General features: G+C 58.6%; 66 protein-coding genes (1 of these 66 only partly in view). 34 read left to right on the top strand and 32 right to left on the bottom strand.

Translation table 11 applies throughout. From position 1 onward, the window contains the following. Positions 1-11 precede the first annotated feature (11 nt). From Z947_RS0106475 to Z947_RS0106455, 5 genes are read left to right on the top strand one after another with little or no spacing between them, the layout of a single operon-like run. A complete protein-coding gene (locus tag Z947_RS0106475) occupies positions 12-626 on the top strand; it encodes a LysE family translocator (RefSeq protein WP_025043497.1) in 615 nt (204 codons plus the stop codon). Between the two features lie 2 nt (positions 627-628). Further along, on the top strand, positions 629-1090 hold the full coding sequence (locus Z947_RS0106470) for a DUF3429 domain-containing protein (protein ID WP_338057788.1): 462 nt from the start codon (positions 629-631) through the stop codon (positions 1088-1090). After that, positions 1087-1680 (top strand): class I SAM-dependent DNA methyltransferase, encoded by a 594-nt coding sequence (locus Z947_RS0106465; RefSeq protein ID WP_025043495.1) that lies wholly within the window; start codon positions 1087-1089, stop codon positions 1678-1680. Before Z947_RS0106470 ends, Z947_RS0106465 begins: the two co-directional genes overlap by 4 nt. Continuing rightward, positions 1673-2125, top strand: coding sequence for a ribonuclease HI (rnhA, locus tag Z947_RS0106460; protein ID WP_025043494.1), 453 nt, complete (start codon positions 1673-1675; stop codon positions 2123-2125). Before Z947_RS0106465 ends, rnhA begins: the two co-directional genes overlap by 8 nt. Further along, positions 2122-2745 carry a trimeric intracellular cation channel family protein gene (locus Z947_RS0106455; RefSeq protein WP_025043493.1) on the top strand — a complete coding sequence of 208 codons (624 nt, stop codon included), beginning with the start codon at positions 2122-2124 and terminating at the stop codon, positions 2743-2745. Before rnhA ends, Z947_RS0106455 begins: the two co-directional genes overlap by 4 nt. Before the next feature lie 41 nt (positions 2746-2786). Here Z947_RS0106455 and Z947_RS0106450 read toward each other — a convergent pair whose 3' ends face one another. From Z947_RS0106450 to def (Z947_RS0106430), 5 genes are read right to left on the bottom strand one after another with little or no spacing between them, the layout of a single operon-like run. After that, entirely contained in the window at positions 2787-3023 is a 237-nt protein-coding gene (locus Z947_RS0106450) for a hypothetical protein (RefSeq protein ID WP_025043492.1), read from the bottom strand. 4 nt (positions 3024-3027) lie between these two features. Next, positions 3028-3942 (bottom strand): methionyl-tRNA formyltransferase, encoded by a 915-nt coding sequence (gene fmt, locus Z947_RS0106445; RefSeq protein WP_025043491.1) that lies wholly within the window; start codon positions 3940-3942, stop codon positions 3028-3030. Positions 3943-3974: 32 nt separating this feature from the next. After that, positions 3975-4472, bottom strand: coding sequence for a peptide deformylase (gene def / locus Z947_RS0106440; protein ID WP_025043490.1), 498 nt, complete (start codon positions 4470-4472; stop codon positions 3975-3977). Further along, positions 4469-4966: a peptide deformylase gene (gene def, locus Z947_RS0106435; RefSeq protein ID WP_025043489.1), complete on the bottom strand. Its 498-nt coding sequence runs from the start codon at positions 4964-4966 to the stop codon at positions 4469-4471. The genes def (Z947_RS0106440) and def (Z947_RS0106435) overlap by 4 nt, the downstream gene beginning before the upstream one ends. Next, positions 4963-5481: a peptide deformylase gene (gene def, locus Z947_RS0106430; RefSeq protein WP_025043488.1), complete on the bottom strand. Its 519-nt coding sequence runs from the start codon at positions 5479-5481 to the stop codon at positions 4963-4965. Before def (Z947_RS0106430) ends, def (Z947_RS0106435) begins: the two co-directional genes overlap by 4 nt. 99 nt (positions 5482-5580) lie before the next feature. Here def (Z947_RS0106430) and Z947_RS0106425 point away from each other — a divergent pair, with 99 nt between their 5' ends. Next, positions 5581-6750, top strand: coding sequence for a MalY/PatB family protein (locus Z947_RS0106425; protein ID WP_025043487.1), 1170 nt, complete (start codon positions 5581-5583; stop codon positions 6748-6750). Positions 6751-6762: 12 nt separating this feature from the next. On the opposite strand, the gene Z947_RS0106420 is transcribed toward Z947_RS0106425, so the two are convergent. Further along, positions 6763-7140 carry a VOC family protein gene (locus Z947_RS0106420; protein WP_025043486.1) on the bottom strand — a complete coding sequence of 126 codons (378 nt, stop codon included), beginning with the start codon at positions 7138-7140 and terminating at the stop codon, positions 6763-6765. Between the two features lie 42 nt (positions 7141-7182). Here Z947_RS0106420 and Z947_RS0106415 point away from each other — a divergent pair, with 42 nt between their 5' ends. Then, on the top strand, positions 7183-7737 hold the full coding sequence (locus tag Z947_RS0106415; RefSeq protein WP_025043485.1) for a winged helix-turn-helix transcriptional regulator: 555 nt from the start codon (positions 7183-7185) through the stop codon (positions 7735-7737). 112 nt (positions 7738-7849) lie between these two features. Then, positions 7850-8902, top strand: coding sequence for a fatty acid desaturase (locus tag Z947_RS0106410; protein WP_025043484.1), 1053 nt, complete (start codon positions 7850-7852; stop codon positions 8900-8902). Positions 8903-8914: 12 nt separating this feature from the next. On the opposite strand, the gene Z947_RS0106405 is transcribed toward Z947_RS0106410, so the two are convergent. Then, positions 8915-9265: a hypothetical protein gene (locus tag Z947_RS0106405; RefSeq protein ID WP_025043483.1), complete on the bottom strand. Its 351-nt coding sequence runs from the start codon at positions 9263-9265 to the stop codon at positions 8915-8917. A gap of 160 nt (positions 9266-9425) precedes the next feature. Here Z947_RS0106405 and Z947_RS0106400 point away from each other — a divergent pair, with 160 nt between their 5' ends. Next, positions 9426-10400, top strand: a complete 975-nt coding sequence (locus Z947_RS0106400) for a glutathione S-transferase family protein (protein ID WP_025043482.1) — start codon at positions 9426-9428, stop codon at positions 10398-10400. Between the two features lie 2 nt (positions 10401-10402). On the opposite strand, the gene Z947_RS0106395 is transcribed toward Z947_RS0106400, so the two are convergent. Continuing rightward, positions 10403-10768, bottom strand: a complete 366-nt coding sequence (locus Z947_RS0106395; protein ID WP_025043481.1) for a response regulator — start codon at positions 10766-10768, stop codon at positions 10403-10405. A 205-nt stretch (positions 10769-10973) separates the two neighbouring features. Here Z947_RS0106395 and Z947_RS0106390 point away from each other — a divergent pair, with 205 nt between their 5' ends. From Z947_RS0106390 to Z947_RS0106375, 4 genes are read left to right on the top strand one after another with little or no spacing between them, the layout of a single operon-like run. Continuing rightward, the gene (locus Z947_RS0106390) at positions 10974-11915 is read left to right on the top strand and encodes a threonine-phosphate decarboxylase (protein WP_025043480.1); all 942 of its coding nucleotides are present in this window, start codon (positions 10974-10976) and stop codon (positions 11913-11915) included. Then, on the top strand, positions 11912-12826 hold the full coding sequence (gene cbiB, locus Z947_RS0106385; protein ID WP_025043479.1) for an adenosylcobinamide-phosphate synthase CbiB: 915 nt from the start codon (positions 11912-11914) through the stop codon (positions 12824-12826). The genes Z947_RS0106390 and cbiB overlap by 4 nt, the downstream gene beginning before the upstream one ends. Positions 12827-12832: 6 nt before the next feature. After that, a complete protein-coding gene (locus Z947_RS0106380; RefSeq protein ID WP_420804496.1) occupies positions 12833-14002 on the top strand; it encodes a lytic murein transglycosylase in 1170 nt (389 codons plus the stop codon). 15 nt (positions 14003-14017) lie between these two features. Then, a complete protein-coding gene (locus tag Z947_RS0106375; protein ID WP_037938748.1) occupies positions 14018-14413 on the top strand; it encodes a rhodanese-like domain-containing protein in 396 nt (131 codons plus the stop codon). Between the two features lie 6 nt (positions 14414-14419). On the opposite strand, the gene smc is transcribed toward Z947_RS0106375, so the two are convergent. Then, positions 14420-17875, bottom strand: coding sequence for a chromosome segregation protein SMC (smc, locus tag Z947_RS0106370; protein WP_025043476.1), 3456 nt, complete (start codon positions 17873-17875; stop codon positions 14420-14422). Positions 17876-17995: 120 nt separating this feature from the next. Continuing rightward, positions 17996-18400, bottom strand: a complete 405-nt coding sequence (locus Z947_RS20825; protein ID WP_025043475.1) for a hypothetical protein — start codon at positions 18398-18400, stop codon at positions 17996-17998. Positions 18401-18548: 148 nt separating this feature from the next. Between Z947_RS20825 and Z947_RS22565 the strand changes: the two genes are divergently transcribed. Continuing rightward, positions 18549-19316, top strand: coding sequence for a FadR/GntR family transcriptional regulator (locus tag Z947_RS22565; RefSeq protein WP_025043474.1), 768 nt, complete (start codon positions 18549-18551; stop codon positions 19314-19316). An 87-nt stretch (positions 19317-19403) separates the two neighbouring features. Here the strand turns inward: Z947_RS22565 and Z947_RS0106355 are convergent, their stop codons facing one another. The 6 genes from Z947_RS0106355 to Z947_RS0106330 all read right to left on the bottom strand — a co-directional run bounded on the left by Z947_RS0106355 (position 19404) and on the right by Z947_RS0106330 (position 23060). Further along, positions 19404-19964 carry a F0F1 ATP synthase subunit B gene (locus Z947_RS0106355; protein ID WP_025043473.1) on the bottom strand — a complete coding sequence of 187 codons (561 nt, stop codon included), beginning with the start codon at positions 19962-19964 and terminating at the stop codon, positions 19404-19406. A 5-nt stretch (positions 19965-19969) separates the two neighbouring features. Then, the gene (locus tag Z947_RS0106350) at positions 19970-20497 is read right to left on the bottom strand and encodes a F0F1 ATP synthase subunit B' (RefSeq protein ID WP_025043472.1); all 528 of its coding nucleotides are present in this window, start codon (positions 20495-20497) and stop codon (positions 19970-19972) included. 97 nt (positions 20498-20594) lie between these two features. Beyond that, a complete protein-coding gene (locus Z947_RS0106345) occupies positions 20595-20819 on the bottom strand; it encodes a F0F1 ATP synthase subunit C (RefSeq protein ID WP_011567586.1) in 225 nt (74 codons plus the stop codon). A gap of 57 nt (positions 20820-20876) precedes the next feature. Continuing rightward, positions 20877-21638 (bottom strand): F0F1 ATP synthase subunit A, encoded by a 762-nt coding sequence (locus Z947_RS0106340; RefSeq protein WP_025043471.1) that lies wholly within the window; start codon positions 21636-21638, stop codon positions 20877-20879. Position 21639: 1 nt separating this feature from the next. Further along, positions 21640-21999: an AtpZ/AtpI family protein gene (locus tag Z947_RS0106335; protein ID WP_025043470.1), complete on the bottom strand. Its 360-nt coding sequence runs from the start codon at positions 21997-21999 to the stop codon at positions 21640-21642. 167 nt (positions 22000-22166) lie between these two features. Next, the gene (locus Z947_RS0106330; RefSeq protein ID WP_025043469.1) at positions 22167-23060 is read right to left on the bottom strand and encodes a LysR substrate-binding domain-containing protein; all 894 of its coding nucleotides are present in this window, start codon (positions 23058-23060) and stop codon (positions 22167-22169) included. Between the two features lie 182 nt (positions 23061-23242). Between Z947_RS0106330 and Z947_RS0106325 the strand changes: the two genes are divergently transcribed. Both Z947_RS0106325 and Z947_RS0106320 read left to right on the top strand, forming a co-directional pair. Then, complete coding sequence (locus tag Z947_RS0106325) at positions 23243-23425, top strand: hypothetical protein (protein ID WP_156026627.1); 183 nt, start codon at positions 23243-23245, stop codon at positions 23423-23425. A 9-nt stretch (positions 23426-23434) separates the two neighbouring features. Next, positions 23435-23776, top strand: a complete 342-nt coding sequence (locus Z947_RS0106320) for an ArsR/SmtB family transcription factor (RefSeq protein ID WP_025043467.1) — start codon at positions 23435-23437, stop codon at positions 23774-23776. Between the two features lie 162 nt (positions 23777-23938). On the opposite strand, the gene Z947_RS0106315 is transcribed toward Z947_RS0106320, so the two are convergent. Both Z947_RS0106315 and Z947_RS0106310 read right to left on the bottom strand, forming a co-directional pair. After that, complete coding sequence (locus Z947_RS0106315) at positions 23939-24832, bottom strand: DMT family transporter (protein WP_025043466.1); 894 nt, start codon at positions 24830-24832, stop codon at positions 23939-23941. Further along, on the bottom strand, positions 24829-25707 hold the full coding sequence (locus tag Z947_RS0106310) for a LysR family transcriptional regulator (protein ID WP_025043465.1): 879 nt from the start codon (positions 25705-25707) through the stop codon (positions 24829-24831). Before Z947_RS0106310 ends, Z947_RS0106315 begins: the two co-directional genes overlap by 4 nt. A gap of 237 nt (positions 25708-25944) precedes the next feature. Between Z947_RS0106310 and Z947_RS0106305 the strand changes: the two genes are divergently transcribed. From Z947_RS0106305 to trmD, 11 genes are all read left to right on the top strand, one after another. Then, entirely contained in the window at positions 25945-26427 is a 483-nt protein-coding gene (locus Z947_RS0106305) for a hypothetical protein (RefSeq protein WP_025043464.1), read from the top strand. A 161-nt stretch (positions 26428-26588) separates the two neighbouring features. Continuing rightward, the gene (ffh, locus tag Z947_RS0106300; RefSeq protein WP_025043463.1) at positions 26589-28085 is read left to right on the top strand and encodes a signal recognition particle protein; all 1497 of its coding nucleotides are present in this window, start codon (positions 26589-26591) and stop codon (positions 28083-28085) included. Further along, on the top strand, positions 28082-28612 hold the full coding sequence (locus Z947_RS0106295) for a GNAT family N-acetyltransferase (RefSeq protein WP_025043462.1): 531 nt from the start codon (positions 28082-28084) through the stop codon (positions 28610-28612). Before ffh ends, Z947_RS0106295 begins: the two co-directional genes overlap by 4 nt. Next, entirely contained in the window at positions 28609-29130 is a 522-nt protein-coding gene (locus tag Z947_RS0106290; protein WP_025043461.1) for a GNAT family N-acetyltransferase, read from the top strand. The genes Z947_RS0106295 and Z947_RS0106290 overlap by 4 nt, the downstream gene beginning before the upstream one ends. Next, positions 29127-29423 (top strand): chorismate mutase, encoded by a 297-nt coding sequence (locus tag Z947_RS0106285; RefSeq protein WP_025043460.1) that lies wholly within the window; start codon positions 29127-29129, stop codon positions 29421-29423. Before Z947_RS0106290 ends, Z947_RS0106285 begins: the two co-directional genes overlap by 4 nt. A gap of 42 nt (positions 29424-29465) precedes the next feature. After that, complete coding sequence (gene rpsP / locus Z947_RS0106280) at positions 29466-29867, top strand: 30S ribosomal protein S16 (protein ID WP_025043459.1); 402 nt, start codon at positions 29466-29468, stop codon at positions 29865-29867. A gap of 19 nt (positions 29868-29886) precedes the next feature. Then, the gene (gene bluB / locus Z947_RS0106275) at positions 29887-30516 is read left to right on the top strand and encodes a 5,6-dimethylbenzimidazole synthase (protein WP_025043458.1); all 630 of its coding nucleotides are present in this window, start codon (positions 29887-29889) and stop codon (positions 30514-30516) included. Next, a complete protein-coding gene (locus Z947_RS22215; RefSeq protein ID WP_169737472.1) occupies positions 30516-30665 on the top strand; it encodes a hypothetical protein in 150 nt (49 codons plus the stop codon). Before bluB ends, Z947_RS22215 begins: the two co-directional genes overlap by 1 nt. Continuing rightward, positions 30662-31198: a ribosome maturation factor RimM gene (rimM, locus tag Z947_RS0106265; protein ID WP_025043457.1), complete on the top strand. Its 537-nt coding sequence runs from the start codon at positions 30662-30664 to the stop codon at positions 31196-31198. The genes Z947_RS22215 and rimM overlap by 4 nt, the downstream gene beginning before the upstream one ends. After that, positions 31198-31989, top strand: coding sequence for a sulfotransferase (locus Z947_RS0106260; protein ID WP_025043456.1), 792 nt, complete (start codon positions 31198-31200; stop codon positions 31987-31989). Before rimM ends, Z947_RS0106260 begins: the two co-directional genes overlap by 1 nt. Further along, the gene (gene trmD / locus Z947_RS0106255; protein ID WP_025043455.1) at positions 31986-32774 is read left to right on the top strand and encodes a tRNA (guanosine(37)-N1)-methyltransferase TrmD; all 789 of its coding nucleotides are present in this window, start codon (positions 31986-31988) and stop codon (positions 32772-32774) included. The genes Z947_RS0106260 and trmD overlap by 4 nt, the downstream gene beginning before the upstream one ends. A 22-nt stretch (positions 32775-32796) precedes the next feature. On the opposite strand, the gene Z947_RS0106250 is transcribed toward trmD, so the two are convergent. Beyond that, the gene (locus Z947_RS0106250; protein WP_025043454.1) at positions 32797-33048 is read right to left on the bottom strand and encodes an HP1242/YdcH family protein; all 252 of its coding nucleotides are present in this window, start codon (positions 33046-33048) and stop codon (positions 32797-32799) included. Positions 33049-33080: 32 nt separating this feature from the next. Further along, positions 33081-33950 (bottom strand): polyphosphate kinase 2, encoded by an 870-nt coding sequence (ppk2, locus tag Z947_RS0106245; protein ID WP_052880644.1) that lies wholly within the window; start codon positions 33948-33950, stop codon positions 33081-33083. Between the two features lie 338 nt (positions 33951-34288). On the opposite strand from ppk2, the gene rplS reads away from it, so the two are divergent. Then, a complete protein-coding gene (rplS, locus tag Z947_RS0106240) occupies positions 34289-34663 on the top strand; it encodes a 50S ribosomal protein L19 (RefSeq protein WP_025043452.1) in 375 nt (124 codons plus the stop codon). An 11-nt stretch (positions 34664-34674) separates the two neighbouring features. Next, positions 34675-34896: a 50S ribosomal protein L31 gene (gene rpmE / locus Z947_RS0106235; RefSeq protein WP_025043451.1), complete on the top strand. Its 222-nt coding sequence runs from the start codon at positions 34675-34677 to the stop codon at positions 34894-34896. 135 nt (positions 34897-35031) lie between these two features. Here the strand turns inward: rpmE and Z947_RS0106230 are convergent, their stop codons facing one another. Beyond that, positions 35032-35682 (bottom strand): outer membrane protein, encoded by a 651-nt coding sequence (locus tag Z947_RS0106230; RefSeq protein ID WP_025043450.1) that lies wholly within the window; start codon positions 35680-35682, stop codon positions 35032-35034. 384 nt (positions 35683-36066) lie between these two features. Here Z947_RS0106230 and Z947_RS0106220 point away from each other — a divergent pair, with 384 nt between their 5' ends. Beyond that, complete coding sequence (locus Z947_RS0106220) at positions 36067-36876, top strand: division plane positioning ATPase MipZ (protein WP_025043449.1); 810 nt, start codon at positions 36067-36069, stop codon at positions 36874-36876. A gap of 24 nt (positions 36877-36900) precedes the next feature. On the opposite strand, the gene Z947_RS0106215 is transcribed toward Z947_RS0106220, so the two are convergent. Continuing rightward, the gene (locus tag Z947_RS0106215; RefSeq protein WP_025043448.1) at positions 36901-37785 is read right to left on the bottom strand and encodes a DMT family transporter; all 885 of its coding nucleotides are present in this window, start codon (positions 37783-37785) and stop codon (positions 36901-36903) included. Between the two features lie 26 nt (positions 37786-37811). Further along, positions 37812-38261, bottom strand: coding sequence for a MarR family winged helix-turn-helix transcriptional regulator (locus Z947_RS0106210; RefSeq protein ID WP_025043447.1), 450 nt, complete (start codon positions 38259-38261; stop codon positions 37812-37814). Between the two features lie 77 nt (positions 38262-38338). Between Z947_RS0106210 and hmgA the strand changes: the two genes are divergently transcribed. From hmgA to Z947_RS0106190, 4 genes are all read left to right on the top strand, one after another. After that, positions 38339-39709, top strand: a complete 1371-nt coding sequence (hmgA, locus tag Z947_RS0106205; protein WP_025043446.1) for a homogentisate 1,2-dioxygenase — start codon at positions 38339-38341, stop codon at positions 39707-39709. Between the two features lie 80 nt (positions 39710-39789). After that, positions 39790-41043 (top strand): fumarylacetoacetase, encoded by a 1254-nt coding sequence (gene fahA, locus Z947_RS0106200; protein ID WP_025043445.1) that lies wholly within the window; start codon positions 39790-39792, stop codon positions 41041-41043. 74 nt (positions 41044-41117) lie between these two features. Further along, positions 41118-42068, top strand: coding sequence for an MBL fold metallo-hydrolase (locus Z947_RS0106195; protein ID WP_025043444.1), 951 nt, complete (start codon positions 41118-41120; stop codon positions 42066-42068). A 433-nt stretch (positions 42069-42501) separates the two neighbouring features. Next, positions 42502-44166: an ABC transporter substrate-binding protein gene (locus Z947_RS0106190; protein ID WP_025043443.1), complete on the top strand. Its 1665-nt coding sequence runs from the start codon at positions 42502-42504 to the stop codon at positions 44164-44166. A gap of 73 nt (positions 44167-44239) precedes the next feature. Here the strand turns inward: Z947_RS0106190 and Z947_RS0106185 are convergent, their stop codons facing one another. The 9 genes from Z947_RS0106185 to Z947_RS0106140 all read right to left on the bottom strand — a co-directional run. After that, on the bottom strand, positions 44240-44743 hold the full coding sequence (locus Z947_RS0106185; RefSeq protein ID WP_025043442.1) for a 3-hydroxyacyl-CoA dehydrogenase family protein: 504 nt from the start codon (positions 44741-44743) through the stop codon (positions 44240-44242). Further along, positions 44740-45654 carry a helix-turn-helix transcriptional regulator gene (locus Z947_RS0106180; RefSeq protein WP_025043441.1) on the bottom strand — a complete coding sequence of 305 codons (915 nt, stop codon included), beginning with the start codon at positions 45652-45654 and terminating at the stop codon, positions 44740-44742. Before Z947_RS0106180 ends, Z947_RS0106185 begins: the two co-directional genes overlap by 4 nt. A gap of 33 nt (positions 45655-45687) precedes the next feature. Next, complete coding sequence (locus Z947_RS0106175) at positions 45688-46110, bottom strand: acyl-CoA thioesterase (protein ID WP_025043440.1); 423 nt, start codon at positions 46108-46110, stop codon at positions 45688-45690. Beyond that, complete coding sequence (gene boxA / locus Z947_RS0106170; RefSeq protein WP_025043439.1) at positions 46111-47280, bottom strand: benzoyl-CoA 2,3-epoxidase subunit BoxA; 1170 nt, start codon at positions 47278-47280, stop codon at positions 46111-46113. A 235-nt stretch (positions 47281-47515) separates the two neighbouring features. Continuing rightward, positions 47516-48967, bottom strand: coding sequence for a benzoyl-CoA 2,3-epoxidase subunit BoxB (gene boxB, locus Z947_RS0106160; protein WP_025043438.1), 1452 nt, complete (start codon positions 48965-48967; stop codon positions 47516-47518). Between the two features lie 78 nt (positions 48968-49045). Continuing rightward, the gene (gene boxC, locus Z947_RS0106155) at positions 49046-50704 is read right to left on the bottom strand and encodes a 2,3-epoxybenzoyl-CoA dihydrolase (RefSeq protein WP_025043437.1); all 1659 of its coding nucleotides are present in this window, start codon (positions 50702-50704) and stop codon (positions 49046-49048) included. 110 nt (positions 50705-50814) lie between these two features. Further along, positions 50815-51264, bottom strand: coding sequence for a DUF309 domain-containing protein (locus Z947_RS0106150; protein WP_037938740.1), 450 nt, complete (start codon positions 51262-51264; stop codon positions 50815-50817). Further along, positions 51257-52081, bottom strand: coding sequence for an alpha/beta fold hydrolase (locus Z947_RS0106145; protein WP_037938737.1), 825 nt, complete (start codon positions 52079-52081; stop codon positions 51257-51259). Before Z947_RS0106145 ends, Z947_RS0106150 begins: the two co-directional genes overlap by 8 nt. Then, positions 52081-53521 carry the 3' portion of a benzoate-CoA ligase family protein gene (locus tag Z947_RS0106140; protein WP_025043434.1) on the bottom strand. 98 nt of this gene lie beyond the right edge of the window, so only the last 1441 of its 1539 coding nucleotides appear in the window; its start codon lies off the right edge, out of view — the gene reads right to left on this strand; it ends in the stop codon at positions 52081-52083. Before Z947_RS0106140 ends, Z947_RS0106145 begins: the two co-directional genes overlap by 1 nt.

Here is a 53521-nt window from a genome sequence, read left to right as displayed (position 1 = left end):
AAGGGCACCCTATGATTTCAGTACAGTTTCTGCTGACCGCGCTGGTCGTTGTCATCATCCCCGGCACCGGCGTGATCTATACGCTGGCACTTGGCTTGGGTCAGGGACGACGCGCCGCATTCTGGGCCGCTTTGGGCTGCACCATCGGGATCATCCCGCATCTGGCCGCTGCAACGCTGGGGCTTGCGGCCGTCCTGCACACATCCGCGGTTCTGTTCACCTTGGTGAAATTCGCCGGCGTGGCCTATCTGCTTTATCTCGCATGGCAAAGCCTGCGCTCGGGCGGTGCCCTTGCCGTATCCGCCCGTCAAAGCGGCGACAGCGGGCTGGTGATTGCGCGACGCGGGGCCCTGATCAATATCCTTAACCCGAAACTATCCGTGTTCTTTCTTGCCCTGCTGCCCCCCTTCCTGAGTGGCGTGGCAGAAAGCGCAACCTTGGAAATGGCGCTGCTGGGGGCCGTGTTCATGGCAATGACCTTTGCGGTCTTCATCCTTTATGGCTGGTTTGCAGCGACCGCGCGGGCCTGGCTGTTGGGGTCTGAAACCGTCATGCGCTGGTTGAACCGTTCGTTCGCGGCGATCTTTGCCGCGCTTGCCGGTCGCCTTGCGCTGGAGCGGGCGTAACCATGCAGATGATTGGCCGTATCCCTGCCGCCGCGCTCTTGCTGGGGCTTGCCGGACTGATCCCGTTTATCTGGGCTGCTTTGCTGGTTCTTGATCTGTTTGCCGTCCCCGACTGGCCAATCCCGCAAGTCCTGCTGGGCGAGGGCCGTCTGATCATGATCCGCTACGGCGGGATCATTCTGCCCTTCATGTCCGGTGTTTTGTTCGGCTTTGCCACCAACGCGCGCGGCGTGCAAAGTGTTGCCGCTTATGCCCTTTCCGTGCTGCCGGCCTTGTGGTGGTTTTTCATGCCCGGCAGTGGCATGACATCGGCGTTGACCAATCTTGCTACCGGTTTTATCGGCCTGTTGCTGCTGGATTATGCGTTTTTCCGCTGGGGCCTGACCCCGAGCTGGTGGATCGCCCTGCGGGTCCAGTTGACCGTGGTTGTCGTGCTCTGCCTGTGTGTCGGAATATTCTTGTGAGTGATGACGAAACCCTCAAGACCTACGCAGCCAAGGCCGACACCTATGCCGAACTGGTCAGTGCCTCTGTTGAAAAGGACGCGATGCTGCCGGCCTTTCTGGCCGCCTTGCCGGCCAAGTCGCATGTGTTGGATCTGGGCTGCGGTCCGGGGCATTTTGCAGCCGCTATTGCCGCTAACGGGCACCGCGTGACCGCCACCGATGCGGTTCAGGAAATGGTTGATCTGGCCTCCCAGCATGACGGTGTCACGGCCCGGCTTGCCCGCTTTGACCAGATCAGCGGCTCGAATATCTATGACGGCATCTGGGCTAACTTCAGCCTGCTACATGCCGCGCGCGACGACATGCCGACCCATCTGGCGGCCTTGCACCGTGCGTTGAAACCACAGAGCCTCTTTCACATCGCGCTGAAATCCGGCACAGGCAGCAAACGCGATGGCCTTGGCCGTCTATATACCTACTACACCGAAGAGGAATTAACCGAGTTGTTGATGCAAGCAGGATTCACCGTGACCGGCACAGACCGTGGCAGTGACACAGGGTTGGACGGCGTGCGCGCCGACTGGATCGCGGTGGCCGCCCATGGCTAAACTATATGCCTATACAGACGGGGCCTGCTCGGGCAATCCCGGGCCCGGCGGCTGGGGTGCCTTGATGCAGGCCAAAGAGGGCGACACCGTTGTCAAAGAACGGGAACTCAAGGGCGGCGAGGCGCAGACCACGAACAACCGGATGGAACTTCTGGCAGCGATCCATGCGCTTGAGACACTGGAGCGCGACACCGAAATCACCATCGTGACCGATAGCAATTATGTCAAAAATGGCATTACGTCGTGGATTTTCGGCTGGAAGAAAAACGGCTGGAAAAATGCCGCGAAAAAGCCGGTGAAAAACGTCGAACTCTGGCAGCGGCTGGATGCGGCGAACGCGCGCCACCGTGTGACATGGGAATGGGTCAAAGGCCACGCAGGGCATCCCGAAAACGAACGCGCTGATGAACTGGCCCGTGCTGGCATGGCCCCGTTCAAACCATGACACTGGTCACGCTTCTGGACTATACCTCGGTGCTGGTCTTTGCGGTGACCGGTGCATTGGTCGCCAGTCGCGCCCAGCTTGATCTGGTCGGCTTTGCCTTCATCGCTTGCCTCACAGCTTTGGGTGGGGGGACAATCCGCGACCTGCTGTTAGACCGCAATCCTATTTTCTGGATCGCCAACCCCACCTATCTGGGCGTCGCTGCCAGCGCGGCTTTGGTCATCTTTTTCACAGCCCATATCTTTGAAAGCCGCCTGCGCACATTAATCTGGCTTGATAGTTTCGCGTTGGCCTTTGCGGTTGCGGCAGGGGCCGGTGTGGCGCTTGGCCTTGGCCATTCGCCCACAATCGTGGTCCTGATGGGCATGATCACCGGCTGCATGGGGGGCCTGATGCGCGATGTGGTCGTGGGCGAAGTGCCCTTGGTGCTGAAACAGGGTGAACTTTACATCACCGCCGCCTTCGCCGGTGCTGCGACCGCCAGCATCGCCAAGATGTACCTCATCGAAACGCCGCTGGCCCTGCTGGCCTGCGCCTGTGTTACATGGGTGTTGCGGGCCGGTTCGCTTACCTTCGGCTGGCATTTGCCGGTTTACAAAAGCACCCCGCCCAAGTCCTGAACGCGCGGTGCGACTTCATCTTGCCCTGAACTTCAGCCCGGTCATTTGCGCCAATGAAACGGCACAATGACCAACGCCCCGATCGAGGAAACGATGGCATTCATCCCCGGCGATGAAAATCCGAACCCGAACATGATGCGCACGAAATAGAACAGGAATGCACCGCCGACACAAATGATGATCGACTGAAGGTATCCGTTATGCGTCCAGCCGGTTTTCTCGGCGGCATATCCGATGATGCCCGCAATTACGACGGTTCCGAAAAGGACCAGAAACATGGCGTCATTCTCCGTTCAACAAGGTACCGGCAGGGATCTGCGCGCCGCTTTGAAAACTGGCCACATCCTGCGCCGCCTTGCCCGCCCGTTGCAAGCGGGTCAATTGAACCGCCCCTGTGCCGCAAGCTACGCGCAAACCGGAATCCAATACTTCACCCGCCTGCCCCGTCCCTTCGGCCAGCGATGAGCCCAGCGCCTTGACCCGTGTGCCGCCTTGTTCAAACCAAGCCCCCGGAAAGGGCGAAAGGCCCCGGATCAGACGGTCAATCTCGACCGCAGGGCGGGTCCAGTCGATCCGCGCCTCCGCCTTGTCGATCTTGGCGGCATAGGTGACGCCCTCTTCCGGTTGGGGGTCCGCGTTCAGTGCCGCAAGGTTGCCCAGCGCTGTGACAATCGCCTGCGCCCCCATTTCGCTTAACCGGTCATGCAGTTGCGCCGTTGTTTCGACCTCACCAATCGCCGTTTCGCGACGCAGCAGCACCGGACCTGTGTCCAGACCTGCCTCCATCTGCATGATGCACACACCGGTCGTGGCATCACCGGCCATAATCGCGCGGTGGATCGGTGCCGCGCCGCGCCAACGGGGCAGCAGGCTGGCATGTATGTTCAAACACCCCTTGGCCGGCGCATCCAGAATGGCCTGTGGCAGGATCAGCCCATAGGCCACAACGACCGCGATATCGGCGTTTAATGCGGCAAAATCCGCCTTTGCCTCATCAGACTTCAAGGACACCGGATGGCGCACTTCAAGGCCCAGCGCATCCGCGCGGGCGTGCACAGGCGTCGGGCGGTCCTTTTTGCCGCGTCCCGCAGGGCGCGGGGGCTGGCAATACACCGCTGCAATCTCGTGGCCTGCATCGACCAAAGCATCCAGCACAGGCACAGAGAATTCCGGCGTTCCCATGAAAATGATACGCATATCTACCTCCTGTTCAGGGCCAGATGCCCTGTTTATCCTTTAAGTTTCTGCGCCTTGCGCAGCAGCATGTCGCGCTTTGTCTTGCTGAGCCGGTCGAAATACATCCGCCCCGCAAGATGGTCGATCTGGTGCTGCACGCTGGTGGCTTCCAGCCCGACAAATTCACCGCGCGCAATCACCCCGTCCGCATTGAGGTATCGCACGGACACAGCGCGCGGGCGCGTGATCTTGGCCGAGACACCGGGCAGACAGGGGCTCGCTTCTTCGTATTCGTTCGGCTTGGCGGAGGATTCGATCACTTGCGGGTTGGCCATCAGAATGCGTTTCTTGCGATCCGCAGAGGCGTCGACCACGGCAAGTTGCAACATCACGCCGATTTGCGGCGCGCCAAGACCCACACCCGGCATGGCGTCCATTGTGTCAACCATATCCTGCCAGATCGCGCGCACCTCGTCGGTGATCTCGTGCACTTCATCGGCTCTGGTGCGCAGACGTTTATCGGGCCATTGCAGAATTTTTCGAACTGTCATTGTGCGTTATACTCCGCAATCAGGGCCGTGCGGTCATCAGCCGGCAGATGGTCAAAGGTGACCACCCCGTCCAGATGATCCAGCTCGTGTTGCACGCAAGCGGCAGCAAAGCCATCAAAGCTTTGGACGTAGCGCCCGCCGTTGAGACCGGTCCAGACCATTTGCACCTGTGCGGGCCGGTTCACGGATGCTGTCACCCCCGGGATGCTCAGGCAGCCCTCGTCATTGACCTGCCGCTCTTCACCGATTTCCTGCAACATCGGGTTGATACAAACCAAGGGATCCGATTTGCCCTCTTTCCAGCCCGCATCCATCACAAATATCCGCTGCATCACGCCGACCTGCGGCGCGGCCAGTCCGCGACCGGGTGCGGCGTACATGGTTTCAAGCATGTCGGCGGCCAGTGTTTCGATCTCTGGCGTGATCTCTTGCACCGGCACAGCCGTTTCGACCAATCGCGGGTCGGGCCAAAGCAGGATCGGCAGGATGCTCATCCGCGCGCCAGTTCGCGTTTCAGTTTCACCATCTTGCGGGTCATCATCTGACGCTTCAGCGGCTTGAGGTAATCGATGAACAGCTTGCCATCCAGATGGTCGATCTCATGTTGCACACAGGTCGCCCAGAGGCCGTCAAAGGTTTCGCTTTGCGGATTGCCGTCGCGGTCCATCCATTCGACATCCACCACCTTTGGGCGGGTCACATCCGCATAAAGATCCGGCAGCGACAAACACCCCTCTTCATAGGTGTTTTCCTCGTCCGATCCGGCAAGGATACGTGGGTTGAACATCACCATCGGGCGCGGTTTTTCGCCGTCATCCTTGACGCAATCCAATACGATAACGCGGTCCAGCACGCCAACCTGTGGCGCGGCCAGCCCGATGCCGGGGGCCTCGTACATGGTGCGCAACATATCATCCGCCAAGATGCGTAAATCATCGCTGATGTCAGCAACGGGTTTGGCCAGTTTCTTAAGGCGCGGGTCGGGGTGCAATAGGATAGAGCGTTTCATGTCGATCATGTAGGCGATGGGCCCCGTCACTGCAAGCAAGGGGTTGCAGCCCGCGACCAAGGCGCTAGCGTGCGGCCAGACCAACAGGAGCATTCCCCCATGAGTTTTGACGAAATTATCGACCGCCGCGATACCCATTGTGCCAAGTGGGACAAGATGGAGGCACTTTATGGTGTGCCGCGTGATGAGGGGATCGCGATGTGGGTGGCCGATATGGATTTTCGCCCGCCGCAGGTGGTGCAACAGGCCGTGCGCGATATGACGGATCACGGCATTTACGGTTACTTCGGGGACGACAGCAAATATCTGAACGCCATCCAGTGGTGGATGAAAACGCGCCATAACTGGGAGATCGACCCGTCGTGGATTTTCACGACCCACGGTCTGGTGAATGGCACAGCGATGTGTGTCGACGCCTATACCAATGCCGGTGACGGTGTGGTTCTGTTTACGCCGGTTTATCACGCCTTTGCCAAGGTCATTAACGCCGCAGGTCGCAAGGTGGTCGAATGTGAACTCGCCATGACTGACGGCCGCTACGAGATGGATTTCGACGCATGGGATGCGCAGATGACCGGCGCTGAAAAAATGGTAATCCTGTGTTCACCACATAACCCCGGTGGTCGGGTCTGGACCCGCGAGGAGCTGCAAGGCGTCGCTGATTTTGCCAAACGGCACGATCTGGTGTTGGTCTCCGATGAAATCCACCATGATCTGGTGATGCCCGGAAACACCCACATTCCCATGGCGCATATCGAGGGGATCAAGGACCGGCTGGTGATGATGACCGCCACCACCAAGACGTTCAACATCGCGGGCAGCCATTCAGGCAATGTAATCATCGAAGACCCTGATTTGCGCGCAAAATTTGGTGCACGGATGATGGCGCTGGGGTTGTCGGCCAATTCGTTCGGGTTGTTTATGGCGACGGCAGCCTATTCGCCCGAAGGGGCGGCATGGGTGGATGATCTGGTCGCCTATCTGGATGGCAACCGGCAAGTGTTTGACAAGGCCGTCAACGCCATTCCTGGCCTGAAATCGATGAAACTTGAAGCCACCTATCTGGCGTGGGTAGATTTTGCGGGCACCGGTATGACGCGGGACGAATTCACGCGACGCGTTCAGGAAGATGCCAAGATTGCGGTGAACCACGGCCCGACGTTTGGCAAAGGCGGCGACAGCTTTTTGCGGTTCAACATCGCCACCCCGCGCGCGCAGGTTCAAGAAGCCTGCGCACGGTTGGCCAAAGCGTTCGGCGATCTGCAATAAACGCAGGTCGTCCTAAGCCCCGTCGGACAGGTCCTGCGCAATCATCAGGGCGTTACCGTCGGGGTCATACAAAGAGGCGAGGCTGACCATACCTTCCATGGTTTCGGTCGGCCCGTCGAATTTGACGCCCGCCCCTTCCAAAGCGCTGCGGGCAGCGGCGATGTCAGCGACACCAAATACAGGCACCGCATTGCCCGGTGCCGGTTCGGCCTGCTCCCCCAGCCCCAGAACAACGCCCTTTGTATTGGTTGCCAGCTCGCTCCAGCCCGCTTCATCAATATGAAACCGCAGGGAGAAACCCAACATATCCGCATACCATTTTGCACTTGCATGCCGGTCACGCACCGACAGCGCGATGGTGATCTGATCGTCTACGGTGATAACTGACATGGGCTATTCCTTTTGTGGTAAAAAATATATATACTATACTTTATGGACATAAATCTAGTTGTCAAGATTACGACCCGCGCTTGGTCCTTGCGGATCCTCGCGCTGTTGCATGAGGGTGTTGCCGGACGCCAAGCGGCGTTATTGAAGGCGACGCAAGCGGGACGCACGGCATTCGCCCAAAGTTTGCATCACCTGATTGACCTCAACCTTCTGGAGCGCAATCCGGGCCACGGTCACCCGTTGCGCCCCGAGTACCGGCTGACCGCCACCGGCATCGACGCTGCCGCAATGGCCAGCCGCATCACACGCGTCGCGCCTGATGAAACGGATGCCGTGTTGCTTCGACGGGCATGGACCTTGCCGGTTCTGAGCGTCAGCCCAGCGCCGAGTTCTTTTACCGAAATAAAAACATCGCTGCCTCCGATCACCGACCGTGCGTTGTCGCAGACCCTCAAGCAGTTACAGGGGCATAACTGGCTGATGCGACAAGTTGACACAAACGCCCACCCCCCAAGGGCAAAGTACCACGCGGTGAACGCCGGATTGCAGATAAACAAGGCTGTTTCGCTGTTTTCACCGGCCGGTCGACTGCTGTAATCCCCACAAATCTGGCCGCTGAACAGATTATTAAGCTTCATCGCGCAAGTGTCGTTTGCGTGAACTGGCGATTGGTCTATGAAGGGGGCTAACAACAATGAAAAACAGGCACATGTCCGAACATACCCCAACCACACCGCCGCAGGCCGAAACGCGCGCTGCAAGAGACTGGGTCAAAATTCTGGCCGAATATCGTGAGCCAAGCACATGGCGCAGCTCGTTCGAGCTGGCCGCGACCATCGGCCCGTATTTGCTGATCTGGATATTGGCATGGCTGTCGCTCTCCGTCAGCTATTGGCTGACTTTTGCGCTTTCCATGCTTAATGCCGCGTTTTTATTGCGCCTTTTCGCAATCCAGCATGATTGCGGCCACGGTGCGTTCTTTAAAAACCGGACCCTTAGCGACTGGCTCGGCCGGGTTCTTGGCGTACTGACGCTGACCCCCTACGATGTTTGGCAGCGTACCCATTCGATCCACCACAGCTCTTCGGGCGATCTTGGACGCCGCGGCATGGGGGATGTTCACACGATGACATTGGCCGAATACCGCGAGGCAGGGGCGATTGAGCGTATTGTCTATCGCTTGTACCGCCACCCGATCATCCTGTTCGGTCTGGGACCAGGATACCTTTTCTTCCTGCAAAACCGTATCCCATTGGGTTTGATGAATAATCTGCGCTACTGGATCAGCGCGATGGGCACGAATGTGGCGATCCTGACCGCACTTGCGGTGATTCTGTATTTCGGCGGCCTGATGCCTATTCTGCTGATCTTCGTGCCTTCAACCCTGCTGGCCGCAACGGCTGGGGTCTGGTTGTTCTATGTACAGCACCAGTTTGAAACGACCCATTGGGAAAACAGCGAAGACTGGCAGCTGCACGAGGCCGCACTTCATGGCAGCTCTCACTATGTGATGCCATCCGTCTTGCAATGGCTCAGCGCGAATATCGGCGTGCATCACGTGCACCACCTTTACAGCCGCATCCCGTTTTACCGCCTGCCGGAAGTGTTACGCGATCATACGGATCTTGCTGACGGCAACCGCATGACGATTCGCGAAAGCCTTGCCAATGCGCGTCTGCACCTCTGGGACGAAGAGGGCAAAAGATTGCTGTCCTTTTCGCAGGCCCGCGCGCGGTTCAAGGAAATGACCACACCGGTCTAACCCGCGGCGCGGCTATCGGGCCGCGATCAGGGCAACAGGCGCATCAACAGCGCGTTCAAAATCAAGCGCGGCTGCTGTGGCAACAGCGGTCGCGCGTTTGAATTCAAACCGCATTTCACCTGCTTCTTCCTCGCCGGCCACGATCAGGCATTGGAACAGGTGATGACTCCCCTCGTACAGATCCACCAACCCGCGCAGGCTGGGCGCATCCTCGGCCGCGATGGCAAACCCGGATTTCCACATGCGCAGCACCGGATAAATCCGCCCGTCGACCTCAAGACGCAGACGTGACGCCCGATGCAGGCTTTCGCTGCGCGCGGCATCAAGCCCCGCCAGAATCTCTTTTGACAACATCGCTTCCATGAACATCTCCACCCCGATTTCCCCCAAGGTGGCCTAACCCACCAAAAAATCAACCCAATTCGGACTGTGCACCAATGCACCGGCCCTGCGCCTCTGCTTCATATGGGCAGAGTATGACAACAACGCTACATTCCCCCTAACTGATGAAGGAGCGCGTAAGATGGGTCTGTTGGTCGATGGGAAGTGGCAAGACAAATGGTACGATACCACGTCTTCCGGTGGAAAATTCGAACGCGCGGCTGCAAAATTCCGCAATTGGGTCACGGCGGACGGGCGCGCCGGCCCGACAGGCGAGGCCGGGTTCAAAGCCGAAAGCGGGCGGTATCATTTGTACGTCAGTTATGCCTGCCCTTGGGCCCACCGCACTCTGATCTTTCGCGCGCTGAAAGAACTGACCGATCACATCACAATCAGTGTGGTGCACCCCGAAATGCTGGGGGATGGGTGGACGTTTGATGCCAGTTATCCCGACGCCACCGGTGACACGCTTTTCGGTCTTCCCTTTGCCCGCGACATCTATACCCGCGCCGATCCGACGTTTTCGGGCCGCGTGACTGTACCAATCCTTTGGGACAAGACGCAGGGCACCATTGTGTCGAATGAAAGCTCTGAAATCATCCGCATGTTCAACAGCGCCTTTAACGATTTGACAGGCAACACCGACGATTACTGGCCAGCCGAGTTGCTTGAAGCCATCGCGCCGGTCAACGACCGCATCTACGAGACTCTGAACAACGGCGTTTACCGCTGCGGCTTTGCCACCACACAAGACGCCTATGACGAGGCGGTCGGCCCTCTTTTCGACACGCTGGACTGGATCGAGGAACGCCTGGCTAAAAACCGTTATCTGATGGGTGCCCAGGTCACCGAAGCCGACTGGCGCCTGTTTCCGACGCTGATCCGGTTCGATATGGTTTACCATCTGCACTTCAAATGTAATCGCCGCCGGATCGTGGATTACCCCAACCTCTGGGCCTATACCCGCGAGCTGTTTCAATGGCAGGGCGTGGCGGCGACGGTTAATATGGATCACATCGTGCGCCATTATCACTACAGCCACGAAACCATCAATCCAAACCGGATCATCCCGATAAATCCGCAGCTTGATTTCGCCGCTCCCCACGGGCGCGGCTGACCCTATTGCCCTGCGCCGGCATAATATTCGACCATCGCGGCCAGATCTTCTGGCGGGGTGCCCGAGGGCAGAAAAGCACGGGCATTCGCAGAAAGCCCGAAGATTGATCCGTCGGAAAAGAAACTTGTGTTGGTCACGAAAAGAACCTGCGCATCGGGTTGATGCAGATGGGCAAAATCCGACACGGATAGCGCCGATCCCCCTTCGATCACCAGATCAAGAATGATAATGTCTACGGCCTGTTCTGCGATATGGTCGGTAGCTGCATTCTGGGTCGCCACACAGCTGACCTGCATGCCCTGACGTTCAAGATGGCGTTGCCACAGCACACCCAATTCTGACCGGCTTTCGACGATCAGTACCTTCACTTGCGTGCAGTGCTTCTGGGGAAGGATATGGGAGGGTACGCTCATGGCCCTGTGGTCGGCCCATTTCATTAACAAACCGTTAACAAGGCGTGAATTTGATTAACGCGGCAAACTTCACTTGATAAAGAAGCGATTTTCCGCTCTGCCAAGAACCTATAAAGGCGGGGCATCGCCGGTCGGTTCGAAACAGGGATATCCTATACGCATGCAAAACCTACGTGACCACGGTGGCAACCTTGACGCGGCAATGGCCCGTTTCGGCGGCAGTCGCAGCAGCTGGCTTGACCTTTCGACAGGGATTAACCCGCAGGCCTATCCCCTGCCCGCGATCTCGGACGTCGCATGGACGGCCCTGCCCGATGTTGCGGCGCGCGACGCCCTGATCAAAGCTGCGCGGCGGTTCTGGTCTGTGCCCGAAAGCGCAGCTGTATTGCCGGTTGCGGGTGCATCGGCCGCCATTGCGCACATCCCCTTGCTGGCCGCCAAAGGGCGCGTTGCGATACCCGGCCCGACCTATAATGAACATGCCGCCAGCTTTGCTATGGCGGGGTGGGATATCGTTGACGGGTTGCCCCATGATGCCAGCGTGCACGTGCATCCCAACAATCCCGACGGTCGGTTATGGACAGCCGATGACTGCGCCGGTGCCTTGCGTGTGATCGACGAAAGCTTTTGCGATGTTGCGCCCGATGTTTCCCTGATGGCCCAAGCGGACAAGGCTGGCACCTTGATCCTGAAAAGCTTCGGTAAATTCTGGGGGCTGGCCGGTCTGCGCCTTGGCTTTGCCATTGGCGATGCAGCTTTGCTTGACCGCCTGTCCGCGATGCTGGGGCCTTGGGCTGTTGCAGGACCGGCGCTGGAGATCGGCACCGCGGCCTTGGGCGATATCGCTTGGGCTGCCGATACGCGAACCCGACTGGCCCACGACGCCACACGCCTTGATACCTTGATGCAATCACGCGGTGCAGAAATCGTTGGCGGTACGCCGTTGTTCCGCCTTTACGATGTAAAAAATGCAAGCGCATGGCAGGATCAACTGGCCCACCACCACATCTGGAGCAGGGTATTCCCTTATAATCCGCGCTGGATACGCCTTGGCCTGCCACCGGCAAATGGCTGGGCCCAACTTGAGACTGCTTTGGCATGAGTACGGCCTGGATCCTGATTTGCGCCTTGTTGCTCGATGCCATCGCAGGGGAGCCGAACTGGATCTGGCGGCGCATTCCCCATCCGGCTGTCCTGATGGGGCGGCTTATTGGCTGGTGCGATCAAACGTTCAACACTGGTGCCGGTCGCAAGGTCAAAGGCGCGGCTGTGGTGCTGGCCCTGGTCTTTTTGGGCGCGGGGATCGGTATGATGCTCGGACAACTTGGAGCGATTGTCGAAATCATCCTTGCCGCAATTCTTCTGGCCCAACGTTCGCTGGTACAACATGTGCGCGCGGTTGCGGACGGGTTGCGCCTGTCGCTGCCGCAAGCGCGGCGCGCGGTTGCGATGATCGTCAGCCGCGACACCCGCGATATGCAGCCCCCTGCCATTGCCCGCTCCGCCATCGAAAGTGCTGCTGAAAACTTTAGTGACGGGGTCATCGCCCCCACTTTCTGGTTCCTGATCGGAGGGCTGCCGGGGTTGATCATCTACAAGCTGGTCAATACCGCCGACAGCATGATCGGCTATCGCACCCCCCGATTTGCCGATTTCGGATGGGCCGCCGCACGATTTGACGATCTGCTGAACTGGCCCGCCGCCCGTCTGAGCGCTGTGCTGATCGCCCTGCCCGCCCATGTCCTGTCGCAATGGTCGGCCATCCGGCGTGACGCGGCCTTGCACAAATCCCCCAATGCCGGCTGGCCCGAAGCCGCAATGGCGCGTGCCATCGCTGTGGCGCTTGCCGGTCCACGGGCCTATGATGGTGTGATGCAGACGTTCGAATGGGTGAACCCCAATGGCGCACGCGACATCGGTGCTGCGCAGATTGACGCCTGTATCACACGATTGTGGCAGGCATGGGCCCTCGCTCTGGGGGTGGTCACCGTGATCGCGATTTTGACTGGCTAAGGATTGATGATGCGACGTTTCTTACTTTCTCTTATGTTTGCCAGTCTGGCGCAAACAGCAACGGCAGCTTGCGGCGGCTCATTCTCAAGTTTCGTCAGCGGCCTGAAATCCGAAGCCGTCGCAAAGGGTGCGTCAAAAACCACCGTCGATGCCTTTTTTGCCAACGTCCGCCAAGACCCTGCAGTTCTGCAAGCCGACCGGAAACAAGGCGTGTTTCAACTGCCCTTTGTCGACTTCTCGCGGCGCCTGATTTCAAATGACCGCATCAATCGCGGCCGCGCAAACGCCGTGCGGTATGACAGTGTCTTTGACCGGATCGAACGCGATTATGGTGTTGATCGCGGGGTGCTGTTGGCGTTCTGGGCCTTTGAAACCGATTATGGCGCGTTTCAGGGCGACTTCAACACCGCCAACGCGTTGATCACCTTGGCGCATGATTGCCGCCGCCCTGAACTTTTTCGCCCGCAAGTCTTTGCCGCAGTTGAACTTTTCGCTCAGGGCCAATTCGATCCGCGCAGCACAACCGGTGCCTGGGCCGGCGAGATCGGCATGGTCCAGATGCTGCCCCGCGACATTCTGGAAAACGGTGTGGATGGCGACGGGGACGGCAAGGTCTCACTGAAAACCTCCGCACCGGATGCACTTATGTCGGGGGGAAAAATGCTGCAACACCTGGGCTGGCGTGCAGGTGAACCTTGGCTTGCCGAAGTCACCCTGCCCGATGATTTTGACTGGTCCCTTACCGGGCTGGAGACCAGCAAACCGATCGAAAGCTGGCAATCCCTTGGCGTCACCCCGCGCAATGGCGCGCTGCAATCCGGCCTTGAGGCCTCGGTGTTATTGCCGCAGGGGCGCAACGGACCCGCGTTTATCGCCTATCCCAATTTTCGCGTCTATTTCGAATGGAATCAAAGCTTTACCTACGTCATGACCGCCGCCTATTTCGCGACCCGCCTGAACGGGGCACAGGTATTTGATGCCGGCAATCCTGATCAGGGGCTGGAAGGCAACGATATGAAAGCCCTCCAGACACGTCTGCAGGCCCGGGGGCATGATGTGGGCGGCATTGACGGTATCTTGGGGGCTGCGACCCGCGCTGCGGTGCGCATGGAACAGGCCCGCTTGGGTTTGGCTGTGGATGGATGGCCAACCCCTGCATTGCTCTCACAACTTTAACCCAAAGGAATTATCATGGCACTTAAGACATCCGCCGCTGAAATGGTTGCGGCCGCCCGCGCCCGCATCGAAGAAATAGAAACCTCTGATGCCATCGCAATGGTAAATGATCCTGCGGTTCAAATCGTTGATCTGCGCGATCCGCGCGAACGCGAGCGTATGGGGTTTATCCCAGGCAGCTTTCACTGCCCGCGCGGGATGCTGGAGTTCTGGGTCGATCCTGACAGCCCCTATTTCAAAGAAGTTTTCGCGCAAGACAAGAAATTCGTCTTTCACTGCGCTTCGGGCTGGCGGTCGGCGATTTCAGTGGCCACGCTTCAGGATATGGGGTTTGACGCCGCGCATCTGAAAGAGGGCTTTGGCGCGTGGGAAAAAGCCGGCGGTCCCGTTGAAAAAGTCACACCAAAGTAACGCCTCCTAGGCGACCAGTGTTTCCGCCTTCTTGAGGTCGACGGAAACCAACTGGCTGACCCCCTGCTCGGCCATGGTCACGCCGAACAGCCGGTCCATCCGCGCCATCGTCACCGCATGGTGTGTGATGATCAGGAAACGGGTGTCGGTCTGGCGACACATCTCGTCCAACAGATCACAAAAGCGGGTGACGTTCGCGTCATCCAGCGGTGCGTCGACCTCATCAAGCACACAGATCGGTGCGGGGTTCGCAAGGAACACCGCAAAAATCAACGCCATCGCAGTCAAGGTCTGTTCGCCCCCTGACAGCAGGCTGAGCGTGCTGAGTTTCTTGCCCGGCGGTTGGCACATGATCTCAAGGCCGGCTTCAAGCGGGTCATCGGATTCGACCATCACCAGGTTGGCGTCCCCACCGGCGAACAGATGGGTGAACAACATCGAGAAGTTGGAATTAACCTGTTCAAATGCCGTCAACAGCCGTTCACGACCTTCACGGTTCAAACTGGCAATGCCGGACCGCAGGGTTTTGATGGCTTCTTCCAGATCGGTTTTCTCTCCGGTCAGGGTGTCGAATTCGTCCTGCACTTCCTTGGCGTCCTCTTCGGCGCGCAGGTTCACGGCACCCAATGCATCCCGCTGTCGCTTGAGCCGGTTCACGTCCGCCTCCAGCGTGCCGGCATCGGGCATTTTGTCCGGCGTGGCATCAAGCGACGTTAACAATTCTTCCGGTGTCATCTGGCTGTCTTCGGAAATCCGGTCGGCGGCGGCAGCCACCGTTTCTTTCGCGGCTTCCGCCCGTGCGTCCGACCGTGCCCGCGCCTCTCGGGCCTCGGACGCGTCACGTTCCGCATCACGTTCGGCAAGCGTGGCTTCGCGCAGAACGCTTTCGGCCGTAGACAAGGCATCCGCCGCATCTGCCTTGCGCCCCTCGGCGGTCTCGATCGCGTCGCTCAACTCGTCGCGTTTTGCAGCGATTTCGGCGGGGGCGGCGCTGGCTTCTTTCAATTCGGCCTGCGACGTTTCCTTGCGCTCAACCAATTCCGCGCTGCGCTTTTCTGCCGTTTCAAGACGATGACGCCAGCCGCTGGTTTCCTTGGTCACCTCTTGTGACCGCTTGACCCGCGCATCCCCTTCGCGGCGCAGTTCATCATGGGCGGAACGACGGGACATCATCGTGATCCGCGCGGCCTCAACGGTCATGCGCAGATCTTCGATCCCTGCGCGGGCTTCGCCAAGATCACCCAGTTCTGCCAAGGCGCGTTCGGCTTCAACCACACGCCCCCGTGCCGCCATCGCTTCGTCCTCGTGACGTTTTACAGCCAGCCCAAGGCTTTCGAGCCGCCCCTCGGCAAGGTTTCGGTCTGCTTCGACACGGCTAAGCGCGCGGCCTGCATCCGCCACGGCACGGTCCGCATCACGTCGGGCCTCGCGGGCACGTTTATCTGCTTCGGTCTGTTCGGCCAGACGGCGCGTCAGGCTCTCATGTGCAGCGCGTGCGCCTTCGGCCTGCTGGCTTGCCTGCTCCAACGCCTGTTTCAACACCTCCAGCCGGTTCAGCTGTTGCAAACGCAGAGCGGCAGCCGATGGCGCATCCTCGGCCCAGGCGCGAAACCCGTCCCAGCGCCATAAATCGCCCTCAAGCGAGACCAGCCGCTGACCGGGCAGCAAGGCCGCCTGCAATCCCGCCCCTTCGTCAGGATCGACCAAGCCGATTTGCCCCATTCGGCGTTCCAAGACATCGGGCACTGAGACATGTTGCGACAAGGGTGTCACGCCAGAAGGCAAAGGTTGGTCACGATCATAGTTGGGCAGAACGGCCCAACCGGACGGGCCATCTGCATCGACTTCGGGCGCGCGCAGATCATCGGCCAAGGCCGCGCCCAGTGCTTTTTCGAAACCGTGCTCCACCTGTAGCCTGTCGAGGATCTGACCGCCCTCTGCCGTGTCGCGTTCCACCAGCTTGGCCAGTGCTGCGACTTCGGCACGCAGCGCGTTCATTTCGCCTTCGGCTTCGGAGCGTTCACCACGTGCATCGGCCTCGCGCGCCTGCGTCTCGGCCCGCGCCTCTTCGGCATTGATCAATGCCTCTTCGGCCTGCTCTGCTGCGTCGACCGCTGCAAGCTCCGCGGCTTGTGCCTCCTCGAAACCGGCTCGCGCCTCTTCGAGGGTTGCCTGGCTTTGCGCTGCGGCATCTTGCGCTTTTTGCGCTTCGCTTTCGGATTTGATTTGGGTTTTGCGGCTGTCTTCCAGCAGGCGCTGTGCGGAACCGTGACGGGCGGCAAGACGCGCAACATCTTCGGTCTGCTGGGACAGATCATTCTCGCGGGCCTGCAAAACGCCGGCTGCTTCCTGTGCAGCCTGCGCTGCCGCTTCCAACGCCTCGCTGTGGCCTTCGCCCGCTTTGGCCAATTCACGGGCTTCCCATTCCAGCCGTTCGATCGTGTCTTCGGCGTCGCGGTTTAACCCTGCTTCGCGCTCGATATCGCGCGACAGTTGCAAAATGCGCCCGTTCAAAGTTTCGATGGTTTGCAGGGCGCGGGTTTCCTGATCGGTCAGCGTGTCGCGCTGCACAGACAGACGTTGCAGCACAGCGGCGGCAATCGCGTCTTCCTCTCGCAAGGCGGGCAAGGCATCTTCGGCGGCTTGGCGCGCTTTTCCGGCGGCTTGCACCAAGGCCTGCGCCTGCGCGGCCGTTGTCACCCGTTCGCGCAGTTCGGCATCTGCGGCGGCGCGTGCGTCTTCCGCCTCGCGCCAGCGCCGATACAGCAACATGCCCTCCGCCCGGCGCAGCCCATCGCCAATCTCGCGGTAGCGCGCGGCTTGCCGGGCCTGACGGGCCAATTGCGAAAGCTGCGCGGCCAGCTGTTCGATCACGTCATCCACCCGCGCAAGGTTGGCTTCGGCGCCGTTCAGCTTCAGCTCTGCTTCGTGGCGGCGTTGATACAGGCCCGAGATACCTGCGGCTTCTTCCAGAATGCGGCGGCGGTTTTTTGGTTTGGCGTTGATCAACTCGGAGATCTGGCCCTGCCGGACCAGCGCGGGAGAATGTGCACCGGTTGAGGCATCGGCGAACAACATCTGCACATCGCGTGCACGCACGTCTTTGCCCGCAGCCTTATAGGCGCTGCCGACATCGCGGGTGATCCGGCGCACAATTTCAAGGTTGTCGCTGTCGTTGAAGCCGGCAGGTGCCAACCGTTCGGAGTTATCAATGTGCAGCGCAACTTCGGCAAAGTTCCGGGCGGGGCGCGTGGCGGCACCGGCGAAAATCACATCTTCCATACCGCCGCCGCGCATCGCGGTCGGCCGGTTTTCCCCCATCACCCAACGCAGACCTTCCAACAAATTGGACTTGCCACAGCCGTTTGGCCCGACAACACCGGTCAGACCATCGGCGATGATCAGATCGGTCGGGTCAACAAAGCTTTTGAAGCCTGTCAATCTGAGTTTGGAAAAGCGCACCTGTTGCGGGGCTCCGATGATTCCTGTGTTCTGTAAAATGCGGGGGCGCGCGGGCTTGTGTCAAGCAATCGCCACAAGGGAGGGGCTGATGAGCGGAGTTATCCACAAGATATTGGGGTTTCATGCCGGATCGCAGTCCAGATCAATGCGGACCTGAGCGATTTCCCGAATGCCTGTTCCCCGCACGGGAACGCAATCCAAGGCCAGCGGCCTGACACGTGGCAGCACAGCCCCTTTGCCACAATCGAGCCTGCCGAACGCTTGCGCCTGATCCCCTGTGACGCTTGCGACCTTACACCCGCTGACCGTGGCCATTGCAACCGCCGCCCTTTCACGGATGGGCCCAAAGCGCGGTGCATATTCAGGGTTGATGCGGATCGCTTCGGCACGTTTTCCGTTCACGCGCACGTCGAAGGTTGATCCCTGAACACTGACACGGGTCACCGGCGAACCGCGGTATTCGGCACTGAGATAGTTGCACGCTGCAAGGGCGAGCAACATGATGAAGACGAAGGTGCGGATCATATCGCTGATGTTCGCTCAAACCGGTTAACGCGGGTTTAACAATACCTTTAGCTAAACCGCCAAATCGGACCGCTGTGGCCTGCGGCTGAGATGTCATTGCCCTGTCTTCATTCTGGTAATATGATCTAACCAATTCAAGGAATGCCTCATGCCCTTCCAACCTGTGACTTCTGAAAAACTGTCGACAGCAGTCGTACGCCAGATAGAGCAATTGATCTTGCGCGGCATTTTGCGTGCGGGTGAACGACTGCCGCCGGAACGGGAATTGGCGGAGCGGTTGAAGGTCTCGCGCCCTTCGTTGCGCGATGCCATATCAGAACTGCAGGGGGCGGGATTGTTAAGCGCAAAACCCGGTGCAGGGGTTTACGTGGCCGACGTGTTGGGCAGCGCTTTTGCCCCTGCTTTGGTCGAACTTTTTGCGCGCCACGATGAGGCGGTGTTTGACTACCTTTCGTTTCGCCGCGACATGGAAGCCTTGGCGGCAGAACGGGCCGCGCAGCATGGCTCGGATACGGATCTTGCCGTTGTTGATGCGGTATTTCAAAAGATGCAAGCCGCCCATGAAACCCGCGACGCGGGGGAAGAGGCCCAGCTTGATGCGCAATTCCATATGGCGATCATCGAGGCCAGCCATAACGTTGTGATGCTGCATATGATGCGGTCGATGTACGAATTGCTGCGCGGCGGGGTGTTTTACAACCGGCAGGTCATGTTCAAACAGCGCACCAGTCGGGCAGCGCTGCTGGATCAGCACCGCGCCATCAATGATGCGCTACAGGCACGTGACGGGGTGGCGGCGCGCACCGCGATCGAAACTCACCTTGATTTCGTTGAAACCTCACTGGCCGCCCAGCAGAAAGCCGAGCGCAACGAGGATATTGCCCGCCAACGGTTGCAACATGAAATTGGCGGCTGATCGGGCACAGAAAAACCAAGGCCGTGAAACGCAAAAGCCCCGACACAATGGCCGGGGCTTTTGACGAGAATCTAGAGCAGAACCAGCTTAGTGCAGCTTGGCATCTACCTGTGCAATGGCATCGTCGATCAAAGCGTTGCCGTCTGCGGCAGACATCTGTTTCGCGATCACATCACGGGCAGCAGCGACGGCAATCACAGCCGCCTGGTCGCGGACTTCCTTGATCGCTCCGGCTTGGGCTGAATCGATCTGGTCTGCGGCGGCAGCCATGCGGCGTGCAACAGATTTTTCCAGATCAACCCGTGCCTGAACGCCCGCGGCTGTCGCTTCGTCTTTTGCGGCAGCGACGATACGGTCGGCTTGTTCCTGCACTTCCTTTTGCTTGCGCTCGTAAGAGGCCAGCAAAGTTTGTGCTTCTTCACGCAGTTTGCGGGCTTCATCCAGTTCGGATTTGATGCCTGCAGCGCGTTGATCCAGCATGCCACCCAGAAGGCTTGGCACTTTGAAATAGAACAACGCGGCGATGAACAAGAGGAACGCCAGCAACACGACAAAGTCGGTGTTGCCCAGCGAAAAGAACGGGCCGGATGCGGCGAATGCCGGAGAAGCGGCAACAGTGGCCAACGCGGCTGTAAGGGTCAAACGCATGGTGTTTATCCTTTCATCCGGGCTGTAACCGCGGCGGTAATCGTTTTGGCATCAGCCTTGCCACCAAGGGCAGTGACGATTTCCTTAGCAGTGTCTTTTGCCACAACTTTCACGTTCTCCAGAGCGGAGGCGCGAATTTCGCTGATGGCTTTTTCGGATTCCGCAGCCTTGGCCGCAATCTCCGCGTCTGCCTTTGCGATGGCAACATCAAGGTCAGCCTTGATTTCAGCCTTGGCGCTTTCAACGATGTTATGTGCTTCGGCGCGGGCGTCGATCAATGCCTTGTCATAGGCGGCTTCGGCTTCAACAGCCTTGGCTTTCAGATCTTCGGCTGCGGCCAGATCATTGGTGATCGTGCCGGAACGCTCTGCCAGAACCGCACCGATGCGGGGCAGTGCGACCCGCGACAGGATCAGGTAAATTGCAATAAGCGCAAGCACGAGCCAGAAAATCTGGTTGCCCCAAGTGGAAAAATCCAGCTGTGGCATGCCGGGGGCCGAAGCCACCTCTGCGCTGTGTGTTTCAGTTGCCATTTTGGCTTCTCCTTGGAAACGAGACCCGAGCGATATGGGACTTATGCGCGGCCAGAGGATTGCCCCTGCCCGCGCATAAGAAAGTCGTTACCGAAGATTAAACAGCGAACATCAACAGCAGAGCAACGAGGAACGCGAAGATCCCCAGGGCTTCCGCGAACGCGATGCCGATGAACAATGTGGCTGTCTGGGATGCAGCAGCAGATGGGTTGCGCAGTGCGCCTGCCAAGTAGTTGCCTGCAACGTTACCAACACCGATTGCGGCTGCGCCGGAACCGATTGCTGCCAGACCTGCGCCGATGTGTGCGAGTTCGCCTTCCATGAGTATTCTCCTATGGGTTGGAAGTATAAGGGTGGGCGGGGGATATCCCCGCCGTCGTTAGTGAGAGGGGTGCAGCGCGTCCTTGAGGTACACGCATGTCAGGATGGTAAAGACGTAGGCCTGAATAAAGGACACGAGGACCTCCAGACCGTACATTGCCGTGATGCCGAGGATCGCGACCGGCGACACAAGTGTCAGGGCTGCGAAGCCGGCGAAAACCTTGATCACCGCGTGGCCCGCCATGACGTTACCCGCCAGACGAATGGAGTGGCTGACGGGACGTACGAAGTACGAGATCAGCTCGATAACCGCCAGAACCGGACGCAGCGCAAGCGGTGCTGAGGAAACCCAGAACAGGCCGAGGAATTCAGCACCGTTTTTGACAAAGCCCAGAACCGTCACTGTCAGGAACACGGCCAGCGCCAGCACAACAGTTACCGCAAAGTGGGAAGTCGGTGTGAACGACGTTGGCAGCAGGCCAAGGAAGTTCGAGCAAACGATGAACATGAACAGTGTCATGATGTAAGGGAAGTATTTCACGCCGTCTTTGCCGCAGATGTCTTCGACCATCTTGTAGACAAAGCCGTAAGCCAGTTCAGCAACCGACTGCATCCGTGAGGGGATGACCGAGCGCTTGGAGCTGCCCAGAACCAGCAGGAGGAACGTTGCGATCACGGCCAGAAACATCCAGACGGTCGCGTTGGTCACTGTGTACCATGCAACGTCGCTGCCTTCGCCAAAGAACGGCTTGACGATGAACTGGTCCATCGGGTGGAAAACCAGCCCGCCTTCTTCTGCGCCGTGTGTCTCTGTGGCCATCTCAGGCTCCTTCGTTCTTGTCGCCCGCAAGGGGCGCGTTCCTGCTGGCCTCATCGGCCATTTTCTTGTTCTGGATTTCTTGCGCCGAGCGGAGCATCGTCTTCACCCCCGCCGCAAGACCCAACATCACGAACAGCACCATAAAGATGGGAAGGGTGCCAAACAGCCAGTCCAACCCGTATCCGATGCCGAAACCGATCCCGAGACCGGCCACCAATTCAATCACCATCCGCCAGGCAAGCTGCGCCTGAGAATAATGTTCTTCCTGATGGGGTTTCGCCGGTGCCGACCGCTGCTTGGCGGCTTCGATCTTTGCTTCTAAATCGCGAAGGTCTTGATCTGGCACGGTGTAATTCCCCATTGGAATTCTTACGGGGTTGCTAATCATGTCCGCGCGCAGAGTCAACTGAGCGATTGAACAGGCCAAGCCATTGAAAAACCTAAGAAGCTTTGGTTTTCAGAAGCCGCCGACACACGCCAAATCTGTCAACCGACCGCTTTTACTCATTCAACCTTTCGGTTGATCATTTATCCCTCGCCGCCGCGCCAGACTGCTGTTTGCGCCATCAACCAGTCGCGAAATACCCGCACGGCTTTGCGCCGCATCACCCCTTCGCCTTGCAAAAGATAATAGCCACCCTCGCGAAATCCGACGTCTGAAATGCGGATCAGGCGGCCTGCGGCGACCTCGCCCGCGACAACCTCGTCCGAGACGAGAAGAATGCCCTGCCCCGCGACGGCCGCCTCCACAGCCAGAACCGAACTCATCCGCCAGCTGGATTGCGGCACTTCTTCCGGTGCGACCTCGCCCGTTAGGCCGAACCACATATCCCATGTGCCGCTACTTCGGTCCTTGAGCAAAGGATATGATAGTAAATCGCGCGTCGAGGTTAGGGGCAGTTTTAGCAATGCAGGTGACGCATAGGGATGCATCGGCGCATCGCTGATCAACTCAGCCCCCGGATACCGGTTTTCAGGACGCACGAACCGGATTGCCAGATCGGCCTCGTAACGGGCGACATCCGCCAGATGGCGCGAGGCTTCCAATCTGATTTCGATCTCTGGATGCAGCGCCGCGAATGCGCCCAGCTGGGGCACAAGAAGTTTCGTGGCAAACAGGGTTTCCGAATTCACCCACACCGTGCCTTTTGGCACTTCGGTCAGGGTTTCGGTTGCCGACGCAATCGCATCCAACGCCGGCGACACCTGCGCAAGATAGGCCGCGCCATATTCCGACAGCTCAATGCCACGCGGCAGGTCGCGAAACAATTGCACCCCCAAACGATCCTCCAAGCCACGCACATGGCGGCTGATGGAGGAATGGCTGACCGCCAGTTCTTCCGCTGCGCGCGAAAAGCTTTGATGACGGCCCGCCGCCTCAAAGGCGCGCAGGGCGTTCAGGGGAGGCAACTGACGGACCATGCATATATGTGCGTTTTTTGCACATAACCTGTCAAGGAATGGTCTTTGTATCTGCGCCGGTTTTGCACCAAACCTAAGATACCCAGTCACAATAGGTGTCGAAATGGCATATTTTCCAAACAACGCGCTTTTGCGCGACCAACGCAACTGTGTCAAAATATCCCCTGTCCTGAGGGCTTTGCGTGCTGCGCTGCGCTGGATCAAACCGGATCGTCACCCGCACGTCAGGGACATCAGCACCCGCCACGCCCGCGACATCGGGCTGTCAGGCACCGACTTGGCAGTTCACCGGCATCGCCTTCCGTCGCAACACACGCAACATCCGCGCGGTTGATCCGCTTTCCCTGCCTACATTCGCGCGGTAAGGTCGCGGCATGACAAAATCCATTGATCAGGTCTTTGCCGCCCTAGCGGACCCGACACGGCGTGCCATCCTTGCCATGCTGCTTGAAGACGACATGGCTGTCACAGATGTTGCCGAACCATTCGAGATGTCGCTGGCCGCGATTTCAAAACATCTTAACGTTCTGATGATCGCAGGGCTGATCAGTCAGGAAAAACGGGGACGGGTGAAATGGTGCAAGCTGGAACCCGACGCGATGAAAGACGCATCGATCTGGATGCAGGGGTTCGGACAGTTTGACCCTGTGAACCTTGATGCTTTCGAAAGATTTCTTGCCACTGAACTAGAACAGGGCACCAAGGAAATTCCTTGATGCCCTGTTGTATTCCCTAGATGGGATGCGTTCACATGACGAAGCGCACAATTGCCAGAACGATGACAACCAGGCCCACCAGATAAATAATACCACGCATGACGTTTCCTTTCACATTTCTGTGACGTTAACAGCCGACCGCGCGAAAGGTTCCAAAGTTAATTAACCTTTTTCGGCGGCATCATCCCGCAACAGCAGAAACAGGGCCAGAATAGTAAGGGCCACCCCCCCAGAAATCAGCAGGGGCGGTGCCCCGTTGCCCAGCGCAATTTCCCAGATGATCACCCAACTGGGCGTGAGATAGGTATAGGCCATCACCTTGGCCGACGGCAGGCGCAACGTCGCGAATTGCAGCAAAACCACCGTCACGGCAGTGGCAAAAAACGCGGTATAGAATAGAGTGACCCAAACCGTCGCTGGCAAAGTTGCCCAAGGCGTCGCGACGATGTCGGTCCATGCGTAGATGCTGAGCAGGACGCCGCCGGCAATGACCGTGCCAAAGGTAAAGGTCACCGCAGATTCGCCCCGGTTCAACCGGCGCACCATCGGCGTGTAGAGCGCATGGGAAATACAGCCGACGAAAAAGATTGCCTCGCCCGCACCAACATCGAACCGCAGAAACGCGTTGAGGTCAGCACGAAAAATCACCCAAAGCGCGCCCGTTGCGCCGATTGTCAAAGCAACCGCCATGCGCCCCGTTAACACCTGTCGCAGCAGCAACCAGGCAAACCCTGTCACCATCAGCGGCACCAATGTGAATACAGCGGCGACACTAACAGGGGGCGCGGTTTTCAACCCCTCGAACATCAGGACAAAGTAGATGCCGAACAACCCACCCAAGACGGCATAGCGCCACGGTGCCTGAAAACCGCCTGCCCCGAACCCGCCACGTGCCTGAGCCAGAACGCCGACAAACACCGCCGCAAGCCAGAAACGCACTGCGGTAAAGGCGGCCGGATCAATCTCGTTGGCCATCAAACCGCCAAGGGAGAACGACCCCGCGACCAAGGCCGAAAACCCCAGCATCGCCAGATGCCCCAATGTTTGCGGGTTCATATGTTGCCTTCGCGCAGTTGCTCTTTGATGAAACGCAAAAGAGCTTGCACTTTGGTGGTGCGGTGCAGATCCACGTGGGTCACCAGCCACAAGGGCGCGTCCCACTCCGGTCTGGGTGCGTGGATCTCGACAAGGTCCGGGTTTTGTCTGGCTTCGGATTCCAGCATGAAACCGATGCCCGCGCTGGCATAGATCGCGGCGAATGCGGCATGCGGATCCGTACAGCGGAAGGTGACCGCACTGTCGGGCACATTGGCGCGCATCCATACATAACAGGGCGCGCGACTGGCCTTGTTATCATCCCCGATAAACCGGTGGCGCGCATAATCTTTCGGCCCCTCGGGAATGCCATGTTCCTTGACATAACGCGCACTGGCATAGGCTCCCATGCGCACATCCAGCAAATGTTGCACCACATTATCCGGCTGATCCGGCACCACCCCTGCGCGGATCGCCACATGGGCCTCGCCGTATTCCAGCCGGAACAGACGGGCACCCGTTAGATAGCGCACCGTCACTTCGGGGTGTCTTTCCTGAAAAGCGGTCAGCATCGGCACGATCGGATTCGCAAGCTGCGCCAGCGAGGTGACGACCAGTTCCCCCGAAACATCCAGTCCGCGCCCCTTGATCCGGCCCGCCAGCTGGCCAAACTGATCATCGGTGGCCTGCGCGACCTGCAACAAGTCCAACCCTGCCTCGGTGGCAGTATAGCCACGTGCATGTCGCTGAAACAGCTTTACGCCCAACCGGCCCTCAAGCGCGTCAATATGGCGGATCACGGTTGCATGGTGCACGCCCAAGACCTCGGCCGCACCACTAACCGTCCCCATCCGCGCCACTTGAAAGGCGGTTCTGATTTCATCCCAGTTTTCCATTCGCCTTATTCTGACCGCTGTGGCCGTAATCACAAGTTTCATTCTGATTATATTTTGCGTCAGCAATGCGATGAAACCGCTTTGAGCCCTACAGGCTTGATGCCAAGGGGTGCATCGCGGCCCACCAGCCCCCTACATTTTTTGCGCATTCCTGCAGCACAGCGGCGAAGTTGCGCAAAACGGCTGCAAAACGCGCCCCTTGGTGGTAGGTTTGGTCATCTTTGCAAAAGGTAATTTATGAAAGTCATTCGCGATACGCCCGACCAGTTGATCGTCGAAAACAATCCGATCTGGCTGGCGGTGTTTGTAACCGTGTTCGGGCTGGTCTTTCTGGGCATCGGTCTGGCGGTCGTCAGCACGGAATTGGGTTTGGGGCTGATGTTCATCACCGCAGGACTGGGCATTGCCATCGGGTTCAACATGATCTTTGTCCGCCGCACCCAGTTGATCCTCGACACCGCGCGCAATCTGGTTGAGCTGCGCCGGCGGGGGTGGTTGGGGTATTCCAGCCGGACATGGGAATTGCGATACCTTGAACGCGCCATCGTTGAAACCTCCCGCTCCGGCGACACCGACACCCACCGCGCCGCCCTTGTCATCAGCGACGGTATGGACGCGGGGACACATCCGGTCACGTGGGTGTATTCCAGCGGGCGCGGCGCAGAGCGTGCCATGAACGCCGTCAACGGTTGGCTTGACTCGCATCGCCCTAGCGCCTAAACGCGACCCAATCTCCGGAAGCAGAGTCTTCCGGTCCTTTTGCCATTCGGCAGGGATCGCCCTCAGTCAGCGCGTTGCGCCCACTGGGGCATTTGTGCATTTTCGCGGGCACTCCTATATCAGGGGTATCCCGCAACCGAACCGAGAAAGGGCATCCGCCCATGTTTGAGAACCTCAGCGAACGCCTGTCCGGCGTCTTTGACCGCCTGACCAAACAAGGCGCCTTGTCCGAAGAGGACGTAAAAACCGCCCTGCGCGAAGTGCGCGTCGCCCTGCTTGAGGCTGACGTCTCCCTTCCGGTCGCGCGTGATTTCGTCAAAGCGGTGCAGGAAAAGGCAACCGGCCAAGCGGTCACCAAATCCATCACACCGGGCCAGCAGGTCGTCAAAATCGTGCATGATGCACTGATTGATGTGTTGAGCGGCGAAGGCGAGCCGGGTGCACTGAAGGTCGATAACCCGCCCGCGCCGATCCTGATGGTCGGCCTGCAGGGTGGCGGTAAGACGACAACCACAGCCAAGCTCGCAAAGCGGCTGAAAGAACGGGACGGCAAGCGCGTGCTCATGGCCTCGCTCGACGTGAACCGCCCCGCCGCGATGGAGCAGTTGGCCATCCTTGGTGTGCAAATCGGTGTCGACACCCTGCCTATCATCAAGGGCGAAGATCCCGTGGCCATCACCAAGCGCGCCAAGACCCAAGCGGGCCTTGGTGGCTACGACGTTTACATGCTCGACACCGCCGGTCGCCTTTCGATCGACGAAGAATTGATGCAGCAGGTCGAAGCCGTTCGCGATGTGGTGACACCGCGCGAAACCCTGTTGGTGGTCGATGGCCTGACCGGTCAGGATGCTGTGCATACGGCCGAGAACTTCGACGAACGCATCGGCATCTCCGGCGTGGTCCTCACGCGGATGGACGGTGACGGACGCGGTGGTGCGGCGCTGTCGATGCGCGCAGTAACCGGCAAGCCGATCAAATTCGTCGGCCTTGGCGAAAAGATGGACGCGCTTGAGACGTTCGAGCCCGAGCGTATTGCGGGCCGTATCCTCGGCATGGGCGACATCGTTGCGCTGGTCGAGAAGGCACAGGAAACCATCGAGGCTGAACAAGCCGAAAAGATGATGAAGCGCATGGCGAAGGGTCAGTTCAACATGAACGACCTCAAAATGCAGCTTGAGCAGATGATGAAAATGGGCGGCATGCAAGGTATGATGGGCATGATGCCCGGCATGGGCAAAATGGCCAAACAGGTCGAAGATGCCGGTCTGGACGACAAAGTGCTGCTGCGCCAGATCGCCCTGATCCAGTCCATGACCAAGAAAGAACGCGCCAACCCTGCCCTGCTGCAAGCCAGCCGCAAAAAGCGGATTGCCAAGGGTGCCGGCATGGAGGTTTCAGACCTCAACAAGCTGATGAAAATGCACCGCCAGATGTCCGACATGATGAAGAAGATGGGCAAGATGGGTAAAGGTGGCATGCTCAAGCAAGCCATGAAGGGGATGATGGGCAAAGGCGGGATGGATCCAGCGGCCATGGCTGGTCAGATGGATCCCAAAGCGATGGAAGCGGCGGCCAAAGCCATGGGCGGCAAGCTGCCCGGTATGGGTGGCGGCATGGGTCTGCCTTCGGGCCTTTCGGGTTTTGGTAAAAAGAAGTGAACGGCACCAGCCTTCATATCCCTACGGTCGAGACCGAACGCCTGCGCCTGCGCGCGCCTGTGTGGTCGGACTTTGACGCCTTTGCGGCTTTCCGCATGAGCGACCGCACCAAACATCTGGGCGGGCCTTGCACCCGCACGCAAGCCTTTGACAAGCTGGGCGAGATTGTCGGCCACTGGCATCTGCGCGGCTATGGCCGCTGGATGGTGGCGGATAAAGTGACGGATAAGCCGTTGGGCGTTGTTGGCTGTTTCTATCCCGATGACTGGCCAGAGCCTGAAATCGCATGGTCTGTGTTCGAGCAGGCCGAAGGGCGCGGCATCGCCACGGAAGCGGCGCGTGCTTCTCTCGATTTCGCTTACAACACCTTGGGCTGGACTACTGCAGTCAGCTGCACGACGCCCGAAAATTCCCGCTCCAAGGCACTTGCTTTGCGTCTGGGTGCCACGCAAGAAGAAGACTTTACCACCGTCGATGGCATGGTGCTTGAAGTGTACCGCCACGCCGGACCGGAGGCGCAGGCATGAATGCTATGACCGATCCCATTCCGGTGCTCGACACCCAGCGGCTGACCCTGCGCGCGCCGCGCAAATCCGACCTGCCGACGCTGACCGCTTTCTATGAGACAGAGCGCAGTCATATGGTCGGTGGCCCACGCGATGCGACCGGCAGCTTTAACAGCCTTGCCTCGCGCATCGGGCATTGGGCGATCTACGGTTTTGGCCTTTGGCACATCGACGACCGCAAGACGGGTGACTTTCTGGGATGGACCGGTTTCCTGAACCCGCCATCATGGGACGAACCGGAACTGGGCTGGACGCTCTTCGCGCATGCCGAAGGCAAAGGGTACGCTTTTGAAGCCGCGCGCGCAGCGCGGGCTTATGGTGCCGAGCATCTGAAACTGGACGGCGTGATCAGCTACATCCGCGCCGACAACACCCGCTCTGCAGCGCTGGCCGAAAAGCTGGGCGCGACGTTTGAGCGCGAGGGCGAAGTTATGGGCACACCCTGCCACATCTGGCGCCACCCGAAGGAGGCCACATGACCGATACTGTAAAACTTGCCGCAGAGGTTCTGAAAGAACACCGCGCGTCCATCGACCGTCTGGATGCGATCCTTGTCTATACACTGGGCGAGCGGTTCAAACACACACAGGCTGTGGGGAAACTCAAAGCCGAACACGACCTTCCCCCGTCCGACCCGAACCGCGAAGCGGATCAGATTGCACGGCTTGAAGATTTGGCGAACCGGGCCGATCTGGACCCCGAATTTGCCAAGAAGTTTCTCAACTTCATCATCGCTGAAGTCATTCAGCACCACAAACAACATCAATCCTGAAAACGGGGCGCTGCCCCAAACTAACCCAAAGGAACTAACACCATGGCTATGAAAATTCGTCTCGCCCGCGGCGGCTCAAAGAAACGCCCCTTCTACCGTATCGTTGCAGCAGACAGCCGCATGCCACGCGATGGCCGTTTCATCGAAAAGCTGGGCACCTATAACCCGCTGCTGCCTAAAGACAGCGAAGAGCGCGTCAAAATGGACGTCGAAAAAGTTAAAGAGTGGATAGCCAAAGGCGCGCAGCCCACAGACCGTGTGCGCCGCATGCTGGAAGCCGCAGGCGCACTGCCCAAGACAGAGCGTAACAACCCGAACAAAGGCACACCGGGCAAGAAAGCCCAGGAGCGCGTTCAGGAGAAAGCCGACAAGGCCGCAGCAGCAGCAGAAGCCGCCGCAGCACCAGCCGAAGAAGCCCCCGCAGAAGACGCGGCAGCTGAGTAAGCAAAACAGGCAGCCCGGCATGGACACGTTTACAGACGCATTCCGTGCCGGGTTGCACGATTTGATGCGGTGGCGGCGCGATGTGCGCCAATTCCGCACCGATCCGGTGGACGAGGCACTGCTGCGCCAGTGTCTCGACACCTTTTCCCTCGCCCCTTCCGTTGGTCTGTCCGAGCCATGGCGTATCGTGCGCGTCACCTCGCCCGAAGCCCGGGCCAAGGCGATATCAAATTTCGAAGACAGCAATGCGCAGGCCCTCACGGGCTATGGCGGCGATCAAGCCAAGCTTTACGCGTCACTAAAGCTGTCCGGTATGAAAGAAGCGCCCCAACATCTGGCGGTCTATTGCGACGACACCACAGAAAAAGGCGCGGGGCTGGGTGTTGCCAGCATGCCCGAAATGCGACGCTATTCCGTCGTCGGTGCCATCACACTGATGTGGCTGACCGCGCGCAGTCTCGGGCTGGGTGTGGGATGGGTGTCGGTCCTTGACCCGACCCGTTTGAACGCCGATCTTGATGTACCGGAGGGGTGGTCGCTGGTGGCTTATCTGTGCATCGGCTGGCCACAGCAGAATACGTTAACCCCTGAACTGGAAACCAAAGGCTGGGAGGTCCGCGCCCCCGACCTGCATATTGAGAACCGCTGATGTTTCGTTTAATCCTGCCTGTGCTGACACTTGTCCTCGGCTTTGCGTTTGGGGTCTGGTACGACCGTCAGCAAATGTCGGTTGAATGCGCCAACGGCGAAGGCGAATGGACTGGCACAATCTGTGTAAACTCGGAGCTTTTGCAATGACCGATCTGATCCCTGTCGGCGCCATCGCCGGTGCCTATGGCGTGCGTGGTGAACTGCGTATCAAAAGCTACTGCGCTGTGCCCGAAGACATCGAAAACTACAGCCCGCTGTGGACCGAAGGCCGGACAAAACAGATTTCGCTGGCCATTCTGCGACCGATCAAAAACGGGTTCTCTGCCCGCATCCCCGATGTCGCTTCCAAGGAAGAGGCGGATGCGATGCGCGGCACCGTGCTTTATGCCGAGCGCGGCCAGTTGCCCTCTCTGCCGGATGATGAATTTTACTATGCCGACCTGATCGGGGTCGAGGTATATGACACCGGCGGTGCCCTGCTCGGACGTGTGAAAACCGTGAACAACCACGGGGCTGACGACCTCCTGGAATTGCAACTTGCGGGCAAGACCGACACCGTGTTCCTGCCCTTTACCAAGGCCGCCGTTCCCACCGTCGATCTGGCCGCAGGACGCATTGTGGCGGACCCGCCGCTGGGTATCCTGCCTGACAGCCAGACGCCAGAAAGCACCGCCGACTGATGCCGCGCCGCATTATCCTTCATGCGGGTTTTCACAAAACGGGCACGTCCAGCCTTCAGGCAACCCTGCGCGAGAACCGCGTGGCATTGAAGAAACAGGTCGCGCTGCGCCTGCGCTGGCATCTCAAGGATATTGTCGCCGCGGCGCGGGGCTATTCCACCGACAAGGATCCGCTGACCCTGATCAAGGTGCAAACGCGTTTTGGCGAGATGGTGAATGCCATTCCCGGCATGCCGCGCCGTACGCTGATTATTTCTGCCGAAGAACTCAGTGGCCATATGCCGGGACGCGGGGCGCTGGCCGATTATTCCGCGGCGCCCGTGTTGCTATATGCCTATTGGGAAATTCTGCGCAACGCCTATCCCGAGGCCGAAATCCTGATCTATCTTACCACCCGCGCCCCCGAGGCATGGCTTGCCTCAGCCTATTGGGAGCATGTGAAATCTTCCGGTATGACGCTGAATTACGACGTGTTCGAACACACCTATGCCTATGGTGCCAACCTCGACGCGATGGTCGCCGAAATCGCCAGCCGCGTGCCGGCCGAGGTTGTCGCGCAGCCGCTCGAAGCCTGTGTAGACCTGCCGCTTGGGCCTGCCGACCCTTTGTTGGATCGCTGCGAAATTCCCTTGTCCCTGCGCCCCTCGCTGGTTGCAGTGCCACCGGCCAATCGCCGCCATCCGCAGGACATTCTGGATGCGATGTTAGACGCGAACCGAACCCATACCGATGCTGGCGCGCGCAATGCGGCCAAAAAGGCGATTCTGAAAGAGGCAGGGCTGGACCAATGAAACCCACACGTTCGCATGGCCGCCAATCGGTCAGCGCCTCGTTGAAACCCCGCGAGCTGATGCAGGACAAACCCGCCTACCGCGACGTCTGGCAGGCGCGTATCGTAACGCTGTTTCCCGATCTGTTCCCCGGCGTTCTGGGCGCAAGCCTGACCGGCAAGGCGCTACAGGACGGGTTGTGGCAACTGCACACCCATGATCTGCGCCGGTTCGGCATTGGCAAACACCGCAACGTTGATGACACACCCGCAGGGGGCGGCGCCGGTATGGTGATGCGCGCGGACGTGGTCGGCCCTGCAATTGAGACGGCGCAGCAGGGCAGCCATGGCCGCTGGCCGATCCTGTATATGTCACCGCGCGGACGCCGGTTTGATCAGGCGATGGCAGCCGATCTGGCAACCTGTTCCGGCGTGACGATGCTGTGTGGCCGGTTCGAGGGTGTTGATGAACGGGTGATCGAACACTACGGCATTACCGAAGTTTCGCTTGGGGATTTCGTGATGACAGGCGGCGAACTGGCCGCACAAGCCATGATCGACGCCACTGTGCGCTTGCTGCCCGGTGTGCTGGGAAATGCCGCGAGTACGGTCGAGGAAAGCCATTCCAACGGGCTGCTGGAGCACCCGCAATACACCCGCCCGGCCACGTGGGAAGGCCATGACATCCCGTCCGTGTTGATGTCTGGCAACCACAAAGAGATTGCCAAATGGCGCGCCGCGCAGTCGCGGGAGTTGACCCGCGCGCGACGCCCCGATTTGCTACCCCCAGAGGAAGACGCGGGTTAAGCGCCGCCCTCTGGGGAGATCATCACGCAGACGCTGTTTGCGCTTTGACGTAGGCATAAATCTCGTCTTTCAGCGCCATGCGTTGCTTGCGCATGCCGACCATGTTGTCGTCACTTGTTGGCTCCACATCGGTTTCTGCACGGTGCAGCGCCCGATTAAGCGCGTGATACTCATCAGAAAGCTTGGCAAAATGACCATCTGACTGGCGCAAGGCGGCCATCTGATCTGCCATTTCAGGAAATTCTTCGGCCAGTTCATGTGGGGTGTGGGACATATCGGTTCTCCTTGGGGATTGTTGGTTCGGGTTCAGGCTGTGCGGCCTTGCGGATGCAAGGACGACGCAAGAATATGATCGCTGTTGTTCAACACCGCTTCTGCCTGATGAAAAATCAACGGGTCAGGCGGTGTGGCGACAGCAAGGTTTTTGTCAGGGTAGTCAAGCTGCGCCAGAAAATGCCGCATGCAGGTCAGCCGCGCGCGCTTTTTGTCGTTGGAGCGGATCACCGTCCAAGGCGCATCTGCCGTGTCAGTGTAGAAAAACATCGCCTCTTTGGCTTCGGTATAATCGTCCCATTTATCAAGGCTGGCACGATCAATGGGGGACAGTTTCCACTGCTTTAACGGATCGGTTTCACGGCTCGCAAAACGCGCTTTCTGTTCATCTTGCGTGACTGAAAACCAATATTTAAAAAGTTTGATGCCGGAGCGCACCAGCATCCGTTCGAATTCCGGCGTCTGGCGCATGAATTCCAAGTATTCAGTAGGCGCGCAAAAGTTCATCACCCGTTCGACACCAGCGCGATTATACCACGAACGGTCATACAGAACCATTTCGCCCGCTGTTGGCAAATGTTTGATATAACGTTGAAAATACCACTGTCCGCGTTCTTCATCACTGGGCTTGTTCAACGCAACGACACGCGCCTCGCGCGGATTGAGGTGTTCGGTGAACCGTTTGATCGTGCCCCCCTTGCCCGCCGCATCACGCCCCTCAAACAACAGAATAAACTTTTGGCCGGTCTCCTGCACCCAGTGCTGAACCTTTAAAAGCTCGACCTGAAGCGCGGCCTTCTCCGCCTCATATGTCCTGCGGTCCAACTTGGTGGCATAGGGGTATCGACCCTGTTCAAACCCCAGAATCGCATCGGCCTTGCCACCCTCTGGCTCCGGTTTCATGGTTGTGGCATTTGTCGGCATATTAATCCCCTCTGCGTCAAATTCGTCTGGCGATCCGACCATAAGAAACCGCACCGGCGCTTGCCTTGACGTGGATCAACCGAAAGCCGCAATCCCCTTGATTTGCTCTCTTGATCCGCGTCCGGCTCCGGCCTATACCGCGCACAACTGGAATCGCTTTCTTGCGGCTCCGGTGCTTTGCGTTTTGCGCAATGGAAACAAGGAAAGATGATGCACTCTCCGGTGGGCCCCTGCGGGCAGCCCAGCAGAACAGACCGGAGCTCTGATCGCGTAACAATATTCGTGGAACACCACGATCATCATAGGAGAAGCGTCAGATGAACCTGATCGCAGAAATCGAGGCGGAACAGATCGCCGAACTTGCCAAGGAAATCCCTGATTTCCGCGCCGGTGACACCGTCCGCGTCGGCTTTAAAGTGACCGAAGGTACACGTACCCGCGTCCAGAACTACGAAGGCGTTTGCATCGCACGCAACAACGGCCACGGCATCGCCGGTTCGTTCACCGTGCGTAAAATCAGCTTCGGCGAGGGTGTTGAGCGCGTATTCCCGCTGCACTCCACCAACATCGACAGCATCACCGTGGTCCGTCGTGGCCGTGTGCGTCGCGCCAAACTGTATTACTTGCGTTCACGTCGTGGTAAATCCGCGCGTATCGTCGAGAATTCCAACTACAAGCCGAAAAAAGCGTAAGGGGCGGACCGATGAAAGCCGATACACATCCCGAATATCACACGATCAACGTCAAAATGACCGACGGTTCCATCGTGGAAATGAAATCAACATGGGGCAAAGAAGGCGACCAGCTGGCGCTTGATATTGACCCTTCCGTGCACCCTGCATGGACGGGCGGCACAAGCCGCTTGATGGACACCGGTGGCCGCGTGTCCAAGTTCAAGAACAAATACGCAGGTCTGTCGCTGTAAGCGAATTTGGACTGCATTTTAGTGGGGTCCGCTGGTGGTTTCTAACCAGTTCAGGGGGGCCGACGAAAACAATAAGGGGCGCAAAGCATATTGCTTTGCGCCCCATTTTCGTAGCACCCAAACGGGTGGGTCAGATCAGAACTTATAAGACATTTTGACCTGAACAGTTGTTGCATCCGCGCTCAGGTCCAGACCATCGAAGTCATCACCAAAGTCGTGATACAGAACTTCGCCACCCAGAACGACGTTTTCGGACACCAGATAATCAACACCAAAGCCCGCGACATAACCGTTCTCGGAGAAGTCATTGCCGCCGATGGTTGCATCGGCTTTTGCGGCACCCAAGACACCGTAAACCAGCGTGTCGCCCATGTCGTAGCCCAGTTTCAGCTTCGCACGCGCAACGGAGTCAAGCTCGCCCACCGAGCCGATATCGATGTTCGCAGCGTTGTAATCCAGTTCAGCGCCGGCGACGTAGTTACCAAAGTCCCACATGTACCCCAGATGCGCACCACCGATGGCACCATTGCCGTCCAGACCGCCCCCAAAGGCGAATGTTTCGTCGTCACCGTCCACATCGCCGTCGCCGTCGCGGTCAATCTGGTTTGCAACATTCAGGTTACCATACCCCAGCTGGATACCGGCGTAGGCACCGGTCCAATCGGCAGAGGCAACCTGCGGTGTCAGGACCGGTGGTGTAACGACCGGTTCCGCAAGGCTGCCCGCAAATGCGGTACCTGCGCCGGCGAAGAGAGTAAGAGCAGTTGTTGTGACAAGACGTTTCATGTTGTTTCCTTTCGGGTAAGCCATTGAATTGGCATCACTTGATGTGTGATGAGCTAACTACGATCATCGCCATTTCGAGGGGTGGTGGGCGAAAATGACTTGCAGGGAATGCCCGTTGTGGCACCCACGTCGCACCCTGAAAAACCGGCAACTTTTAGCGCAAAAATAGTTCAGCAATTTCAGACACCTGCGCCATCATCGGCAAACCACTGCCAAAACCCCCCAAAAGCCGGCCGAAAAAATATCCAACGATGGAACCATTTTCGGATCGCAATACAGAGAGTGATAGAGGCGTCGCACCCACTTCCCAAACCCGCAAACCCCACATATAGTGGCCTTCAACAATATCCTGCATAAACCGCAGGCGGGCAGAGGGACGCACATATGGCGCATATCATCGTCGTCGGAAACGAAAAGGGCGGCGCGGGGAAATCCACCGTTTCCATGCACCTTGCGACAGCGCTTGCGCGGATGGGACATCGGGTGAGCGGCCTTGATCTTGACCTGCGTCAGCGTACCTTCGGGCGTTATGTCGACAACCGGAACGCCTTTCTAAAGCAGGCCAAGCTGGACCTGCCCAGCCCGTCGCTCTGTGAACTTCCCGAGATCGAAGCGGACAGCCTCAAGCCCGGCGAAAACGTCTATGACCACCGGCTCAGCGCCGCTGTGGCCTCGATGGAGCCGAACAACGACTTTATCCTGATCGATTGTCCGGGTTCACACACGCGTCTGTCACAGGTTGCGCATTCGCTGGCCGACACGCTGGTGACACCGCTAAATGACAGCTTTGTTGATTTCGACCTGCTGGCGCACACCGATGCCATGGGGGACAAGATCACCGGTCCTTCCGTCTATTCCGAAATGGTCTGGACCGCGCGGCAGCTGCGTGCGCAGGCCGGGCTGGCACCGATTGACTGGGTCGTGGTGCGCAACCGCATGGGCGCACAGCGGATGGTCAACAAGGACAAGATGGAACGGGCGATCAAGAACCTGTCCAAGCGCATCGGCTTCCGCGTCGCACCGGGCTTTAACGAACGCGTGATCTTTCGCGAACTCTTCCCGCGCGGGCTGACTTTGCTGGACCTCAAGGACATCGGGGTCAAACAGTTGAACATTTCCAATGTCGCGGCACGTCAGGAATTGCGCGACTTGATCAAGGCGTTGAACCTGCCCGGTGTCACTGCAGATTTCTAACCGCGGTTGCCGCAGCGCAGGTCTTTAGGGTGCAGAGGTTCGCGGGCGGGCTGCACGTTGGCGCATCAGCAATACGATGTTGGAAACCAGCAGCGCGCTGATCACAATACCACCGCCGATCAACGCATAAGGGCCCGGGTTTTCGCCGACCACCGCCCATGCCAAGAGCGGGGCAAGCACGGATTCCAACAGCACCAGCAATCCCACCTCTGCCGAGGTAATGAACCGCGGCCCGATGGCCAGCAAAACCGAGCTGGCCAGAATAACCGCCCCATGCCCCAACACCAGCGGGGCCTGATCTAACGGCATCGACAGTGGGTCAGCAAACGGCGCGATTACACAAGCCGCCAGCGTGTATCCCATCGCTACACCGGGTACCATCGACACGGCCCGCGCACGCCGCGCCGCCGTCAAAGCAGCCGCGAACAGGGCTGAAACGCTGAGCGCCAATAGATCACCGGCAAGGCTGGCATTCTGGGTTTCACCCGAGCCGTAGGCGATGATTGCAAGCCCCGGCACCACGGCGGCAATGGTCAGCCAGGTACGCGCGCCAAAAGGTTCGGCCAGAAAGACACGGCTCATCAGCGATGCAAAAATCGGCAGAGAAGCGATGATAAACACCACATTGGCCACGGAGGTCAGGCTGACCGCCACCACGAACAGCACCCCGCTGGCCCCGATCCCGATCATATAGATCAGCCCAAAACGACCGCTCCGCAGCACCGCACGAAAGGGGGCCAGCCCCGCCGTCGCAGCGATCCAAAGCGCGGAAATTCCGCCCGCCAACAGCAAGCGCCAAAAGGCAATCGTCAGGGGGTCCGCTGCAATCAGACGCACGAACAGCGAATCCGGCACCACAAAAAGGACACCGAACAGCGTAATCAACAGACCTTTGGCTTGATCATTCATACTCAATCCGTGACGCGAATGATCACCTAAGTAAAGTCGCGCGGTCCGTCAGCACTGAGTTTGTTCAATGCGCGGCGCAAAACCTCGACCTCCTCCGGCTCCAACTGTTTCAGCAGGCTTTGCTCGTATCGCTCGGCCACGCGGCGCAGATCATCATAAGCCGCCTGCCCCTGCGCCGTCAGAGTCAGATAGGTCACGCGCCGGTCGGCGCTGTTCATCGCACGCTGCACAAACCGCCGCTCTGTCAGGCGCTGCACGGCGCGGCTGATCTTGGTTTTGTGGGTTTTGGCACGCTGGCCAATTTCGCTGGCCGTCAACTGCCCGTAGAGCCCCAGATGAAACAACACCCGCCACTCGGTCCGCAACATCCCGTAGCGGTCTTTGTAAAATTGCTGGAATGTCAGGGAACTGACCTCCGCCGCCTGATTTAGCAGATACGGCAGAAAATTTTGCAGCTCGAAATCACTTTGCGTCATCGGAAGCCTGTTGTTGGTTACAAAAACAACCATTACATATGCAACTGAGTCTGAAAAGAGGACGCAGGGAGCAAAAGATGAGCCATCCGTCGACCACGACCAGCCCGACCGGTCTGACAACCGCCGCACCCCCGATGGGCACGCACGCCGGTTATATGCCCGGTTTTGGTAATGATTTTGAAACCGAAGCGCTGCCCGGTGCCTTGCCGCAGGGTATGAATTCACCGCAAAAGGTGAATTACGGGCTTTATGGCGAACAACTCTCCGGCACCGCATTCACTGCGCCCTCGCATCAAAACGAACGTACATGGTGCTACCGCATCCGCCCGTCGGTTAAACACTCGCACCGCTACGAACGGATCGCCCTGCCCTATTGGAAATCCGCGCCGCATATCCCCGATGATGTGACCAGCCTTGGCCAATACCGCTGGGACCCGCTGCCGCATGGCGATGCCCCGCTGACATGGCTGACCGGCATGCGCACGATGACCACTGCGGGGGATGTGAACACACAGGTGGGCATGGCCAGCCATATCTATCTGGTCACTGAAAGCATGGTCGACAGCTATTTCTATTCGGCAGACTCCGAATTGCTGGTGGTGCCACAAGAAGGCCGGTTGCGGTTTTGCACCGAACTGGGCGTGATTGATCTGGAGCCCAAGGAAATCGCGATCCTACCGCGGGGATTGCTTTACCGCGTCGAAGTTCTTGACGGGCCTGCACGCGGGTTCGTTTGCGAAAACTATGGTCAGAAATTCGAACTGCCCGGGCGCGGTCCCATCGGTGCAAACTGCATGGCAAACCGGCGCGATTTCAAAACACCCGTGGCCGCGTTCGAGGACCGCGAAACGCCGTCCACCGTGACCATCAAATGGTGCGGCCAGTTTCACGAAACCCACATCGGGCATTCGCCCCTCGACGTGGTCGCATGGCACGGTAATTACGCGCCGGTGAAATATGATCTGCGCACCTATTGCCCGGTCGGCGCGATCCTGTTCGATCACCCTGATCCGTCGATCTTTACCGTGCTGACCGCCGCATCAGGCGTGGAAGGCACCGCAAACATCGACTTTGTTTTGTTTCGCGAACGCTGGATGGTGGCCGAAGATACCTTTCGCCCGCCGTGGTACCACAAGAACGTCATGTCCGAACTCATGGGCAACATCTATGGCCAGTATGACGCCAAACCAAAGGGGTTCATCCCCGGCGGCATGTCCCTGCACAACATGATGCTGCCCCACGGGCCGGATAAAAACGCCTTTGAAGGCGCATCGAACGCGGATCTCAAGGCGGAAAAGCTCGACAATACCATGAGCTTCATGTTCGAAACCCGTTTCCCCCAGCACCTGACCGAATTCGCAGCCAAAGAAGCGCCGCTTCAGGACGATTATATCGACTGCTGGAGCGACATCGAAAAGAAATTCGACGGCACGCCGGGTAAGAAGTAAGGGTTGATGGCTGGAAAAGTCCATTTCTCCACCGCACCGTAGGGCGGGGTTCACCCCGCCGCACCTACAAAGGATAAGCTATGACATTGATGACCTCTTGGGTAGAAAGCGCCAATAGCGCCGACACCGATTTCCCGCTCAACAACCTGCCCTATGGTGTGTTCTCGACCAACAGTCTCGAGGCGCGCTGTGGTGTGGCCATCGGCGATATGATCCTTGATATGGCCGCGCTGGAAGAAGAGGGCATTGTGACGCTGGCGGACGAAGCCGTGTTTGACGTGCCCTATTGGAACGACGTGATGGAACTGGGGCCGGACGCATGGGCCACCCTACGCGACCGCCTGACCGAGATGCTGACCACTGATTCTGCAGAACAGGCCAAGATCGCGCCCCATCTGGTGCCCCCGTCCGATGTGATCCTGCACATGCCGATGGTTGTTTCCGAATACACCGATTTCTATGCCGGTCGGCATCACGCCACAAATGTTGGCACGATGTTTCGCGGGGCCGAAAACGCGCTGCCGCCAAACTGGTTGCACATTCCCATCGGTTATAACGGGCGTGCCTCAACGGTGGTGCCATCGGGCACCGACATCATCCGCCCCAACGGCCAGTTGAAAGCGCCTGACGCGGACACACCGTCTTTTGGACCCTGCCAGCGTCTTGATATCGAACTGGAAATGGGGGCGATTGTCGGCACCTCTACCGACATGGGCCAACCCATCGGCGTGGCCGAAGCGGATGACATGATCTTTGGGTATGTGATCCTGAACGACTGGTCCGCCCGTGACATTCAGGCATGGGAATACCAGCCGCTCGGCCCCTTTCAGGCCAAGGCTTTCGCCACGTCGATCAGCCCTTGGATCGTCACCAAAGCCGCGCTGGAACCCTTCCGCACCTCCACGCCACCGCGCGACTTTGAACTTCTGCCGTATCTGCAAGAACCCGGCCCCATGCTCTATGACATCGACCTTAGCGTCATCATCGAACCTGAAGGCGGCGCACAGGAAGTTATCGCACGCACCAATTACAACGAGATGTATTATTCCGCGGCCCAGCAACTCGCGCATCACGCCTCTTCGGGCTGTGCGATGAACTCCGGCGATCTGCTGGGGTCGGGCACCATTTCGGGCAAAGAAAAATCCGAACGCGGCAGCCTGCTCGAACTCAGCTGGGGCGGTAAGGAGCCGATCACGCTGGCGGACGGCAGCACCCGCAGCTTCCTGAATGACGGGGATACGATGATTCTGACGGGCCACGCACAGGGCGACGGATATCGCATCGGCTTTGGTGCCTGCACCGGCAAAATCGCACCCGCCGTTAAGTTCCCCTGACGCCCGCCCCTTCATCTTGCCCTTAAACTCAATCCCGCGCTGACCCTACGCGCCCCATTCGAAAGAGACCCCCAATGGCAAAAGCATTCGCATCCCAAGGCGACATGTCCGAGAAAAAGATCACCTTTGATGAGGTGGGCCGCGACCTTTGGGCCTTTACGGCGGAGGGTGACCCGAACTCCGGCGTCATCATTGGTGACGACAGCGTGATGATCGTCGAAGCGCAGGCGACCCCGCGTCTTGCCGGCAAGGTCATCGAAAAGGTCCGCGAAGTGACGGACAAGCCGATCACCCACCTGGTGCTGACCCACTATCACGCGGTGCGGGTGCTGGGGGCCTCTGCTTACGGTGCCGATCAGATCATCATGTCTGATGTTGCGCGCGGCATGGTCGAAGAACGTGGGCAGGAAGACTGGGACAGTGAATTCCAGCGGTTTCCGCGCCTTTTCGAGGGTCATGAATCCATCCCCGGCCTGACCTATCCCACCACGACCTTCAGCGATTCAATGACTGTCTATCTGGGTAAACGCCGCGTCGATATCAAACACATCGGCCGCGCCCACACAGCTGGCGACGCCGTGATACACGTGCCAGACGAGAACGTAATGTTCACCGGTGACATCGTCGAAGACCACTCCGCCTGCTATTGCGGTGACGGGTATTTCGGCGATTGGGGCGGCACGCTAGACAGGATCATGGCCTATGATGTCGACGCGATTGCGCCCGGTCGCGGCGGTGCCCTGATCGGCAAGGACGCTGTTGCCCGCGCCATCGACTCCACCCGTGATTTCGTAAATAGCACCTATGCGCCCGCTGCCCGCGTGGCGGCACGGGGTGGGTCGCTCAAGGAAGCATGGGATGCCGTGCGCGCCGAATGTGACCCCAAGTTCAAAGATTATGCCATCTATGAACACTGCCTGCCCTTCAACGTTGCCCGCGCCTATGATGAAGCACGCGGCATCGCACATCCCCGCATCTGGACCGACAAGCGCGATCTGGAAATGTGGGCGGATCTGCAGGGCTAAGCGGCCCGCTACAGTCAAACGGGGGATTCGCCGTCCCCCGTCCTCACCGGAAGCCGCCGCGCCCGCGCGCGTGAAAACGCCATGCTGTGACGGTTGCATCATCCAGTTCGCGCCCGCCGTGCTGATCGGGGCACGCGCCGCGTTTCTCTTACATGTTTGTTCGGGAACGACATTGCGCGCGACACAAAGGGCGCAGGCGGGTTAGTTTACCCTATGTCGCGCCTATCCGGCCAAAACGGCCCCTCTGACAGTCGTGCAACTTCGACATGAGGCTGGAAATCACCCTGTTTAAGTTTACGTGACAGGGTTGACCTGAGGTCTCACTGTGTTTGACTGTGCAGGATGTTTCAGCCGAAACACAAGTATAATGGCGGATAAACCGCATCACCGACCGGTGGGCCCAAGGGACCGCTACAACAGAAGAGGAAGAATAATGAGTTTTTTGACACGTAACGGGAACCCTTTGCCGCAATCCGTTCTGGATTCTGCACAGGCCGCCAAAAAAGATCCGGTCAACCGCCGCGAATTTCTGGCCCTTGCCAGCGCCTTTGGTGCGACAACGGCAACCGCCTATGCGATGATCGGCATGCCCGCTCCTGCACAGGCCGCAGGCCATAAGGAAGGCGGCACCGTGCGCATGCAGCAAGAAGTGCGCGCCTTGAAAGATCCGCGTACCTATGACTGGTCGCAGATCGCCAACTTTTCCCGCGGCTGGCTCGAGTATCTCGCCATCTGGGAAAACGACGGTACCTTTACCCCTGCCCTGCTTGAAAGCTGGGAAATCAACGACGATGCCACCGAATACACATTGAACGTGCGCAAGGGCGTCAAATGGAACAATGGCGACGACTTTACCGCCGAAGATGTTGTGCGCAACATCAAGGGCTGGTGCGACAAGTCGCTTGAGGGCAACTCGATGGCGGGCCGCTTTGCCACGCTGATCGACGAAGCCACAGGTCAGGCGATCGAAGGCGCGATTACCGCAACTGACAGCCACACCGTATCGCTAAAACTGCCGGTGTCAGACATCACATTGATTCCGGGTATGGCCGATTACCCTGCCGCGATCACGCACAGTTCTTTTGATGCTGACAAGATGTTGGAAAACCCGATCGGCACGGGCGCTTACCTGCCGGAGTCACTGGAAGTTGGTGTAAAAGGTGTGCTGGTCAAGAACCCTGACCACACATGGTGGGGGACCGAAGTATACGGCGGACCCTACATCGACCGTCTGGAGTACATCGACTACGGCACAGACCCTTCCGCATGGATTGCCGCCGCCGAAGCCGAAGAAGTCGACGCATTCTATTCCATGGAAGGTGAATACATCGACATCATGTCCACGCTGGACGGCTGGGTCGAAAACTCCATCGCGACGGCTGCAACCATCGTGATCCGCCCCAACCAGCTGGCCGAAGTTGACGGCAAAAAGCCATATGAGGACAAGCGCGTCCGTCAGGCCATCGCAATGGCCGTCGACAACGAAGTGCTGCTTGAACTCGGCTATGCCGGTCGCGGCCTTGTGGCCGATAACCACCACGTCGGCCCGATGCACCCCGAGTTCGCGGAAATCCCTGCCCGCAAGATTGACCCCGCAGCGGCTAAGGCCCTGATGGACGAAGCGGGCATGGCCGATTACGAGCACGAATTGTTCTCGATCGACGATGCATGGCGTAAGGACACCACCGACGCGGTCGCGGCGCAACTGCGCGACGCAGGCATCAAGGTCAAACGGACAATCCTGCCCGGTTCTACCTTCTGGAACGACTGGACAAAATACCCGTTCTCCTCGACCAACTGGAACGCGCGTCCACTGGGTGTCCAGATCTGGGCATTGGCCTATCGCTCGGGTGAGGCTTGGAATGAATTCGGTTGGGCAAATGCCGAATTTGACGCCCTGCTGAAAGAAGCCTTGGCCACTGCCGACGTCGAAAAACGTCGCGAGATCATGGCAAAGGGTGAAGCGATGATTCAGGACGAAGGCGTGACGATCCAGCCATACTGGCGGTCGCTGTATAACCACACCAAAGAAGGTCTGGTTGGCGCGGGTCACCACATCGGCTTTGAATACCATCCTGCGCGGATGGCCTGGACCTAAATCAGGTTTAAATATTTCGGAAAGGGGCTGCGCATTGCGCGGCCCTTTTTCATGAGGCTACGCGCCTGCTGCGTCAAAGCCAGTCGGGTACGCGGCCAAGCGGATAGTGGACGGCACGGTGCAAAAGCTGCATCACCGCGTTTCGGCTGGTGCCGCTGCCGCGCAGGGCCAGACAAACCGGCTTTACCGCATCATTCATCGCGGCCACCAACGCCTCGTCAGACAACTCGGATCGCGTGATCTTGCCGAACCACGCTTCTTCTAGGATCAGATCCTCGATCAGCGGATCAATGACGGCACCGCCCCCACCGGGGTAACGGTAATAGCCCACGCCGCCGCGCTTGCCCATCCGTCCCTCGGCCACCATGCGCGGCAGGATCGGCACGGCCCTTTCAGGGTCCCGCGCCAAAACCTTTTCCAACCCCAGTAGATCCTGCGCCTCGCAAGGCCCCATACCATAGCCCCAAGCGCACAGCGCTTCGTCCAGCTCCCAAGGGTTTGTATGATGAAACAAAAGATGCTCGCCCGCCTGCCAGAACGCATCTTGCACGGCCTGTTCGGCCTTTGCTGCTGTCATCGACCGGTTTCTAGAAACTGGTGTTTTGCGACCGCCGCCAACAAAGTGTTCAGCGACGACCCCACTGTCCGGTTGGCCGTATCGACCTGTGCGTCAGCGCGGGCATAAAGGGGCGTGCGCGCCTGCAACAGATCCTTGAGATGCGCCATCGCGGCAGGGTTACCCTGCATCGGGCGATGATCGCCCTGCCCGCGCACACGTTGCATATGCTCGGCAGGGCTGGTCCTGATCCAGACGGTGTGGAACCGCTCCAGCAGATGGGCAAAGGTGTCCTCTTCTGTGACGATCCCGCCTGCGACGGCCAAAACCATCCGGTCATGGCGTGCACTGACCCGCTCCAGCGCCTCGGCCTCCAGCTTGCGGTATCCGACCTCACCATAAAACGCCATCACCTCGGCCAATGGCATATCTGCCGCCTCTTCGATCTCGCGGTTCAATTCGACAAACGGGATGCCCAGCGCCTCCCCAGCCCGTGCGCCGAGCGTAGATTTGCCCGCCCCGCGCAACCCGATCAAACAAATGCGGCCCGCCCGCAGAAGGCGCGGGTTTTGCGGGGCCAACATGCTGCACACCTGTTGCTGAACCTCTTCGGGTGCCTGATGATATAGGGCCGCGACCCGCAAGACGTCATGATCGAGTGGGGTCTGTTCAGTCAGCAGCGCCTCGATGCGTACATCGAGCGCGCTTGCCACACGTTGCAGCAAGAGCACCGAAATATTGCCTTCGCCCGCTTCAAGCTGCGCCAGATAGCGCGGTGATACCCCCGACATTTCGGACAGCACACGCCGTGACAACCCGCGCTGCTTGCGCAGGGTCGCAACCTTTCCTGCCAATGTCTGGATCAGTTTCGCTCCTGCGTCCAACGGCTCGGGCGCTGGCGTTTGCACCACTTTGCCAACCGGCTGGCTCATTGTGCTCCCTGCCTCCCGACCTGATCGTGATGTTTATTCCGCACGGATCAGCGGCTCGATCACGCGGCGCATGTAGTCCGGCGCACTTTGGCTTTTGAACTGGTCGGCGATGGTGAAGACGCAAGTAAAACTGCCCTCGAAACACAACACATCGTTTTGCGACGCATTGACCGCAAAGGTGATCGACTTGTTTCCCAGCTTGGTCGGGAAGGTATCGCACATCAAAGTGTGGCGCGGGGTCACGGGGCTGCGAAAATTCAGCTCCATCCGCACAAAGGGTGTGCCGACGTTGCGGTCGACCTCCATCTGGAACCATCCTTCGCCGTCAAAGTGTTTTTCCCACCACGCGTTGATGGCATCCAGTGCGAAATACGGCAACCGTGCCGTATAGGCGATGCGCGCAGGGTCGCAATCGCCCCATGTCACATTGATCGGATGGATAAACGGCGCGCTCATTCAATAGGTCTCCACATGGTAACGGCCGTCTTCACGCATGGCGTCGCGCAGGGCGGTCCATTGCTGCCCCATGCTTTCCGCGATCGAGGTCAGAGCAAGCTCCACCCCCTCTTCCATCCCGCGCAAACCGCAGATGTAGATATGGGTTTTCCCGTCTTGCAGGATCTCCGCGATGCTGTCCTGTTCGGCGATCATGCGGTCTTGCACATATTCCTTGTCCTGATCCGGCATCCGGCTGAAGACTAGATTTTTCTTCAGCAAGCTGTCGGGAATCTTCTTGAGCGGCCCGAAATAGGGCAGGCTTTCAGGCGTGCGTGCGCCAAAGAACATGGTCATGCCACCCGTCGCGCCACTACGCTGGCGTTGCATGGTAAAGGCCCGCATAGGCGCCGATCCGGTGCCGGTACAGATCAACAAAAGATGCGCGTCAGGGATCGAGGGCAGCAGGAAGGTCGCGCCAAACGGGCCGGTAACGTCGACGCTCGCCCCGATTTCCAGATCACACAGAAAGTTCGAGGCAAGCCCGTGTTCTTCCCGTTTCACCGTCAGCGAAATGTTGTGATATCCGGGGCGCTCGCCATCTCGCGGGCTTGAGATGGAATAGAGCCGCGGCAGATGGGCATTGCCATCGGCATCAGTGCCGGGCGGGATGATCCCGACGGATTGCCCTTCGAGCACCGGAAACGGCAGCGCACCGGGGTCAAGAATAATGTGGCGCACGTCGTGATCAGGATCATCCGTCAGGCGATAGTTGCCCTGCACCTTCATGCGCGCAGGCTTGCCCAGATTATACATGTTGATCGCAGGTTTACCGGCTGAGGCAGGCGCACGTGCTTTGCCCCCCGCGCCTTTATGCGCTTCGTCCAGCAAGGCGGCGATCGGGTCTGCCACGTCGTTTTCGGGCGCAACCTCGATGTCTTCCTGCTCGGGCAGCTCTTCCATCTCGTATTGCTGCTCCAGCGTATAAGGCTCTGCCACTACGCGCCATTCGTCGATGGAACCGGTCGGGCAGACCGGAATGCAGTCCATACAGAAATTGCAGATATCAGCGTTCACCACGACATTGTTGTCATCATGTTCAATCGCGCCAATGGGGCAGGTCATTTCACAGGTGTAACACCGGATGCAAATCTCGGGATCAATCAGATGCTGTTTGACAGGTTTGTTCATGCGTGGCGGTCTTTCAGGATAAGGTCCGGTACCATCATTGCATCAAACAACGCCTGACAGATACCCTGACACCCGGGGCAACCGACACACGGGCCCTGCAGGTTTTCCAGATCACGGGCCAGAGCCTGCGTGCGGGGGGCGTGTCCAATTGTGCGTTCTGCTTGCATGTCTGATCTCCGTCTCTAAGGGCAGGAAAAGCGTGGCCCCACCCGCTTTCACGGATAGGGCAATATCGTTACGCCATATGCAATTTCACATACTCATAATCGCCCGGCTTATTGTCGATGCCCACCTTGGGCGCTGCAATCCACGAGGCATATTTGCCCGGTTCGTAGCACGGTACCATCAACGACTGGATGTAATCGCCGTCTGCTTTGGTCGGCAGCCAGTTGTCGCGCTGCTGGTGCCATTCATCCGCCGAAATCACATCACCATCGGGGTTCACCGCCACGGTTGAAAACACACCGATCTGGCGGTGGAACCCTTCGTGCGGCAGTTTCAGTTGGAATTCGATACCGGACTTGGCGATCTGCTTGTTCCAGCGGCCCACACCACCAGCCGCATCGCGCACATAGTCATCGCGCAGACGCATGTTAATCGCCGTCAGCGCCGGTACATCTTCGGTCAGGATCTTACCATCCTTGATCGAGGTGACGGCATAGGTGTCATCCTTAAGCTGATGATCGTCGTCAATCCGCTGCTCCATATAGCGGCCCTTGATTCCGTAGTTGAAAGCATTGGCAGCATTGGTCGATACTTCCTGCCCGAACAGATCAAGCGACAGCGTGTAGTGCAGGTTCAGCTTTTTCTGGATCGTCGGCAGGTCGATGACACCAAGATCACGGATCTTGTTAATGTCGTAGGGGTCTGTGATGCCGTGCTTGTTCATTGCCTCAAGCGTGGCCTGAATGGTGCGGCCCACACCGGTTTCGCCCACAAACATGTGGTGCGCTTCTTCGGTCAGCATGAAACGGCATGTGCGCGACAGCGGGTCAAAGCCGGATTGTGCCAGGCTTTCCAGCTGCATCTTTCCATCGCGGTCGGTGAAATAGGTGAACATGAAGAACGACAGCCAATCCGGCGTTTCCTCATTAAAGGCACCCAACATGCGCGGCGCATCTTCGTCGCCTGAGGAGCGGACCAGCAGGTCGTTCGCTTCTTCACGGCCATCGCGGCCAAAGTATTTTTGCAGCAGATAAACCATCGCCCAAAGGTGGCGACCTTCTTCGACGTTTACCTGAAACAGGTTACGCATGTCGTAGAGTGACGGCGCGGTGAGGCCAAGGAACCGCTGCTGCTCGACCGACCCTGGCTCTGTGTCGCCCTGAATAACGATCAAACGCTTGAGCATGTTGCGGTATTCGCCCGGCACTTCCTGCCACGCAGGTTCGCCCAAGTGTTCGCCCATCGGAATTTTGCGGTCTTCGACAGCAGGGGCCAGCAGAACACCCCAACGGTATTCGGGCATTTTCACATAATCGAATTTCGCCCAGCCTTTGGGATCTACGCTGACAGCGGTGCGCAGATAGACCATGGATTCCTGAAAGTTCTGCGGGATCAGGTCATTCCACCAGTTGATGTAACCGGGGTGCCATTTTTCCAGCGCTTTCAACACCTTCTTGTCTTCGGACAAGCCCACGTTATTCGGGATTTGCGTGTCGTAGCTTACGTTGATCAGATCAAGCATTCGTGTTCTCCTTGTCATGGCGGGGTGAACCCCGCCCTACCTCATGCCGTAGGGCGGGGTTCACCCCGCCACCACGTTTTATACACGTTCCATGTTGTACTTGCCGCGTACGCCTGTGCCGTAGCGTTGCAGCGCACCTTCTTCGCCAACCGCGTTGGGACGCTGGAAAATCCAGTTTTGCCATGCGGTCAGGCGCCCAAAAATGCGGGTCTCCATCGTTTCTGGTCCGGCAAAGCGCAGGTTGGCTTCCATCCCGGTCATCGCATCAGGGCTAAAGCTTGCGCGTTCCTCCATGAACAGACGCACCTCATCTTCCCAATCGATGTCATCGTAGGCGTAAGTGACCAGACCCATCTCGTCAGCGGCATCGGCTTCGAGCGGCTCACCGATGGAGGATTTCAGCTTTTCCACCTGCTCTGGCGTGCCTAGGAAACGGGTTTCCAGACGGGTGAGGTCATTGCTCATGGGATAGGTGCCGAAGTTGCCGTCGGTCATCGTCACGGTCGCCAGATGACGATTATCGCCGTCAAACTCCTCAAGCATCATGTAGCTGCGGTCGACCGCCCAAAGCAGTTCGGCCAGTGGTCCGGCAAAGCATGAGCCGTGCTCAACAATCGCAACCAGCGAGCGCGAGGTCATATCAATGCGTTTCAGCAGGCGCTTCCAGTATTGCAGCACTTCATTGGCCAGCCAGTGGTCTTTGTTGGCAAGCAACAGTGCCTCATGCGCGACCAGTAATTCAGGATCACCTTGCGTCTGGAATTCGATCAGCCCCATCTCTTTTTCGTTGTTGCGCAGGTCCAGGATCGCATCGTCCAGTTCTCGCGCACAGCGCAGCATCCAGCTTGCGTCACCTTCTGCCGTAAAAGCATTCATGTCTGCGGGGGCAGCCGCGCCCGGCCCTTTGATCGTGATGGTTGCGCGCATTTCCTTACGGTGGAATGCGACTTCTACCGTGGAGTAGTTCACGCCATTCTCGGAAAAACTGCGGCTGATAGGCGTCAGTTCGATGCCTTTCTCAACATCAGCCTTGGCAGAGCTTGCCGCCAGTTCCTGCGCCCGCTCCGCAACTTTCTCGTCAAACGAAGAATTCGGGAAGACTTCATCGACCAATCTCCAGTCCCGCGCGCGCTTGCCCTTCACGCCCTCTTCGATGGAGCAGAATACATCTGCCAGATCGCGGCGCACTTTGCGTTTATCCGTGACGCGGGTCAGCCCCCCGGTGCCGGGCAAAACGGCAAGCAGCGGCACTTCCGGCAGCGCGACAGATGACGTCGAATCATCCGTCAGCATCAGGTGGTTGCACGCCAGTGCCAGTTCGTATCCGCCACCTGCACAGGCCCCCTTGATCGCGCAGATATAGTTCTGTCCGCTGTCTGCCAACGCCGCTTCGTAGGTGTTGCGCGTCTCGTTCGTGAACTTACAAAAGTTGACCTTGTGGCTATGAGCAGCGCCACCCAGCATGCGAATATTCGCACCAGCGCAAAAGACCTTATCCTTGGCCGAGCGCATGACCACGACCTTCACTTCAGGGTGTTCGAACCGCATTCGCTGCACCACATCGGCCAGCTCAATATCAACACCAAGGTCGTAACTGTTAAGCTTCAGCTCATACCCGTCAAACAACCCGCCCTTTTCATCGACATCCATCGAAAGCCACGCAATCGGGCCATCGTATTCGACCTTCCAGTGGCGGTATTTCGATGGGTCGGTTTGAAAATCGATAACCTTGGTCATGAAAGCTCCTAAAGATCGCAAACGGATTATTACGTACTATAATTCATGCAGAATTAAGACCAAGCCGGATACTTTGGCCGATTTAGAAATTTAGCTGCACTATAGTGCTACTATCTACCGTCCAGATTGCACCGCACCTGCGCGACATGGACCATTACACTATCCGGCAAGACACCCAGAATCGGCTGATCAATCGCATATTCCTGCAAGTGCCCCTCGACCATGTTGCAAAGCCGCTGTGCGGCGCGGGGGCGTCGCATCCGCACCTTCAGGCGTGCATTTGCCAACTGGATCAGCGCTTGTACCATGTCGCGCTCGGCGGTGCCCTTCGGCGTCTGCAACCAGACGGCTTCAAGCACCTCATGGCATTCCCAGTAATATCCCGCGTCGAGATAGATCAGCCCTGCACGAAATGCCGCCGTATGCTGCAAATCAGCCGCGGGCATGCCTTCCAGCACAGTATCTTTAATGGCATCGAACCAATCTTCCGGGTGGCGCATGTTTTGCCCGGGCACATAGGCATAGGGCGGCACCGGAATGGCGTCTGACCGGTCAGGCAAACGCAACTTCTTGCTGTTCCAACCGCCACAAACGGGCGCAAAATTCACTGATTTCTGCCAGTGTCGCATCAGCTTGTTCCAGATGCGGAGCATGGCCACAGCCGTCTAGGATCAGCGTTTCAACCGGTGAATAAATCCGCGTTTCGATCTCATCGATCTGCGCCAATGTGCCATAAGGATCGTCGCGCCCCTGAATGGCCAGCACCGGAATGCGCAGATGATCAATCGCATCTGCGACGTTCCATTTGGCAAAGGCCGGATCGGTCCACGCGTCGTGCCAGCCGTGAAAGGCCACATCGACGTTGGCGTGATAATTCGCCAGCTTGCTCCGCAAATCCCCGTCGACGTAAGCCTTGCCTGCCGCGCGGATCGCCGCCAAACTGTCGGCTTCGGTAAAGAAATGCGGCGCGATCAAAATCAACCCGCGCACGCGCATGTCAGACACCGAACCGGCATAAAGCGTAGCAATCGTCGCCCCGTCCGAATGGCCCAGCAGCACCGCCTGTTTGATCCCCGCAGCGTCCATGACTGCGCCCAAATTATCCTCGGCCTCGCGGGTCATGTAATCAAGCGGACGCGGCAGGCTCACCGGATCGGATGCACCGTAGCCCGCCCGCGAATAGGCAAAAACGCCAAAACCTGTGGCATCGGCTAAGGCTTGCGGCACGTCTTTCCATTGCGCGACTGACCCCAACCCTTCGTGAAGCAACACCAGTGTCGGGGCCTGATCTGGTGATGGTCCCCAACAGGCATACTCCAGCGCCGTGCCGTTCACCTGCACCCGATCTTGTGGGGCGTCCGACCATGTGATCGCCATCACTGTTCCTCCCGCAGTTTAAATCGCTGGATTTTACCCGTCGCGGTTTTGGGCAGCTCCGCAACGCCTTCGATCCAACGGGGGTATTTCCACAGCCCGATTTTTTCTTTCACATGGACCTTCAGTTCCTCCATCAACGTTTGATCCACCTCGCCCGTTTGAACAACGATATACGCTTTGGGTTTTTCCAATCCGTCCGCATCGCGCTGCGCAACGACGGCCGCTTCCAGCACGCGGGGATGATCAACCAGGGCGCTTTCAACCTCGAACGGCGACAACCAGATGCCTGAAACCTTGAACATGTCGTCGGTGCGGCCACAATATACCAGCCGCCCGTCCTCTCGGCGTTCGTATTTGTCGCCGGTGCGGGTCCAGACCCCCTCAAACGTGCTGCGGCTTTTGTCGCGCTGGTTCCAATAACAATTCGCCGCCGAGGCACCGTTGACCAGCAATTCACCTACCTCGCCCGCAGCGACCTCTTCACCCTGTTCATCCACCAGGCGCAGCTCATACCCCGGAACCGCCACGCCAGACGTGCCATGCACGATGTCATCCGCGCGGTTGCTTAGAAAGATATGCAACATCTCGGTCGAACCGACACCGTCAAGGATCCCGACGCCGGTATGGGTCTCCCAGCGCTTGCTTACATCTTCGGGCAGGGCTTCACCGGCAGAGATGCAGATGCGCAGCGGAGATTGCGGTGCGCCGCTTTGATCCATCTGCGCGACCATCGCGGCAAAAAGCGTCGGCACACCGCAAAAGATCGTGGGTTGGTGCGCATTAATCGTGTCGATCATGCCGACCGGCGTCGGTCTGCCGGTGAACAGGACGCTGGTGGCACCGACCGACAACGGAAATGTCATTTCATTACCCAGCCCATAGGCAAAGAAAAACTTGGCGGCGGAAAGCACCACATCGTCTTCGCGAATGCCCAGCACCCGCGCGCCATATGTGTCCGCCGTGGCCTGTAGGGCCGAATGGATGTGCACAACACCCTTGGGCTGCCCTGTCGAGCCAGAGGAATAGAGCCAAAATGCGACCTCGTCCCTGCTAACGGCCATCGTTTCAAGGACAGGCGCGCCTTTGATAAACGTGTCGAAGGATGCCATCCCCTCAGGCGTGTCCCCGATGAAAACCACCTGCCGGATATAGGGGTTGTCGGCAACTGCGGGGGCAACAACATCCCAAAGCGGGGCAGAGACAAAAAGGATCGCGGCGCGACTGTCCCGCAGGATCACGTCATACACAGGAGTGGCCAGCAGGGTGTTCAACGGCACCGGCACGACGCCACATTTCAGCGCGCCCCAAAAGATCTGCGGGAATTCGATTTGGTCCAGCACCAGAACCGCGGCGCGTTCTTCGGGGCGGATGCCCGCGGTGGACAATGCCCCCGCCACCTGCCCCGCGCCTTGCGCCATCTGCGCATAACTCAATGTGCGA

This window comes from Sulfitobacter geojensis, from assembly GCF_000622325.1.
GTDB lineage: Bacteria > Pseudomonadota > Alphaproteobacteria > Rhodobacterales > Rhodobacteraceae > Sulfitobacter > Sulfitobacter geojensis.
Note: the sequence above shows the minus strand (reverse complement) of the source record. Positions and strands in the feature narration are given on the sequence as shown.

Bases quoted from the DNA above. Each gene is read 5' to 3' on its own strand.
- cbiB (WP_025043479.1), top strand. From the start codon at position 11,912: ATGAGTACGGCCTGGATCCTGATTTGCGCCTTGTTGCTCGATGCCATC.
- ppk2 (WP_052880644.1), bottom strand. From the start codon at position 33,950: ATGAAACCGGAGCCAGAGGGTGGCAAGGCCGATGCGATTCTGGGGTTT.
- Z947_RS22565 (WP_025043474.1), top strand. From the start codon at position 18,549: ATGCCCTTCCAACCTGTGACTTCTGAAAAACTGTCGACAGCAGTCGTA.
- Z947_RS0106420 (WP_025043486.1), bottom strand. From the start codon at position 7,140: ATGTCAGTTATCACCGTAGACGATCAGATCACCATCGCGCTGTCGGTG.
- Z947_RS0106390 (WP_025043480.1), top strand. From the start codon at position 10,974: ATGCAAAACCTACGTGACCACGGTGGCAACCTTGACGCGGCAATGGCC.
- ffh (WP_025043463.1), top strand. From the start codon at position 26,589: ATGTTTGAGAACCTCAGCGAACGCCTGTCCGGCGTCTTTGACCGCCTG.
- fmt (WP_025043491.1), bottom strand. From the start codon at position 3,942: ATGCGTATCATTTTCATGGGAACGCCGGAATTCTCTGTGCCTGTGCTG.
- Z947_RS0106335 (WP_025043470.1), bottom strand. From the start codon at position 21,999: ATGGGGAATTACACCGTGCCAGATCAAGACCTTCGCGATTTAGAAGCA.
- def (WP_025043488.1), bottom strand. From the start codon at position 5,481: ATGAAACGCTCTATCCTATTGCACCCCGACCCGCGCCTTAAGAAACTG.
- Z947_RS0106215 (WP_025043448.1), bottom strand. From the start codon at position 37,785: ATGAATGATCAAGCCAAAGGTCTGTTGATTACGCTGTTCGGTGTCCTT.
- Z947_RS0106195 (WP_025043444.1), top strand. From the start codon at position 41,118: ATGGCAAAAGCATTCGCATCCCAAGGCGACATGTCCGAGAAAAAGATC.
- Z947_RS0106145 (WP_037938737.1), bottom strand. From the start codon at position 52,081: ATGGCGATCACATGGTCGGACGCCCCACAAGATCGGGTGCAGGTGAAC.
- boxC (WP_025043437.1), bottom strand. From the start codon at position 50,704: ATGACCAAGGTTATCGATTTTCAAACCGACCCATCGAAATACCGCCAC.
- boxA (WP_025043439.1), bottom strand. From the start codon at position 47,280: ATGAACAAACCTGTCAAACAGCATCTGATTGATCCCGAGATTTGCATC.
- Z947_RS0106340 (WP_025043471.1), bottom strand. From the start codon at position 21,638: ATGGCCACAGAGACACACGGCGCAGAAGAAGGCGGGCTGGTTTTCCAC.
- Z947_RS0106450 (WP_025043492.1), bottom strand. From the start codon at position 3,023: ATGTTTCTGGTCCTTTTCGGAACCGTCGTAATTGCGGGCATCATCGGA.
- rpmE (WP_025043451.1), top strand. From the start codon at position 34,675: ATGAAAGCCGATACACATCCCGAATATCACACGATCAACGTCAAAATG.
- Z947_RS0106230 (WP_025043450.1), bottom strand. From the start codon at position 35,682: ATGAAACGTCTTGTCACAACAACTGCTCTTACTCTCTTCGCCGGCGCA.
- rplS (WP_025043452.1), top strand. From the start codon at position 34,289: ATGAACCTGATCGCAGAAATCGAGGCGGAACAGATCGCCGAACTTGCC.
- Z947_RS0106380 (WP_420804496.1), top strand. From the start codon at position 12,833: ATGATGCGACGTTTCTTACTTTCTCTTATGTTTGCCAGTCTGGCGCAA.
- Z947_RS0106410 (WP_025043484.1), top strand. From the start codon at position 7,850: ATGTCCGAACATACCCCAACCACACCGCCGCAGGCCGAAACGCGCGCT.
- Z947_RS0106400 (WP_025043482.1), top strand. From the start codon at position 9,426: ATGGGTCTGTTGGTCGATGGGAAGTGGCAAGACAAATGGTACGATACC.
- Z947_RS0106220 (WP_025043449.1), top strand. From the start codon at position 36,067: ATGGCGCATATCATCGTCGTCGGAAACGAAAAGGGCGGCGCGGGGAAA.
- Z947_RS0106190 (WP_025043443.1), top strand. From the start codon at position 42,502: ATGAGTTTTTTGACACGTAACGGGAACCCTTTGCCGCAATCCGTTCTG.
- trmD (WP_025043455.1), top strand. From the start codon at position 31,986: ATGAAACCCACACGTTCGCATGGCCGCCAATCGGTCAGCGCCTCGTTG.
- fahA (WP_025043445.1), top strand. From the start codon at position 39,790: ATGACATTGATGACCTCTTGGGTAGAAAGCGCCAATAGCGCCGACACC.
- Z947_RS0106180 (WP_025043441.1), bottom strand. From the start codon at position 45,654: ATGAGCCAGCCGGTTGGCAAAGTGGTGCAAACGCCAGCGCCCGAGCCG.
- Z947_RS0106315 (WP_025043466.1), bottom strand. From the start codon at position 24,832: ATGAACCCGCAAACATTGGGGCATCTGGCGATGCTGGGGTTTTCGGCC.
- Z947_RS0106250 (WP_025043454.1), bottom strand. From the start codon at position 33,048: ATGTCCCACACCCCACATGAACTGGCCGAAGAATTTCCTGAAATGGCA.
- def (WP_025043489.1), bottom strand. From the start codon at position 4,966: ATGAGCATCCTGCCGATCCTGCTTTGGCCCGACCCGCGATTGGTCGAA.
- Z947_RS22215 (WP_169737472.1), top strand. From the start codon at position 30,516: ATGTTTCGTTTAATCCTGCCTGTGCTGACACTTGTCCTCGGCTTTGCG.
- Z947_RS0106455 (WP_025043493.1), top strand. From the start codon at position 2,122: ATGACACTGGTCACGCTTCTGGACTATACCTCGGTGCTGGTCTTTGCG.
- Z947_RS0106425 (WP_025043487.1), top strand. From the start codon at position 5,581: ATGAGTTTTGACGAAATTATCGACCGCCGCGATACCCATTGTGCCAAG.
- Z947_RS0106185 (WP_025043442.1), bottom strand. From the start codon at position 44,743: ATGACAGCAGCAAAGGCCGAACAGGCCGTGCAAGATGCGTTCTGGCAG.
- Z947_RS0106475 (WP_025043497.1), top strand. From the start codon at position 12: ATGATTTCAGTACAGTTTCTGCTGACCGCGCTGGTCGTTGTCATCATC.
- Z947_RS0106305 (WP_025043464.1), top strand. From the start codon at position 25,945: ATGAAAGTCATTCGCGATACGCCCGACCAGTTGATCGTCGAAAACAAT.
- Z947_RS0106210 (WP_025043447.1), bottom strand. From the start codon at position 38,261: ATGACGCAAAGTGATTTCGAGCTGCAAAATTTTCTGCCGTATCTGCTA.
- Z947_RS0106330 (WP_025043469.1), bottom strand. From the start codon at position 23,060: ATGGTCCGTCAGTTGCCTCCCCTGAACGCCCTGCGCGCCTTTGAGGCG.
- Z947_RS0106290 (WP_025043461.1), top strand. From the start codon at position 28,609: ATGAATGCTATGACCGATCCCATTCCGGTGCTCGACACCCAGCGGCTG.
- rnhA (WP_025043494.1), top strand. From the start codon at position 1,673: ATGGCTAAACTATATGCCTATACAGACGGGGCCTGCTCGGGCAATCCC.
- Z947_RS0106470 (WP_338057788.1), top strand. From the start codon at position 629: ATGCAGATGATTGGCCGTATCCCTGCCGCCGCGCTCTTGCTGGGGCTT.
- Z947_RS0106260 (WP_025043456.1), top strand. From the start codon at position 31,198: ATGCCGCGCCGCATTATCCTTCATGCGGGTTTTCACAAAACGGGCACG.
- Z947_RS0106320 (WP_025043467.1), top strand. From the start codon at position 23,435: ATGACAAAATCCATTGATCAGGTCTTTGCCGCCCTAGCGGACCCGACA.
- Z947_RS0106355 (WP_025043473.1), bottom strand. From the start codon at position 19,964: ATGCGTTTGACCCTTACAGCCGCGTTGGCCACTGTTGCCGCTTCTCCG.
- boxB (WP_025043438.1), bottom strand. From the start codon at position 48,967: ATGCTTGATCTGATCAACGTAAGCTACGACACGCAAATCCCGAATAAC.
- hmgA (WP_025043446.1), top strand. From the start codon at position 38,339: ATGAGCCATCCGTCGACCACGACCAGCCCGACCGGTCTGACAACCGCC.
- Z947_RS0106350 (WP_025043472.1), bottom strand. From the start codon at position 20,497: ATGGCAACTGAAACACACAGCGCAGAGGTGGCTTCGGCCCCCGGCATG.
- Z947_RS0106285 (WP_025043460.1), top strand. From the start codon at position 29,127: ATGACCGATACTGTAAAACTTGCCGCAGAGGTTCTGAAAGAACACCGC.
- Z947_RS20825 (WP_025043475.1), bottom strand. From the start codon at position 18,400: ATGATCCGCACCTTCGTCTTCATCATGTTGCTCGCCCTTGCAGCGTGC.
- Z947_RS0106345 (WP_011567586.1), bottom strand. From the start codon at position 20,819: ATGGAAGGCGAACTCGCACACATCGGCGCAGGTCTGGCAGCAATCGGT.
- Z947_RS0106375 (WP_037938748.1), top strand. From the start codon at position 14,018: ATGGCACTTAAGACATCCGCCGCTGAAATGGTTGCGGCCGCCCGCGCC.
- rimM (WP_025043457.1), top strand. From the start codon at position 30,662: ATGACCGATCTGATCCCTGTCGGCGCCATCGCCGGTGCCTATGGCGTG.
- Z947_RS0106175 (WP_025043440.1), bottom strand. From the start codon at position 46,110: ATGAGCGCGCCGTTTATCCATCCGATCAATGTGACATGGGGCGATTGC.
- Z947_RS0106405 (WP_025043483.1), bottom strand. From the start codon at position 9,265: ATGGAAGCGATGTTGTCAAAAGAGATTCTGGCGGGGCTTGATGCCGCG.
- bluB (WP_025043458.1), top strand. From the start codon at position 29,887: ATGGACACGTTTACAGACGCATTCCGTGCCGGGTTGCACGATTTGATG.
- Z947_RS0106415 (WP_025043485.1), top strand. From the start codon at position 7,183: ATGGACATAAATCTAGTTGTCAAGATTACGACCCGCGCTTGGTCCTTG.
- def (WP_025043490.1), bottom strand. From the start codon at position 4,472: ATGACAGTTCGAAAAATTCTGCAATGGCCCGATAAACGTCTGCGCACC.
- Z947_RS0106310 (WP_025043465.1), bottom strand. From the start codon at position 25,707: ATGGAAAACTGGGATGAAATCAGAACCGCCTTTCAAGTGGCGCGGATG.
- rpsP (WP_025043459.1), top strand. From the start codon at position 29,466: ATGGCTATGAAAATTCGTCTCGCCCGCGGCGGCTCAAAGAAACGCCCC.